The following is a 57,671-nucleotide window of genomic DNA, read 5'->3' as shown; positions in this document are numbered from 1 at the left end:
TGCGCATATAGGACGCCCTGTAGTAGGAAACATAAAATGAGAAGGGGTGTTTTCATCAGGAATGGTAATCGTTGCATAATAGAAATAAAAAAGTGCTATATAAACAATATAGCACTTTTCTTACAATTTATGATAGCTAAAGTAAAATTATTGAGCTGTAATAGTATAAGTTAATTGTGTAGTGTAAGTAGTTGGCTTTTGACCAGCAATATATTTGTCCACATAAGTATCACCACCTGCTGCTTCATAGGTTATATTAACATTTTTATTAACCGCGCCCTTTGTAGTTGATAAGATACTTTGATCTGAATCAGTTAAAGAAACAGTAGCCTTGTTGTCAACATCAGCAATAGGAGCTGATCCATTGGTAGCAGTAATTTTTATATCGCTCGCAGCAATGTCACCATTGATTTGGGAAGCATTTGTTAATTCAGTACCTGCGGCCTTCACATATACTTGGAACCCACCTGTACTATATACTGATAAATGATCCGCTTGCGCAAGGGTTACACCAGTTGCATAGTCTGTTGTGGTTTTATAGTCTAAATCCACAGTTTTTTGTGAAGCATTAACCGTTATTGATTGTATAGCGTGTAGATTTACATTTAAAGTAACATTGTCTGAAGCTGTTTCTGTTTCTGTTTGCGCAGTAACTGCAAATCCGATAAGTAGTGCTACAATTGCTAAAATGGGGGTTTTTTTATTCATAATTAATAATTTTTAATTGATTAGGTTTTTAATATAAATTCAATAGCTGTGTGCTTTTTATTACAGCTTATGATTTAAACGAAACGGTAATTTGTGGGGTTTATTATACTTATTTATGTTGTGATTTTATTATTTCTATTGTTAATTATAGTACAAACGTGAAAATAACATTAGCTGTTTTGCAGGTTAAAATTAACATGAAAATTGTTCATTTAGGTAATTTTATATTAAACTTTACCGTTCGTCGATATAACCCTGTATTTAAACGGTCTAATCCATTTTTAAGAACAGCCAGAACAGCTAAAAAAAACGAATATTTTGTAGGTAGACACAAAGGAAAGTTTGCCTGTACTTTATAATCGTAGCAGAAATATCATTCCGTGTGTATGGAAACCTTTAAGGAGAAGGTTTGTTTTTGTAGATGTGAAGTTGATGCTACCTCAATTCTTAAAAGTGAGCTATAAACAATGGCACATTTTCATAGTAAGTATGTTAGCTATATTTTAATTATTGAGCTGTCACTGTATACATTACTTGTGTCTCGAAAGTAGTTTCGGTTTCTCTTCCTGCATATTTTTCTATAAAAGCATTGCTGTCATCTTCTTTATATGTTGCCATGCTCTTGGAAATATTTTCTTTTGTAGGATTAGTGATAATAATCGACTTTTCCGTAGCGTCATTGAAAGTGTTTTTTGTACCGGCAGCATTGGTGCCATCTGGTCTACCGCCGGCATTGTTATCCACCAAGGTTTCAGTAACTGAATTTACGGATACTACGGAGCCACCTGTGCTGAAAACTGTTAAATGGTCTGTTTGCATTAGATCTACACCATTTTCATAATGGGCCGCTGGATTTACCTTCAATATTTGAATCGGATGTAATATTACCCTCAAAGTAACGTTCGTGCTTGTTTGTCCTTGAGCTTTAACTGTGAATCCAATAAGCAGTACTACAATAGCTAAAATGGTGTTTTTCATATTCTAGATACTAAAGGCCGGGTAAACATTTTACCGTTCATCGGTTAAATTAAGCATTTAGACGTGGCTACATGTTAATATTGGGTTATTTTAGATGAAGTGCACACTAATAGCTTTTAGAAAAATGCAGATAGGCTAAAAACAGTAGGCCAAAGGGGGAGTGGGGAAATAAAAACTTGTAAGTGCTTTAAATATGGTATGGCAGGATTAAGTATACTGTTGAAATCCTAATGAAGATATAAGAGTGGGACAGTCCTAATATCAAAATTATCAATGAACATTTTACGGGCTTTAATAAAACGACTTCCATTTTATTAGTATTCCTATTGTTTTTTGTTTTTCATAATCGCTTCCACAGCTTTTGTAATGGGCAGTGCTCCCAATACATCCTTTAGGAAGTTCCCGAACGCTTTCAAGCGCCTCATTGGCAGCTGTGTGAGGTAGACCACCAGAACCAGGGACCAGATCAATACATATAAAAGATTATTTTCCATAATTGATATATTATAGGTCCGCCCTAATTAAGCGTTAAAATTTTTTGATCGAGCGGGTTTAAGTTATTTTTTTCTTCCAGTTTAAAAAGACAGCTTGGCCAATTATCCCCTACGGAAGGTGCCGTGCAAGATAGCTGCCTCACCCTTTTGAAAATAGGACAGTAAAAAAGACCTTTTTGTTGCAAGTAAATAAATAGCTTCCAGATCAGGTGTTACATGAACATTTTTGAGATGTAGTTTAGGTCTTTTAATCAAAACTATATATTAAAATCTATTAGTGTAGGTATCCATTGGTATCCAAGCTATTTTCTCAAAGTGCGGTCGTATGGTTCTTTTTCGGAAAGCTATATTCAGACTTTGTAAAATAGTTTTTACAGCCATTTCCTAAATGGCACAACCCTCTCTGCTCATAGTATTAGTTTTGATTAAAATTGTGCAGATGGAAGTTAGGCTTGATCGTCGGATTTGGTGAAATATTCCTAAAAAATGGTAATTTTTCGTGAAGGCAACCTTTTAAAAAAAATTGGCAAGAGTGGGCAACGGTGCGTAGACTTTTCCATATTATAATAATAGGCAAGCTGGATCATGTCCATTAGGACATATCGATATGTTCTACTCCTTACGGGGTTAAAAGATGGTATTCAAATGGCTGAAGAACGAAAATCCATAACGGATATGTTCCAACGAGTGGTTATTCATCCTTTATAAAAAATGATTATTATGTTTCCTAAATCGTTTAATAAAACTATTTCAAGAGTATGAAAAACAGTGGAGTAATATATTATATATACTGTATATTAAACTCATATAATCTGTTGTGTTGGAACCCTGTTCTTGGCACAAATCGCACCGAACCATCGGCCAACAACTTTTTGGCTTTTTGACCTTTTTCAGGTGGATTTAGAGGGAAGTTTTTTTTATGAGTGTGGTTTTAGAAGGCGGTATCCCTTTAGCCACTAAAGGATTTTTTTATAGAAGGAAACCGGATTAGCCAACTTTATATTCATCTCTATTCTATCTAGGAGCCGAATACTGTAAGTTTGTTATTTATTAAATCCAATTAGATGATCCCCTTCGACCATGCCACAAGTCCTGGTTAATTCGATAACAAATAGACGTTTATAGAACTCGCCTTGGTTGTTATATATTTTCTTAATCAGTTTAGTGGCAATAAGTGATAAATTCGATTCCACCATTTTATCAAATATTTCGATCTCTTTCATAAAATCTAAGTTTTCGAGCTCATTTTGATTTCTTAGAAGAGAAAATACAAGGCTATCTGATTTTAGCACGGATAGTTCCTCTACATCGAAAAAGTGTTTAAAATCAACTTTTTCTGTTTTTACACTAGTAGCGTGTGCCACTATTTTATTTCTGAACGCTAGAATTTTAGATTCCGATAATTGTTTTGATAATTTTGTCTTGTTTGCCACTTTATGGATCGTAAGCAAATTATCAATTGCTAATTTTTGTTGGGATACGGCATTTAAAAGACCATAAAGTCTTAAGTTTCTTTCTGCAAAATCAAGAGTTCTAGATGGTTTTTGGCGTTCCAATTGTTTAAAATATGATTTTGCCAGTTCGGAGTCCTCAATAACCCGGAAACTGTTGCGCAAAATATTCCAGTCATAATCTTTTTTGAAACCATAAAGATTCTTTATTGCATTGTGGAATGTAGACTCGTTCTTTTTTTCATGCCATTTTTCATGCCATTTTTGGGCGAATTCGCTCCATAGGTCTTTTTGTAGGGCATTGAACCGTTGAATGTTATTTTCGTCTCTCATAAAGAAGCATAACGTTATGGACAATTATTTCGTATAATATAAGACTTCCGGAGCGTAGCACATTGGCCTGATCCAGCGCTAAAACTCCGATGGAACGTGGGCAGCAACATAGTTATGGAAGCGACCTAAAGTCATCAATTTAGGAAAAATAATTTTTGTAAGAAAATTTATCAGATTATATATGAGCGGAAAAGTCAAAAAACACCGGAGGAAAACGGAAATAACTATTTTTGATTGAGCAGATATTCTGGAGCATACGGACCCCTTGGGTTAAGAGGGGCCGCCAAATTTCTAAATTATTCCAGAGCAAACCGACCCCTTTATCGCTCGACTGTACATTGTTTATGCTAATGTAATTAGTTGATATATAAGGTAGTAATGCATGTTATATATTGATGATGTTTAATATATATATAATATATTTCTTTGGGACCGCTGTGCCCGGGAGAAATCGAACCGAATTATCGATCAACAACTTTTTGCTTTTTTGACCATTTTCAACCCGGTTTTTTTAGGGAAGTTTTCTTCTGAAAGAGAGTAGTGGTAGCCCTCTTTAGTTCCTTCCTTTAACAAACTTTTCAGCCCTGGCCCATCGGCGGGCCGAATTAGTTATTATGCTGCGTTTTATTACAAATCTTTCTTTAATTTTTTAAGATCTTGACGGGTATCGAATATGGTAAGAATGTGAATTTCATTATCATTAAACTCGTAATAAAGAGTACTGTGTTTAGTAATTACACATTTTCTTAATCCATTTTGTTTATCAGATTCCGGAAAACTTTCTGGCTGACATTTAATAAACTCAATGTTCTTATCGAGCTTTTTAATAAAATCAGATTTCACTTTGTAGGACCATTCTTCAAGTAGATATGAAAAAAGAAATTCTAATCTTTTCTCAGCTATTTGAGAAATTATAATTTTTCTACTCATTATCTATGTTTGCTCATAAATGAATCGTAGTCGGAAGTTTTACCTTCCTTTATTTGTTTTTTTGCTGTTTTAATTTCATTTTTTTGGTCAGAAGAGAGTTCGTCCCAGAAATCAGCAGTTTTTTCTTTCTTGAAAATCTGCTTTATAGATTGAATAATCTTAGGATTGTTAGTGTTTAATAACAATTTAGCCAATTCTATTTTTTCAGCTTGAATATTCATCTTTAAATCATTTGTAACAAAAATAAGAATTATTGATTTAATAAAGCTCTTACTTCGAGGATTTTCAATGGTTGTCTAACGTCTCGGTTTGTATGATTGATTGTTGATTTAAAGATGGCACTTTAGGTAAATGTATAGTACTAAGTATAGCACGGGAACATTTAAGTGATAACTTTTCGCTATGCAATTAGCAAAATTTTATTGTTTTTAGGTTCCGTGTGTGCCTGGATATTCTGGAGCATATTGACCCCTTTATCGACTGTATATTGCTTGTCTTTATTACAATTAGTTGAAATATAAGGAAGTAATATATGTTATATATTGTTGATGTTTAATATATATAATATATTTCTTTGGGACTGCTGTGGCCGGGAGAAATCGAACCGAGTTATCGATCAACAACTTTTTGCTTTTTTGACCTTTTTCAACCCGCTTTTTTTTAGGAAGTTTTTTCTGAAAGTGGGTAAGAGGTAGTTGAAAAATCAGGTTGAATTCCCTTGTGTTCTTGCTCTACCTTAGCGATACGGATTTTGAGAAGGCAATATATTGTTTTTGTGATAATTTTAATTAATTTAATAACCAATGTCTATTGGGGTTTAAGGCTTAACAATATGTTGAAAAGTCATGATTATTTATGTTTACGGATCTTAATTTTACAATTCTACAGTAATTGTGGTTTTTTTAAAATATTATATTTACATATTCGAATACAATAATTTAAGCTGAAAGGGTTGATGTTGATAAAGAATAAAAACGGTTAATATCCAAAGTCGTTTTTCTTTAATAAATTTATCATGAGGAGGAAAGTAGTAATAATAGAAAATGACAAGGTAATTTGCTTTTTGCATACCAAAATTTGCAAAAAATTAGGATATGAGGAGCCTGTTGTTTTTTATGATGGTTATGATGCGCTGCAGTACCTTAGAGAACAGCCTGAAAAATCTATAGATTTTTTGATTTTATTAAATATCCATATGCCCTTGATGAATGCTTGGGAATTTTTAGAAAACTTGCCTGTAAAGTACAATAAGTACAATACCTTTATAGCCATAATTTCATCATCGCTTTCTAATGATGACAGGATCAAGGCGAAACAGTATGAATTGGTACAAAAGTACTTTGTGAAGCCGTTCACTATTGCTCAAGCAAGTCAGTTAACAAATGAAATTGCTTTAAGAGAATTGTAAGAGACGTAGAGTTTTTTTTTATACATTTCAGGTAAAAATAAATTATCTCCACTATTTCTTTCCATCTTTAGTTTGTGTTTTAGGATTTGAACAGCTCTATCTATGTCTAAAATTTTAAAAATAACATAATATGAATCTTAAGATCTTAAATTTTAACAGCTTAAAAAAAGATCATGGATTCTGTGCATTTTGTCGGAAATAAGACAAGCTTCCTATCAGGGCTTTGTAATTCTTTTCTATTCTGTATCAGTTGTTTATATGTAGGATTGGAGGATGTTTTTTGTCTTTAAAACGAAGTGAAGAAGATAAAAAAGCAAGCAGTAATCACGCAGGGCGTGATTGTGTTTTTATAATCTACTGATAATCAGATGATTATAAAATAAAGTTAGTAATTTAATTACTACTTTTTTAGTAAAAAAAACTTTTTATCTTCTGTAAGACCTTGTAATATAGGGAATTAATCATTGTAAGTCAATTAGTAAGAATCAAAAAGATTGTTATAATTTGTAGGACAATTCAGTTTTACAAAAAGGCAAGCTCCCATGAACAGAACCATGAAAATTGAAGAGGAAGTGGCCGTTAGACTGGCCCTTTTGAAGAAGAAATTCAAAAAGGGGAGCTATTCAGATCTGTTGGAAGTCTTTTGCGATTTTTTTGAAGTGACACGAATGGGCCCCGGGGACCTGGATTCCTCCAGAAAGCCCGCCGGTGCCGTTATCACCGAACGCAGCAACCGAATAATAGCCTTTATAAAAAAAAGCGAGGACACCTATTTGAAGGAGATCCTCCACCTAGTCGAAAAAATATACGTTACCACTAATAACAATACAAGTATTCCTCCTACCCCCCGTACGGAAGCAAATGCTATGACAGTCCAGGAAGCACCTTCATTTCCCACAAAGGAAATAGAGGCCATGGTCGAAGAAAGGACCCAAAAGCTGCACTTGGAAAATAGCCGGTTAAGGCAAGAGGCCACCGATGCGAAGTATCGTCTGGAGCACCAGCGGAAGTTTATAAGGGAGTTTTTGGGGATGATGAAAAAACAAAGCCTCGGGAACAATTGGACCGTTACTAACGAACAATACCACTACTACAAAGAGGAATTGGAGAGACCATGATCGTCAAGGTACACCGGCAGAGAAATACTCCCGCAGCCAATAACAAAGGCAGTGCCTCCAACCTTGTGTCCTATCTAGAAAAGGAAAACAATAGCCTTGAGAACCAAGGTTTTTTTTTCGGCCGTAGTGCCGACCGGGACACGTTCCAGGAAAATATTACCCGTACCCAGGCCGTGATGGCCATCGACCACAATGTAAAGGGACTTCGAAAGAGCGACACCAAGTTCTTTATGCTCACCATCAACCTTTCCGCCAGGGAACAGGCCCATATAGCGGGAAAGATCGCCGGAAAAAAGGTGGATCATATTTCCGAGCTCTCCGTTCGCCAAAGGGAGTTGTTCGAAAAAAAATTGCGGGACTTTACCCGTGGGGTGATGGGGGAGTACGCCAAGAACTTCAAAAGGGGCCTAGAGGAAAAGGACCTGGTATACGTCGCAAAGATAGAGCACCAACGCCGTTATAAGGGCTACGAGGAAGCCGTAAAATCGGGAGAGAAAAAATCGGGCGCCCTCAAGGAGGGGTTCCAGAGCCATGTACATATCGTGGTCTCGCGAAAGGACAGGACCCAACGGATCTCCCTTAGCCCCAATGCCAAGGAGCGCATCGCCAGGGGCGGGCACTGTCTCAACGGGAAAGAGGTCGTCAAGGGCTTTAACCATGAGACCTTCAAGCTTAAAACCGAAAAGCTGTTCGACCAACAGTTTGCCTATAACCGCAAATACCAGGAAAGTTACGCCTCCAAATCCAATAGCGAGGCCCTCCAAAGCATTACCCGGGCCTATAAGGAGGCCCTTACCCCCAAGGAATTCAAGGAAATGAGCGCCCTATCGGACGCCAACCTGATAATGATCTATAAGTACTTTACCAAACCCAGTAAGGCACTGTTGTTTAAGATAAGTTCCCAGATAAAGGGACAATTGGACCTCAAGGCCAAGGTGGCCCAACAAACGATACACACCCTATGAAGCTGGATTTTTTGGATATCGGACTTTTATTGCTGTTCCTCTTTTATTCCTATGCCGTGCTGGAATTTATAGAGCGGCGGGAGAAATACAGCATCCTATTGTTCGGGAATTTTATTTTGGCCTTTTCGGTCTATACGCTCCTTAAAATCGCCTTTTTAAAAAGTATCGGCCTTTCTTTTTCGGGACTGACCGCCAGTATTTTTCTATATGTGGTACTGAACGTCGGCAGCGATAAAAAGGAGAACACCTCGAACAAAAAGTACAAGAGCCCGCCCTTGGTCCTTGGGACCAAGGATAAAAAGAGCCTTCGGTATTACGAGCCCTTGGAGAATTTTTTGGTCTATGGCGGTGCCAATGCCGGAAAAACGGCCTCTTTGGGAAAGCCCCTGTTGCTCGAATACCTGAAACAGGGCTATAGCGCCTTTGTGTACGACGCCAAGGAGTTCGATTACGCCAAGACCATTTTCAGTTATTACCGCACCCATAACCCGCCTTCCAAGCTCTACTATGCCAATTTCAACGATGCCAATAAAAGCCACCGTTTTAACCCTATCAAGCCCCAGCTTTTTGCCAATAGTTCCCAGTTCGAGGAGATCAACGAACATTTCCTAAAAAGCCTCCGGGGCAGTCAAGGGGAGGGGGGCACCTGGTTCGATGCCGCCCTTGGTTTGTACAAGGGCATCAGTTGGGTCTTCTTTAAGCACTATCCCCAGTGGTGCACCATTCCCCATATCACCAATTTTTTCCTGCACCGTAGTACCGAGGACCTGTTGCTGTTTTTGCAAAAGGACGCCAAGGCCATGGGCTATGCCTCTTCTGTTTTTAAGGGGGCCAAAAGCGAGAACACCATAGGCTCGGTACTGTTCAGTTTGGCGAACTACCTGAGCAAGGTCGCCAACAACGAAACGGTCTGCTATATTCTATCGGGGGACGATTTCGACTATAATTTTGTGGATCCCGAGCGTCCCATCAGCTTCTGCCTTTGCAATTCCCATCAGATTTCCGATACCCTTTCCCCCATCATGGGGGCCCTGGTGAACATATCCGCAAAACAGTACACCTTGGACAACAAGAACCCTGTGGTATACTGCCTGGACGAGGCCACCACCTTCCACATCCCCAATTTCGAGAATTTGCCCTCCCTTTTGCGGGAGTTCAAGGTAGCTTTTTTGATGCTGACCCAAAGCGCTTCGAAGGTCGAAAAGCTCTATGGGAAACTGGACCTGAACAGCATCCATTCCAATTTCACCAATAAGTTCTTTGGAAAGACCGGGGATGTCAATGCCGTAAAAATGTACCAACAGCTCTTTGAGATGGTGATGCACGAGTACAAGAGCGAGTCCAAGAATTTCGGGGACCGCTATTCCGAGAGCGAGACCACCTCCAAGCGCAAGGAGCACAAGTACGAGGCCAGTTTTTTTAGCCATTTGAAGCCCGGGGAATTCGTGGGCCTCTGCGGGCAATCCAACTATGTGGACTTCCACAAGGAATTCGTCCCCTATGACCGAACACAGGATATGGAACCCAGGATGATCAGTACCGCCTACCTCTCCAATTCCGACCTGGAGGCGTATCACCAAAGCATTGTAGAAGAAGTAAAATCATTAACCGTTTAAAGCAAGAAGTATTATGAAAAAGCATTTCAAAAAAACAGTATCGACCGCCCTGGGGCTATTGTTGCCCTCGCTGATATTCGCCCAGAGCTCCAAGGGGTTCATGGGGGCCGTCAAGGAGATCATGAACGACTATATGCTCCCCATCCTGTTGGTGGGCATGGTCGTTGCGGCAGGGGCCGGTTTTCTCTTCAACCTGGACGATTTTGTGGATAAAAAAGGGGAGGGCACCCGGTCCAAGGCCCTGGTCAATATCGGGTGGATCGTCGGGATATCCTTTGTCTCCGTACTGGCCCTTATTGCCATTATCAATTACATCGCCTCCAACCAGGTAAAGATCTAAAGCTTATGATGGAGTACAAGGTGCTAAAGGGAACAAAAAGAACACTTTACCTCAAAGGGCTGAAGTCGCATTACTTCTATGTTTTTTGCTTTACCGCGGGCATAGGGGCCATGCTGATAGCCTTTACGGGGCTGAACAACGGGATCGTGCTGCACCTCTGTTATGCAGGGGGCTATATTGTGGTTCTCTACCTTGTTTTTTTCTACTTGAGCCTTGAAAAGCCCTATGAGGGGGTCAAGAAGACCTATTCGGTCATACAGAACATAGACCTTTTAAAAATCCTTAAAAAATGATCGTCAACGCCCAACAAGCCTATTCCATCGACACCATTGTCGGGAACACCCTTATTTCCACCGATGGGAACATTTCCAAGGTATACGTGATGGAGATGCCGGAGAAGTACAGTCTTTCCGAGACGGATTTCGACCGTCAGCACGACAGGCTTTTTAAGGCCCTGCGTTCCATGCCGGTGGATTGTTGGGTACACAAACAGGACATAGGGCTGGTCAAGTATTACGACGCTACCTATATGCCCGAGAACAACCTGTTGCAAAGGGCCTATAAAGAACATATCCACCGCCGCAAATACCTGCAGCACCAGGTGCTGCTGATATTCACTCTTTCGGGACTGAAAATGCTGCGCCCCGGGGCGGTCAAAAATCCCCTTGGCTATAGGGAATCCTACCAGGAGACCGACCGTCATAAAATACAGGCCTTTGAGGAAAGCATCCGTTCCTGTACCAATATCATCGGGCAGTCCCGCATCGGGATCGTTCCCATCGACGAGGGGGAGCTAAAGCTGTACGTCAAGGAGTACTGCAACGGGTTTACCCAAGAGAATACCGATATCGATTTTGGTCCCTCCGAAGGAAATATGGATATCTTGGGCAACCGATATGAAATCCTGACCGTCCCCCGACAGGAGTACCTGCCGGAGCGGATCACCAATATCATCGAGGATTTTTCCGATCAGGAATATGTGTTCTTCAAAGGGTTCCTGGACGATCTCGGGGAAACCTTTTGTTACAACCACATCTACAACCAGATCCTTTTCTTCAAGGGGCACAACCTGATAAAAGGGGATATAGAGGCCTCTTATCTTACCCATGCCCAGAACAAGGGCTGGAGCCCCACCATAGAAGAGGAGGCCGGGGATATCGCGGCCAGTCTAAAAAGCATCAGCGGCCAAAGCGCCAATGTACTGGTACAGGCGAATTTTAACCTGATCCTATGGTCCGACAGGGAACACGAGCTCGAGGCGGCCCTGGAACGTGCCAAGACCATATTCCAGACCAATGGGATGGAATATTACCGGGCTTCCAAAATAACCATCCAGAACCTTTTCCTTTCCTCCATCGTGGGGCGCAATACGTTGATCAATCCCAAATTCCTTTTTGACCAGCCCCTAAAACAGGCCCTTTGCCTATTTACCAATACCTCCAACTACAGCTCCGACGATACCGGGATCCTCTATAACGACCGCTTGTACGGGGTCCCCGTAAAAAGGGACCTTTGGGACCTGGACAAAAAACGTATCAAGGCCCGTAATTCTATAAAGATAGCCCCAACGGGGGCGGGGAAGAGCTTTTCCATGCTCTGGGAAATTTTTCAGGAACTGATGGCCGGCATCGTGGTATGTCTGATAGAAATTGGCAGTTCCGCGGATGTCTTTGCCAAGCTTTTCAAGGATATATCGGTACAGATAAAATTTGATTTTGGCCGTCCCCTGGGCGTCAATCCCTTTAAAATGGAGGCAGGGGAGGAGATCGACAACCATAAGATCATGTTGCTCTCCGCCCTTTGTTTTAAGTTTTGGCAACAGCAGGCCTATAAGGAAGATACGGATACCGACAAGGCCATGAAAAAACTGCTCCGCCATTACTATCGCTGTGTGGTGCGGGAGCATAGCTTTCCCTCCTTTTACAATTTTGTAAAATCCCGCCAGGAAAGCATCCTGATGGATTTGGAGATCGAGGCCAGGTTTTTTGACCTGGGCAGTTTTTTGCATATCTGCGATGATTTTCTTCCCGGGGGAATGTACGAGAACGTCTGCGCGGAGACCGATAGCCCTTTGGAGGAAAAGATCGCGAACAAACAGTTCATACACTTTGAATTGAGCAAGATCAAGACCGACCCTTTTCTGGTCTCCATCATGATCCACTTGATCAATTATGTCATCGATAACCGGATCCTAAAGGACAGGAGCAAGCGGGCCAAGATCAAATACGACGAGTTTGCCGAGACCCAAGAGCTGAGGACGGCCCTTTCCGACGATCACGTGCTGGCCTCGGTCGCTTTTTTGTACCAAAAGATCCGAAAGGAAAACGGAGGCGTGGATATCGTTATCCAGTCCCCCAGTCAATTGCCCGACAACGAATACACCAAAAATATTATCGCCAACCATCAGATCCTGCACGTGCTGGAGGGCAGCAACCTGGTGTACCGTGAAACCAAAAAATTGCTGCAGCTGGGGGACCACGACGAGTACCTGATGAAGTCCATAGAAAACAATTTCAAGGGGGACCTGCCATATTCCGAAGAATACCTCCGGATTGGCAACAAGTACAGGAACATAATGCGGCTGCAGGTACCCAGAGAGGTGTACTACGCCTTTCAGACCGAAGGGGCGGATTGGGACTGGATGCAAAAGGACTATTTGCAGACCGGAGACATGGAACAAACGATTATGAACATAATAGCTAGAAAACATGAAAAAGTTACTACTACTTAAACTGTTGAGCCTTTCCGCGCTCGGGCTTGCCCAGATCCCTGTGACGGATGCCGTGGCCAATGCCAACCTGATCGAGCTGAACGCCCAGATGGCCCTGGGCAATACGACCCTGGGGGAGATCCTGGCGATACAGACCACCGCCAAGGCAGAGGCCGTGGAAACCACGGGCAATACCTATAACACCCTAAGGGAGGCCGAGAAAATGCGGGAAATGCTTGAAAAAGTAAGTTCCGCCGTCAGCAATGCCAAGCTTGTCGATGAGATCTGGAACACCTCCAAAAGCCTGATTGAATTGACCTTTAACATCCAAAGGACCGTGGACCGTTCCAGTTTAAAACCTGAAACAAAAAGAAGCTTTATTAATTCTGCAACCGATATGCTTAATAAGGCGGAACCTTTGTTAGAACTGACCAATAAAATTTTAACCCCCGGGATACTCAAGGCCAATGATTTAGAAAGACTATCCTTTTTAATGAAGATTAAACAAGATTTGGATCAACAACTGGAAGATATGCAGGTATATAGTTATCATACAATTACAATTAATGGGCTTTCCCTAAAGGAAATCAGTGATCGGTAATGGAAATAGAATCGATCTGGAACATATTGGAAGGGTTCACTCCCGAGGATGTCTATCAAGGATACGTCATCACCTCCGACCGTTTCAAGGTGGTGGGGATAGGCACTTCTTTGGGGATTATCGTCAGCCTTTTTTTGTTGTTCAAGCGTTCCGGGGAGATCATATTGTCGGCCCTTGGCTTTGAAAGCGGGCAATTCAGTTCCAGGCCCAACTATAAAAAGATATTGGAGATTTTTAGGCCTACCTTCTATATCCTTTTTGTGATCGTGGCCTATCCTTTGGTCTTGGAGCAGATCGAGGCCTTGCTGGCCAATTTGCAGACCGCTTTGGGCGGGGAGCTTAGTCCGGAAAGCAATTTGAAAAACTTATGGCGTGCAGAAGCGGAAGATTATCAGGAAAAGATGAAAACGACGTTTGCATGGGAAATTGGAAAGAAAGCGGTTATCGTAGTAAATTACTTTTTGATCATGCTCATCAAACCGTTTTTCATCCTATTGGAGCAGGACACTTTTTCCCTTTTTATGATGCTTCGCTACCTGTACCTAATAATTTTAGAGCTCTTCGGAGGTGTGGCCCTGGCACTGTACCTGGACAAGGAGACCCGTAGCCACACCTTTACCTGGTTCAAGCATATGCTCTTCAATTATTCCATGGTAGGGGTGTTCGGGATCGCCAATTTCTTTTCCGATACCACCATAGATATTTTCGTGGGCAACAATTCCGTTTACGCCTATAACCTCGTGGTAATGACCTTTGGACTGGTGGTCAAGCTCTTTCTTTTCAAGCAATCCTTTAACCTGTTGAAATCAAATATCTTCTAAGATGAAATCAGAAAGCGAAATACTGTACAATCAATTCTCTAGAGCCAAGCAGCAGCAGAAATACATCTGGATATCTTCCATGGTATTTGTGATGGGGGCCTTTATCGCCGTCTTGGTCTTTTTGTTTTTCTGGTCGAAAAACGTGGTGGTCATCAAGGAAAACGGACAGGTCGTTTCTGCCGTGGTACAGTCCCGTGAAGCTACTTTCAGCGCCATGGCCAAGCATCACCTGGACCAGGCCTTTCATTTTGCGAATTCCTTTGACCGTTTCACCTATAAAAAAAACCAGGCCAAGACTTTGTTCTTAATGGACTCCAAAAGTGCCAATAGGCTGTGGAGCGTTTATGAAAGGGAGGGAGTATTTGCCGATGTGCTGAGCAAGGGGACCCTCTATGAAGCAAGGATATTGCCCGAAAGCATACAGGTCGTTGGGGATCAGGAGCCTTATAGGGTCCAATTTCAAGGAATCATTAAGGTCGATGACGGAGGTTTTATCACCACCTACCTGGCCATGGGCAAGGGAAAGCTTATTTATTACACCCCGAGCTACCCTGAAAATAGCACGGGTTTTTTTGTTACGGACTACGTCCAAAAAGTAAAGCTGTATGACAAAGAACAAGATTAAAATCATTCTATTGGCGGGTATAGGGACCATTGCCGTGGTCTTCTTGCTGCTATCCAGGGAAAGGGAGGTCCCAAAAGGGGATTTTATAAGCGAACCCCCCATTTCATTGAAAGAGGAGGACTTTTCTTTTGATGAAGTCACCAATGCCTATGAAAAAGCGAAGGAGCACGGGCAATTGCCCTCCGATACGGAAAGCAGCGTGTACAGCGAGGAGGACGATCCCAAGATAAAGGAGCTACAGCGCCAGATAGAACTGTTGGAGCAACAGCGGGAGCAGCTAAGAACGCAAAACAACCCTCAAAGCGCACCCGTGACAGCAACGGCTGCCCCCGTACAGACCGAAATGGAGCAAAAGATGGCCTATAGGAGGCAGTTGTTAAAGGCCCGTGAGGAGCGCTTGGCCAGGAGCCAGGACTATTCCGCCCCACAGGAGGATCCCCCTTCCGACCGGACCAAGGAAAGGGAGGTACTGGTCTTTAGGGCGGCGGTCTACAAGGACCAGTTCATATTGCCCGGGGACCGGGTAAACCTTATCCTTACCCAGCCCTTGGTGTACAAGGGAAATTTGTTCGAAAAAAACACCTTTCTCTATGCCACGGCCAATTTACAGGGCTCCCGTATACTGCTGCACATCAGCAACATCAATCAGGTACCGGTCAATTTGATCGCCAAGGACCTTCAAGACGGGGAAATCGGGCTCTATAGCAAACGGGCGGGAGAGCTGTGGCGGGAATATACGGCCACGGCCCAGAGCGGTGCCGTACGGGAAGGGGGCGACGAACTTTCCAAAGAATTCGATATTCCCTTGGCGGGCGCCGCCATCCGCGCCTTTGGGACATTTTTTCAAAAACAGAAATATCGCGCACAGGACAAAATACTATTGATCAACGACCATGAACTTATTCTGGTAAATACCCGACCATAAATATGAAACAGCTAGGACACCTTTTTATCATGTTATTAGGAAGCGTATTTGGTATGGCCCAAAACGATACCATAGAGGTTTCCAAACGCTTTAAGGCCATATTGGTCTTTCCCGACAAGGTTGCGGAAAGCATTGTGGGGAACGACCTGAACTTCAATATGGTCCTTCCCGATTCCGAGGGCAGCCAGTATAGGGGACGCATCCTAAAGCTCTATTACAACGAGATGGCCAAGGAGACCAATGACATTACCAATTATACCGTGATAACTGACGATGGGCTTTCCTATGATTTCGTTTTAAAGCTGGTCCCGCTACCAAGCCGGCATACCTGGTATATCGACCGGAACATGGCCGATCATAATATCAAGCCCCGCCAGCCCATCGCCGAGCCACTGGACTACATGCCATCGGGGGACAGCCTAAAACTCGTAGCGGCCCCTTCCCATTATTACAGTACTGGAACGACCACGGCCGGACCTTCCGAAAAAACAGGGGACAGTACGGCAACAGTGGCCAATTCGGAACTATATGCCAGGGACCGGGAGGAATATTACCGTCTAAAATGTCTTTACAGCCAGTTCAACAGATCCGTCATCCCCAGGTATTTCGCCCGTCATGACGGGCTTATCCTCTGGCTAAAGGGCGTCTATTACAATGAAAACGAGATCTATCTGCAGCTGAAGATCGAAAACAGGGAAAACGTGGACCTGGATATAAACTTCATCAAATACGGTATTGGCACCACCTTTAAAAAAAGCAGCAGCAACCAATTGACGGCCTATAGGCCCCTGTACACCTTTAAGCAGCCCAAGAGGGTCGAAGGCAAGGAAGAAAACCATTTTGTAGTCGTTTTTAACAAATTCTATCTGGACGAAAATAAAGCCCTCGTGGTAGAGCTGGACGAGGAGCTTGGCAACCGGAACATCAGCCTGTACATCGATCACCATATCATCAATAACCCAATACGATTCTAAGCTATGAGAACCTTGATACTATGCACCATGGTCTGGATACTGACAACGACCGCCTGCCAGGCCCAGGGATATGGCAACTACGCCTCCTCCATAGGGCTCAGTACCGGTTATGCCGAAGACGGCATCGGTATAATGGCCAATTACAATTACCACCTGAACAGGTACAGTTACGCACAGCTCGGAGTTTTTGGCGCCATTGCCGAGGACAAGGGAACTTACGATATCCCCTATACCATATTTACCGTCCAGCCCGGGTATTTCAGAAAAATATGGGAAGAGCGGAACTTTAAAAGATACAGCCTCCATTTGGGAGGGGGCGGGCTCCTCGGGTACGAGGTCATCAACAACGGCAACAACGATCTGGAGAACGGTGCCCTGATCAATGGGAAGAGCCAATTTATCTACGGACTTTTTTTGGGCCTTGAAGCGGAGATCCGTCTGGGAAGCAGTTTTTCATTGCTGCTCAAGGGCAATGAATTTTATCATTTCAACAGTGATGTGGGGAATTTTTACCCCTATATAGGGCTCGGTCTCCGGTATTTTTTATTCTAGGGCCGCCCATCAACAGTAATGCAACAATGCTTAATAATGCACTATTATGGAAAAACGAAACGACCACAGCATTTTTGTTCCCCTACTTTTATTTTTGGCCCTTTGGGGCTGCAGCAAGGATTTTGACCCTATAGTCCAAGATGCCTTTGATTTTCAGTTTATAGAGGACCATCAAGAAAACATCTATGTATTCGAGGCCTCCCCAACAGGCTTTGCCCTGGATCCGGAAAAACGGATCGCGGGCGTGGAGTATTTCTTCCAGTACGATATCCTAGAAGGAAGCGGGTATTTCCGGGATCAAAAAGGGGATACCGTACCCGAGGGAAAGCCGCTAAAGCTCCAGGACCTGCAGTGGGATTTTGCCTATATGGCCACCCAAGTGGGTAGCCACAGGGTACAGGCAAGGGGATGGGATTCCAACGATCGGGAAAAGGCCTTGGAACTCAATTATAAGGCCGTACATACCCCTTTTGCCTTTTTATTGGCCAAGGGCTCCAATGATTTTATCATCAATGCACGAAACGGAATCAATGCCACCCTATTACGCGATAAGGGGGCTACCGTTTCCGAGATCCCTCAGGACTTTCAGCTGAAATATCAGGTGGCCAACGGATCCGGCACCCTCTATCTGGGGGACGAGGCCTTTGGCCCTGGAGAGTCTTTTATCCTGGGGGCAGGGGTATCGGCACTCACCTATATGCCCACCACCCTGGGGGAGCATAAAATCACCATAACGGCTAAGGCCGGGGACGGGGCAGAAATTGAGCAGGAACTTTTGGTCCGGGTGCAGCACCTGAACTTTACGGTGGATGTAACCGCCGAGGGCACCGTGGTAAAACGCCAGACCCTGCTGCCGATCAATATCAACCTCCATAGCCAGGATCCGAACTCGGAAGTGCGTTATGAAATGACCCATTCCTATGGCAGTGAAAGCCAGGGAAGCGGTACCATGTTGGACCATTTGGGCAATATAATCGCTGCAGGGGAATATATTTCCATGGTACCGGGTACCTATAAGTACCAATTTGAAAGTGGGGAAGTAGGGAGCAAAAAAATATATTTTGATACCAGGGACAGCAACGGGCAGGCCCAAAGGGATTCGGTGATCGTCAATATAGAGAACAATGATTTCACTTTGGCCAGTATAGCCTCTCGGCCCACCGAGTTTGTCAATACCCCTGTGGGGCTGGTCCTGAATCTGGAAGAGCTCCCCGAAGGAGCGGGGGACAGCTATGAGGCCTTTTATTCCTCCAACAAGAACAGCAATATAACCATTGGCGGTATAGCCTATGGCCCCGGGGAAAAATTCATGCTAGTTCCCGGTACCAACGCCCTTAGTTATCTGGGGATGGAGCCCGGCAACCACCAGATGGTCTTCAGCGTTTCCTCCAGTTCGAAAATTACCCATACCAGTGAGGCATCCATCACCTTCAACCAGGTCGATTTTACCTTTACCGGGGGAAGTGGAAAAACCGATATTTCGGTAGGGGAGAACAGCACTTTGAACTTCAATATTTCCGAAAGCACGGGGAATTCCGATTATACCATGCGCTATAGCATCAATGGCAATGCGGCTATCAGCGACCATAACGGGAACCGGGTAAGCGCCGGGACCCTATACGATATACCCAAGGGCAATTTTTCATGGGATTTTTTAGGAACGGACCAGGGCAATGTGAGCATGACCTTTTATGTAAAAAACGGGACGGAGCTGGAAAAGCAGTACAGCCTATCCATCAACGTAGCCCCCAAAAACTACACCTTTACGGTAGCGGCGGAAAAAAGCCAAGCCTATACCGGGGAGTCCGTCGCCGTATATTTCAATATTTCCGAAATAGGCCTTGGCGGGGATACCTATACCCTTTATTATTCCTCAGGAAACCAAAACGGATCCTTTGAGTACGGGGGCAGCGATTATCCCCCTGGGCAGGGTTTTTCCGTACCGGTCGGGGCTTTCGTCGGGCAGTATACGGGCCATAGCGAGGGAGGGCACAACATCATCTTTACGGCCAAGTCCTCTTCGGGAGTCGAGAAAACCGCCATGGTATCCATCGATTATGAAAAATACGAGGAGTATTTCGACCTGACCGTCAGCCAGTCGGCAGAGGACAAATACAAGGACGAGTCCTTTTCCCTTTCTTTGGTCACCAATGCCGTCAACGGCGCCCATGACCCTTCGGTAGGCTATACGGCCCGTTTTAATTTTTCAGGAGTCAATGCGGGACATATCGTGTATCAGGGCACCATCTATCAAGAAGGGGAAGTGATCCCCTTGGATTACGGCTTTGCGTCCATGCAGTTCTACCCTTCCATCGAAGAAGATTTTACCATAGACTTTCAGGTAGAAAATTCAACGGGAATTTCCCAAATGGAAACCGAGGCCGTCACCATGTTCAGAAAACCGATAGTCTTTGTCAAGGGAGAAAAGCACAATATTAACTGTGGAGGCCTCAATGGCTGCGATTATGAAATAAGGATCTACACCTGTTATACCGGAGCCTGTTCTGAAGCTTTTAACGGAGCTAGTCTAAGCCAGGTCGAGATAAGGATCTACAACAGAAAGACCAGTATGTGGGAGACCAAGATATTTAACTATAGCGAGGCCAAAGGGGAAGGGGTAGACCTATATTTTGCATTGGAAAAAGAAGGCAAGGAAAGGGACTTGAAATATCAGGATCAAAACTTTGAGGTACGGGTCAAGGATACCAATGGACAATGGAGTGCAAAAAAAACAGGAAGAGTCATAAGGGTATAGGGCTGATCTTGCCCTAGCTCCTTTTATAGGTGGTGGTAACGGTCACAAGTTCGTCGTTGATGGTTTCCTGTATTTCAGTGACCAAATTACTTTTGTCAAGGGACATTATTTTTTGGTCTTTGCCATTTTGAAAACGGATGATAGTGTTGTTCTCTTCTAAGGAATAAATATCGTCCAAGACATTTATATAGGGATCATTATCATCGCAGGCCAGCCCGTTCTCATTGATGGAGAACATGCCCCCTTCGGTAAAAAAGGTCAGGTTGTCCTTTAGGCATTGGCGCATTTCCTGGGTATTGTAAAGATCGACACTATAATTCCCGTCCCCGTTCATATCGACGGCGCGGTCCGTGGTAACACTTTCATATTCCCATTGGCCCATAATGGCCGAGGCGCGATCCTCGGTTTTAATGGAGGAATCCTTATTGCAGGAGTAAAACAGGGCAATCGTCAGAAGCAGGTAGAAAGAGTGTAATTTCATGATATTAAGTGTTTTAGTGTACTAAATATACATAAAATTCTTATTAAATATACTATATAAGTTATATATATTGAATATATATTATAAGTTCAATATTGATGAACATCAAAGGATGCTTGAAATAAGGAACCGGTTAAGTTAAATATAGAATATTATGAAGGGGATATTGGTGGTGTTTTTTTTACTAGTGTTTGGGGTTTCCCATGGCCAGAACAGCTCAGAAAAGGAGCTCAAAAATATGGTCCATATTTTTTTGCACAAGGCCCAATCTTCCAAGGATGTGGAAACTTTGGTGGCACTGTTGGGGAAAAATTTCAACAACTTTACCAGGGAATTCAGTTATATCCCCACTATAAACCCTTTAAACCCGCAGCGTTTAAAGGGTTTTTCAAGTCGGTTCGGAAGAAGGTTCCATCCATTGGACGGCAAGACAAAGCCCCACATAGGGATCGATATATCGGCCAGGGCCGGCACTCCCGTTCATGCAGCCGCTTCCGGCACCATAGAGCGCACGGACACCTCCGATAAAGGCTATGGCAACCAGGTAGTAATAACCCATGATTTCGGGTTCAGGACCCGCTATGCCCATATGTTCCTTTTTATCGTCAAGCAAGGGCAGACTGTCAAGAAGGGGGAGATCATAGGCTTTGTGGGGAGTAGTGGTAAGAGCACCGGAAACCACATCCATTATGAGCTGTGGAAGAACGGGCAGCGCATCGACCCTTATCCCTTTTGTCTACTGGATTTAAAAACAAACTGAAAGAATTTTTCAGAAGTATAGCTTGGATATCCATGTTCTTGCGGAAGGTTTGCTATGCAGTACTTCGTACGGCTTCGCTCACCACCCTCAGAACCGCCCACAAGAGCAAAACGTTCCTCCATTTCCTGCTATGGGATAGTTTCCCAGATAAGGACCAGTAAGGGGGAAGGGGATGTATCCAAGCGTTCCGGAAGTTATGCCCTTGTCTTTCCCTAACTCGCTTTTTAAAGATGTTTCTATCAGGACTAGCAAAATTATGGAGGGGCATTTTAAAAATAGAAAGGAAGGAACCCTTTTATTTAAAGGAGCAAAAAAATAATCATCGGTATTCGCTCCACGCATCTATCAAACAACTTGTTTTCCGAAGTTAGGCCCGTAAAATATTCCCATCAAAATAGTATTTCTAAAATCGGGACCCCCTAAAGGTTTCCCCCAATTTTAAAAATCTCCAATTTGAGCTGAAATTTTAGCTAGCACCGGTGTTTTGAAAAACAATTGTTTAATTTAAAATACTGTTATTATGGAACATCAAGATCAATTCAACGTTCAAAAATTTTCAAAAATGAAAACTTTAAAGGACGGCAGGGAATGGCCAGTATGGTTTTATCAGGATATCGAAAATTCTCCTGAATGTCAATATCCATCAATCGAGGATTATTTATAAGGGGTAACGCCCCCTTTTTTTTGTGGAAGTTTTGTATCATGGTTTTTGAGAAGTTTCAAAAACACACGCCACAACCCTAGCTAGGCCTAAAGAATGATGAAGGAGCGAAAACAATAACGAATGGGGCTATAATTGTTTTTGTTTTTCTGACCTTTCTCACAAGGGCTAAGGGACTAGTTTAGACTTTGAGGTCGGCCTGTAATTTGCCTTTGGTAATTTATGATAGGCGTAGGGATAGTGTCTTATTTACCATGACAGTGTTTATATTTTTTACTACTACCACAAGGACATTTTTCATTTCTTCCAATCTTTTTGTTTTTAGGTAGTGGTGATGGCTTGTTTCCCACAATTAACTCTGATCCACCAAGCCATATGTCGACTTTCGCAGTCTGCTTTTTCTCATAATCAATTAGAAGAGTTTTTAGAACTTCGTGGCCAATTTGCCGAATTGCGGCTTTTTCTGGATTTGGTATTGGACTGGAGGTTTCTCCATCAAATATACTAGTTTCGAGAGAGTTATTTTTTGATAAGTCGTAATAAATTTCATCAAGTGCTTCATCAACATGGGCACCACCATCTTGATTTGTTGAAGTTTTAATTAGAGAACTACGCGATATCTCATTTCCAAATTTATCTCGGAAGACTATCTCTTCCCACCAATTTTTAAATGGGAGCCAATTGACACTAAAAGCCACCATCTCGTCTAATTTAGGATAATATATAGTGTCCTTACCTTTCATTCCAATCATTGTTAATCCAGAGTAGGTACTCAATGATTCACTGGCTAACGGAAGGTTTGTACTATAAAATGAGTCGGATTTTCGGCCCAATTGTCCCAATAAAGATTTAGAGTGTCTGGTGTCATGGAATAATACTCTGATGATTGTTGCTATTCGTTTGGCTTCTGCAAACTTGCCATCATCAAATAAATCACAAGAAGTATTGAGGAATTCTATTTGTTCCTTAAGATGATCTTCTAGATCTTCATACTTCAATTCTACTTTACTCATATTTGAGTTTTTTTAATTCTGGCTAAGGCTTAATTTTAGTATAATTTTCTTACGTAAAATTTAACTCGTTAGCTTAAGAAATTAATAGAGTTTTTTTTATGTGGGGAATTAAGCACAACGTCTCGGCAAGTAGGGTGGTAAGGAAACATTTTCGTTTTCGTCTGGTCTGCGAGTCAAAGTTTTTTGTTTTGTAATTATTTTTTCTTTTTTAATTGACAAATCCAAAAGATTTGGCGACTTGGCGAACACGCCCAATCCATTAATTATAGTACTTTATGCCCTATTTTCTATAGGTATTGTACGTAGTTTTTTAATCTTGATGTTCGTAGCCAAGTTCTTCGTTTTTATCCCAAAAAGCCATAAATAAATCGGAAGCAGAACCTTTTTTGGATATCCAATCTGCAACAATCTGGATTGCAAATTCTAAATCTTCGATGTAAGCCATTCTTCCATCACTTCCCCTAATACCTTTTTCGTCTTTTTTGGCGCCTCTATTAATTAATATGTTTTTTTCATCATATACTATTCTTCTTACTTGCTCGTTTTCTTTACCTTTTGGTAAATTGTCCTTAAGAAGTTTTGTCAATCCGTGATAGTAAAGCTGAAATTTCTCAACTGGGTCATCAATAGTTTTCCCGAGTAATTTTAAAGCTTCATTTTCTACTGTTAATTCTGAATCTATATTAATTGAAAGCTGTTCGCCTTTCACTTCTTCCGATTTTTGAATGATTTCTAATCTTTCAATATCAGCTTTCGATAGTTCTCTTTTTTTCTTTTCTATATTTTTGTTGTCTTCTTTCATATTATACTGTTAAAAGTTCTCTTATATTTTCTGCTGCAATTCTCAAAGATTCAGCATCCCAATTTGAAACATGTAGATTTTTAGTAGCCAAATTGATGTCTGGAAAATGTTCTTTAAAATAGCCCCAATAGTTGTTTCCTAATTCTGATTGCCTCCATTGATACTGAGAATAAATAATACAAGGATGTATTTGACATTCTTTTGCAAATCGTTTTACAATTAAAGGATTGTCAATCAATTTCTCGATATATCTCATTTTTTCAGAGGATAATAGATACTCTGATGCAAATTCATTCGCTTTGTCCTCTTGTAATAGAAATAAATCGGGTTCTCCAGATAAATGGAATTTTGTGTTTTCAATAGTTTCTAAATCGAATAGAACGTGATTTAATTCATGAATAAGAGCGAACCAAATAGTAGCATAATTTTTATTGAAATCTGTAATTACAATACAAGGCTTATTATTGATAAAAAAAGTTGCACCTCGGATTTGTGTTTTAGGTAAAGAAGGTTGAAACACAACTGTAATTCCTATATTAAATAAAGCTTGAAAAACTGTCAATAATCCTTTTTCGACATTTTGAGTGTAAGGTTTTATTTTTGGAATTATATCGATTAAATCTTTTCTTGAATATTCATTTGGATTATCAATCAACTCAAAGTACTTGTATGAAGATTTAATCCAAAAGTCTTTCATTTTATCACTATATGACCTTTTTGTTCTACTGTATAAAGCATCATTCAAATCCTTTTCGTAGTCATATATTGAATCGAGTTCGAAAAAATTACATATACGTGTAGACAATTCTTCTACAGAATCATCAATATTAATAAAGCCTAGACTTGCTAATGTTTTTAAATCAAAATTCTTGTTAATATAGGTTATGTCCATTGAGTTTTGTAAATCTCTTATTTCTTCACTTGGTCTATCTTTGAAATGAAGAACTATTAAATCTTCTAGACTCAATTCTAAAAACTCTCCAAGTTTCAAAAGGTTTAATATATCGGTTTGCTTTGATGATTTTTTTAATATACCATCTAGACTTTTTCTTTGAATTCCTGAAAGTCTTTCAAAATGAGTTTTACTTAAACCTGTTGATTTAAGTTTATCCTTGAGAAGTTTCTCAAAGTCTTTATTAGTTTTAAAACTTCTATCTAATAAATTACTAATCATGCTTTAGAGGTAAATTTACCTCAAATATAATAAAAATTACGGTATATAATATTTAATAAAGGTAAATTTACCTCGATTTATGTTTTTTGTATTACGTGCAACGATTATGTGTATGATTTGGCAAGGTTTGACCAGTTTTGTGCCCTTGGCGTGCTTACAATGGGATGATGCGTGGGGTAAGCACTCTTGGCGGCCAGCAAAACTGGTTTGCTCGATTAGCCTCAGGCTTCCTTGACCATTAATTCCAGTAATATTTTTCTTTTTACTAGGTAGCCTTGCTTAATTATACACGCTGTTGGCTGTAGTTATTTTTTTAAATAAGAATCTCTAAATTTTTCATCTTTTGGATTTTCATCTTTTGTTAATTCAATGAAGTATTTTTCTAAAACTGTATTTTCTTTCAATGTTTCATTCAGAGATATAGTACTTTTCATAATTATCAATAAATTAAAAAATCGAATAAAAGATTTAACCAATAAAACATCTTCCTCTGGATTAAGGTCATCAAGAGATATTTTTTCGTTAATATTTAAATTAGGATAATATTTTATTAATTCTCTTTTTGGGAAAAATCGATTGTGCTTTATTGAATTAGAAATTAAGCGTAGTCTATCTCTATCCTCAAATAATTTCTTCTTGTTTTTTGTATCAATACCAATTTTATAAAGTTCTTTAATATTAGTCTTATTTATTCTGTTATAATGTTCTAATATTTCAGTTTCGTAATTTTCAATTTTATGATAAAGCCCAACATAGAACAATAAAGTTATTTCATCGGGTAACTGGTGTTTCGGGTTTTTAAATTTTTTTATTAATTTTTTTTCATTCTCGCTATAATCCTCATTTAATTTTGATTTGTAGAAGTTTATAGTTGAAGGAAAAATTTGGTCCATATATAGTTCTTTATATAAGTCTAATTCTGAAATTATTAATTTCGTTCTAACCTTAAACAGTAGTATATTTGTAAATGATTTAAATACTGATTCCCCATTTTCTTTCCCAAGTTTTTCAATTAACTTTTTCTCAATATTTATATAATCAGAAAAAAAATCTACTAGCATATATTTTATTTAGATTCAATTTTATCGGTCAGTTTTAATTACAGCCAACTCATTATACCCGTGTAACATACACTGTTTATCGGCTTATTACTTTGGATAACAGCAATAATAAGGTACGGTTATCTATTTATAAACGGCAGTACCAATATTATAATTTAGGTAGGGGAATAACAAATAAAACATTAAGAAAATACAACAAATATGTTGTGCTTAAGGAGGAAGCCCCACACTCTTCATATTCTTGCTGGAGGTTCGCTCCCAGCACTTCGTACGGCTTCGCTCACCACCCTCAGAACCGCGCACAAGAGCAGAACTTTCCTTCATATCCTGCTATGGGGTAGTTATCCTGGGTAAGGAGCAGTAACGGGGGAGTAGGCTATATCCCAGTGTTCCGGAAGTTATGCACTTGTCTTGCCAAGAGCAAAACCTAACCCTTACAAATTCAATAGAAGTGTAGTTTAATAACTTTTTGCTTTTTTGACCTTTCTCACCGAACCATGCTAGGCACACAGCCCCTTCTTCCAAGAAGGCGATTCTCACATAAAAAGCAGGACAAACAACAAAAAAAACCTATTTTAGGAGGTTAAAAAACACAGGGGCAACGGCCCTCAATCCCTAAAAACGACCACCAGTGGCCAAGAACAAACACCAACATATCCGCTACAACACCCTGGACAAGTGCTTTTCCAATTCCTATATCGCCTATTCCTTCGACGACCTGCTCCATGAGGTCAACAATGCCATCGCCGAGTTCGACCCCACCTCCGGGGGCATCAACCAACGGCAATTGCGCAAGGACATCGCTTGGTTTAAGCACCCCGACGGCTACAATGCCCCGTTAAAGGCCCATAGGGGCCCCAAAGGATACTACTACCGTTATAAAGATAAGGCCTTTTCCATAGACAAAAGCCCGTTGAGCGAAACCGAAATGGCACAGCTCAACAACGCCCTATCCATCTTAAAACGGTTTGAGGGCAGCCCGGAATTTGATTGGATCAACGAAACCACCACCATTCTGAACGATAAACTGGGACTTCGCGATCCCGACCAAAAAGTAGTAGTCCTGGAGGCCAATGTAGATTATACCGGATATGAGCATATGGCGCCCATTTTCAATGCCATCATCCACAAAAAAGTACTGCGGATAAGCTACGGCCCCTTTGGGGGGGACAAGCCCATCAACACCTTCAATTTCCACCCCTACCTCCTAAAACAGTACAATAACCGTTGGTTTGCCTTTGGGAGGAACGAAGCCGCCGACCACATGCAGTGGAACGTCCCCTTGGACCGTATAACCGCCCTGGAGACCCTAAAAGAAGTGGCCTATGCCAAGGACACCACCGATTGGAACGCCTTTTTCAAGGATTTTGTAGGGGTCACCAAGGAAGAAGGACCCGTAGAAAAGATAAAGCTTCGCTTTAAGGAGCACCGCCTACAGTACTTCACTACCAAGCCCATACACACCGAATGGGACGAGGTAGAAGAAGATGGCACTACCTATATCACCTTGGACGTGCTCATCAATAAAGAACTCATCCAGCAGCTGCTTTCCTATGGGCGGGACGTGGCCGTTATAGAGCCCGAATCCTTAAAAAAACAAATGAAAATACACGCCGATGCGATGGCCGACTACTACAAAAAATAGGAGTGCACCTAGAGTGCACTCCTCGCTTTTACTTTTATCCCGTAATTATAAAACGGATAAAAAAATGCAACTAACGCCCATTGCGGACCAGGTGGATTTTACCCCTGGGGAAGTACTTGAATTTTTAGAAGATGCCATCCCTCTGCCGATGGACAAAAACGATACCCTGGCCCTAATAAAGATCAGCGGCCTTAGTTTTTTTGATCTGTATAGGCTAGCTTTGGCGGTGAATGAACAGCTGTCCTTTTTAAAGGCCAATATCCCCAAGGACACCCTCACCATAGACGTTGCCCTGATTTTTATGGGGACCGTATTAATGCTGGACGAGGCAGCCTGGGAATTCAATGAAAACGATCGGGCCATCGCCAAAGCACTAAAGACAAAATTGGGCATGGCAGAAGCCATAGACATACACAACAACGATTTAGAAAAAGAATAATTTATATGATCACCGGAGAATTAAAATCGCAAATAGACCAGATCTGGAACACCTTTTGGACAGGCGGTATCAGCAATACCATTACCATTGTAGAACAGCTCACCTACCTTATCTTCATCAAGGATCTGGACGAGACCGAGACCCGCAACGAGCGCAAGGCCCAACGCGGTTTTGTCCACACCCCCATTTTTGGGGACGACCAGCAGGATTTTAGGTGGAAAAACCTAAAGGAAATGGACGTCAATGCCCGCCACAATATTTTTAGCAATACCGTAGACGGTATTTTCCCGTTCATACGCTCCCTGGGGAGCGAAAAAAGCTTGTTCAGCACCTATATGAAAGGGGCCACCTTTGGGATTTCCAAACCGGCGGTATTGGACCAGGTGATGGAAAAACTGGAGCGCATCGACATGAGCAACCAGGATACCAAGGGAGATATCTACGAGTATTTGCTTTCCAAACTGGAAGGCGGGGGCACCGCGGGACAGTTCAGGACCCCTCGCCATATCATCAAGTTGATGGTAGAGCTGATGAAGCCCGGCCTGGAAGATACCATCTGCGACCCTTCTGTGGGGACGGCCGGTTTTTTGGTCGCCGCCAAGGAATATATCGACAAACACAATGGGGTGACCGAGCTGGACAGGCACAGCGCCCATATTAATAAGACCATGTTCAACGGGACCGAGTTCGATGCTACTATGCTGCGCATCGCCTCTATGAACCTGTACCTGCACGGGGTAGAAGAACCCAATATCATGGATGTAGATGCCGTGAGCAAGGACAATACCGTTTCGGATGCTTATTCCTTGGTACTGGCCAATCCCCCCTTTAAGGGCACTATTGACAAGGATAGTATTGCCCCCGGACTAAAGAACGTCACCGATACCTCCAAAACCGAGCTGTTGTTTTTGGCCCTGATGCTGCGCCAGCTAAAGACCGGCGGCCGTGCCGCCGTCATTGTTCCCGACGGGGTGTTGTTCGGAAGCGGCAAGGCCCATAAGAGCATCCGCCAGGAGATCGTGGCCAATAATAAACTGGAAGCGGTGATCTCTATGCCCTCGGGGGTGTTCAAGCCCTATGCCGGGGTGAGCACCGCTATTATCATTTTTACCAAAACCGGTTCTGGAGGTACGGACAAGGTGTGGTTCTACGATATGCTGGCCGATGGAAAGAGTTTGGATGACAAGCGTAACCTCTTGGTGGACCAAGAACTCTTTGATGCCTTTAGTTTTGGCGATGGCGCCGAGGCCCTTTCCGAAGCGGAGCAGAAAGCGCTGCACGATAATTTTAATTTACCCGATATTATAAAACGCTACCCTAACCGTGCCCAGGACCAACGTGCCCGTACCGAACAGAGCTTTTTGGTGCCCTTTCAGGAGATCCAAGAGAACGACTGGGATTTATCGATCAACCGTTATAAGGAAATCGTATACGAGGAAGTGGAATACGATGCGCCAGGGGTGATTTTGGAAAGGATTAAGAAATTGGATGAGGAGAGAAATTTATTAATGTTAAATATTTTAGATTAATGATTACGAAACAATTATCTGAAATATTAAAAGGGAATTTGTTCACTGATGGAGATTGGATAGAGTCTAAGGATCAAGACCCTAAAGGGGAAATAAGATTAATTCAACTTGCTGATATTGGTGATGGATATTTTATTGATAAATCCTCACGATTCATTAATCGGGAAACTGCTAAAAAATTGAAATGCACATTCATCAATAAAGGTGATATTCTTGTAGCTAGGATGCCTGACCCCTTAGGTCGTTGTTGCATATTTCCATTTGAAGGCGATGAAAAGTTTGTAACCGCGGTTGATGTTTGTATTCTAAGGCCATCAGAAGAAAAAAATGCCACTTATTTGGCTTACATGATTAATAGTCCCTTCAATAGAAGTGAAATAGAAAGGCAGAGTACAGGTACGACACGAAAAAGAATAACACGAAAAAGATTAGGGAATCTTAATATCCCCCTCCCTCCCCTTGCCATCCAACAAAGGATAGCGGGGATCTTGGATGCTGCTGCGGCCCTGCGCGATAAAACCGCCCAACTCCTGACCGAATACGACGTCCTGGCACAGTCCATCTTCTTGGAGATGTTTGGGGATCCGGTGACCAATCCGAAAGGGTGGAGCGTGTTTAAATTAAAAAATGTCACATCGAAAATTGGCAGCGGCGCCACTCCTAGAGGGGGTAAGGAAGCTTATAAAGAAGAGGGCATCTCATTAATTAGAAGTTTAAATATTCATGACAATTTCTTCAAGATGAAAAATTTAGCTTTCATTGATGATAAACAGGCAGATAAATTAAAGAATGTTACCATTGATGAAAATGATGTTTTAATAAATATTACTGGTGCATCAGTAGCCAGATGTGCTATTGTTCCGGCAGAGATTTTACCAGCCAGAGTCAATCAGCATGTTTCAATTTTAAGAACTAAGAGAGAAAAATTAAATCCAATATTCCTTACTCATTTACTAATATCTCCCAATTGTAAAGTTAAATTATTGGGTGTAGGCACTAGCAACGGGGCAACAAGAGAAGCTATAACCAAAGAGCAATTGGAAAATTTTGAAATACCAGCACCACCCATAAATCTCCAAAACCAATTCGCTGAAAAGATAGCCTTGATAGAGCAGCAAAAGGCACTGGCCAAACAGGAGTTGAAAGAAAGCGAGGATTTGTTTAATTGTTTGTTGCAAAAGGCCTTTAAGGGGGAGTTACAATAAACAATTCACAATAACCAATTAACAATGTTACACGTCCCTGATGTGCGTTGACAGGTTTTAGAAATTCAGTTCATTCAGTGGCGCCCTTCTTCCTCCTTTTACCAAGGACAAGAAGGGCGTTTGTATACGCCATGGGGCAGCTACCTTCTCCTACTACCTAGGAAGGTTCTTGGGCCGCTTTTCCTATCGGGAAGGGCGCAGGACTACAGTATACGGCCTTAATAGTAGGAAATAATCTACTTGAACGTTTAAAATTACTGTATATTTAACCATTCATTTAACCTTCTAGTATGAGTACTAACTTTCAGTTTTTAAAGGCGGAGTGGCCTATCTTTTTTGATAGGGCCCAAAAAGCGGAACAATTGGTTATTACCGATCCAAGGGCCTCTCTTTTTTATGCCCGTATGGCCCTGGAAGTGGCCGTGAACTGGATGTATACCAATGATGCAGAATTAGAATTGCCCTACGATAAAAGCTTGCACAATCTTTTGTTACAGCAGGAGTTCAAGCAGCAGTTTAAGAACGCTGCCCTGTATGATGACTTGCACCTCATTAAAAAAAGAGGAAATTTAGCGGCCCATAACAGAGCGGTAACCGATGTAGATGCCCATATTACCATTGAACAGCTCTATTATTTTGCCAAATGGTTTGGAAGAAGCTATTCTCAAGAAGCCCTAACAATCCCTGGGGTCTTTGATTTTGAAGTAATTCCCAAAAAAGGGGACAATGCCCTTTCGAAAAAGAAAATACAAGATTTAGAAAATAAACTGAATACGGACTTGTCCAAATTTCAGGAGGAACTACAAAGGAAAGAGAAAGAAAGGTTGGCCTTGGCGGCCGAAAACGAGCTGCAGAAAAAACAGCTGGAAATCCAGCAGGCACAAATTGAGGCCAATAAGATCGTCGCCAATACCCAGGAACAGGTACAGCACCCCAGGAATGAGGCGGAGACCCGAAAACAGTTTATAGATCTGGCATTGCGCGAGGCCGGATGGGAGCTGGAAGGGGTAAACGATAGGGAATTTAAGGTAGGCCATATGCCAGTGTCTACCAATCCCTCGGGCACCGGCTATGTAGATTATGTCCTTTGGGACGATGACGGACGGCCCTTGGCTTTGGTAGAAGCCAAAAAATCCCTGGAAAGCGCTACCAAAGGGGAGAACCAGGCGCAGCTATATGCCGATTGCTTGGAGAAAATGTACGGCCGCCGTCCGGTGATGTACTACACCAATGGCTTTGAGACCTTCCTTTGGGACGATCGCTTCTATAAGCAGGCAAGAACGGTACACGGCTTTTATACCAAGGCCGAGCTACAGACCGTGATGTTCCGACGAGAGCACAGAAAGGATATCCGTACCGCCCCCATCGATACCGATATTGCGGGACGTACCTACCAGATGCGGGCCATTAAAAGTATTGCCGAACATTTTGCGGGCACCAATAAACATACCGGCAACCTTATAGGTACCCATAGGGGCGCCTTATTGGTATTGGCCACGGGGACCGGAAAGACCAGGACCAGTATTGCCCTGGCAAAAATGATGCTGGAATGCAATTGGGTAAAAAGGGTACTTTTTCTGGCCGACCGCAAAAGTTTAGTGAGCCAGGCGAAATCTAATTTCGTGAAGTTCCTGCCGGAGCACTCCAGTGTAAACCTCATTAAGGAAAAGGACAATCCCGATGCCCGTTTTGCCTTTTCCACCTATCAGACCATGATGGGCCTTATCGATAATTCCAGGGAGGAGGAACACCGCTTTTACGGGGTAGGCCATTTTGACCTGATTATCATAGACGAGGCCCACCGTTCCATCTATAAAAAATATCAGGCCATTTTCGATTATTTCGATGCCCTTTACCTGGGGCTAACGGCCACCCCAAAACATAGTATCGATAAAAATACCTATGCCATTTTCGGCCTTGCCGATAAATCGCCCACGGATGCCTATACCTTTGAGGAAGCCGTTGCCAACGGCCATTTGTCGCCCTACCGCTCTTTGGAGGTGCCTACCAAGTTCATGAGGGACGGGATCCGGTACGAGGACCTGAGCGAGGAGGAAAAAGAAGCCTTTGAGGAGGAGATCCTGGACGGGGAGGAAGCCACTGGGAACGAATGGATAGAATCCTCCGAACTCAACCAATGGTTGTTCAATAGGGATACCGCCATCAAGACCCTTCGCTTCGTCCTGGAGCACGGCATTAAAAAACGCGGCGGGGACGAATTGGGGAAAACCATCGTTTTTGCCCGCAATAAAAAACACGCCCAGTTCCTAAAGGATATGTTCTTGGAACTGGACAAGGAACAGTTTAGCAACGATTACGTAAAGGTAATTACCCACGGGGAACCAAAGGCCGAGGAAATGATCAACAGGTTCTGCGACGAGGAAAAAGACCGCCTGCCGCAGATAGCCATTTCGGTCGATATGATGGATACCGGTATCGATGCCCCTAGTTGCGTGAACCTGGTATTCTACAAGCCCGTAAAGTCCTATGCCAAATTCTGGCAGATGATAGGACGTGGCTCCCGTTTGCGCCCCAATTTATTTGGGGAAGGAAAGAACAAGGAACGTTTTTTGATCTTTGATCTCTGTCAGAATTTCGAATTCTTTAAGGAGAATCCGGAAGGGATGGAAACCAGTGCCCAAAAGGGGCTCACAGAACTTGTTTTTGGACTAAAATTACAGCTGGCAGAATACCTGAAATCCGAGCAGTTCAAGGACGATACCGATTTACAGGACTACCGCACCGCTTTGTTGAACGATTTGCACAAAACGATTGCAACGATGGATACCGATCGATTTGACGTAAAAATGCAGCTGAAAACGGTATTGGACTATGGCAATGAGAACAGGGAACTATGGGACCATCTTACCAAAAAGGACGTCAAGACCATTACCGAGGTATTGGCCCCCTTGGTAAAACCGCCAAAGGGCGATAACGATCTGGCACGCTTCTACGACAAGCTGTTGTATGCCCTAATGGTCAAAAGGCTGGAAACCCCCGACACCCCCGAATTCCTTTCCAAACTGAATGTCCCGATTACTAAGGTAGCGACCACCTCCCATAAGCTGTTGAAAAAAACCACTGTTCCCGAGGTAAAAACGCAGGAAGCCCTGATAAAACAGCCATTGGAAGAGAAATTCTGGGAGAAGGACGGGATCCGCCATTTGGAGAAAATAAGGGCCGGCATCCGGGAACTGGTAAAATATATAGACCCCGTAGACCAGAAATATGTGACCACGGACTATATAGACCACTTGCGCGAAGACCAGGTAGTAGTAAACGACTTTGCTGCGGAAGCCCCGGAAAGCTATCGGACCCCATTTACATCCACCCTCCATCGATTGGAGAAGCTCATCCGGGAAAATAGCAACAACCTGACCATAGCAAGGATCCACAAGGGCGAAACCATCACCGAAGAGGAACTAAAGCTCTTGGAAGGTATCCTCTTTTCCGACGGGATCCAAAAAGAACAGGTAGAAAAAGAACTGGGCGCACGTTTGAATTTGGTACAGTTTATCGTCTCCCTCATAGGGGTATCCGCCGAAACGGTCGATAGGGCATTTGCCGATTTTATCAACCAGCACCGGTTGAGCGCGGTACAGATCCAGTTTTTGGATACCATAAAGTTGTTTTTGACCAAGAACGGAAGAATAGACCCTACCAAACTATACGATTCCCCCTTTAAAAACTACCATACCATGGGCATAGACGGCGTATTCAACCCCGAACAGGCCGATACCATCTTTAGTATCATCCAAGACTTCAACAAAACCGAAGTAGGCGCCTAGGCGCTCACTTTTATTGGAACAATAGTAAAAAACCCCGCTGTGCATCTAAACTGCACAGTGGGGTTTCATATTTGCAGTGTTCACCAAAAAACACTGTAGCTATGATTACAATTTTAAACCCTTGGTCTTTCCATCGTGGAGACATACCAAAAACCATCAGGGGCTTCCCTCAAGCCTATTTAATATTAATTCCTATCCCTTAGAAGAAAGGAATATCGATACCATTCCTGCCCTTTCTAGGGAACCCAATTATTAAAAAACATTATTAACACAATCAGAATCAGTCACCAAATGAAAAAACTATTGCTAGCCATTTTTTCTGTAGCAGCGACCACTGCTACCGCCCAAAAACAACTCGATGAACTAAGCTTCGAGCAGAGCCAGGATGCAGCAGTATTCCAGCAGATAAAAAACAACACCAAGATCCTGAAATACACCGCCGCGGACGGCTCCGTGCTGGCCGTGGGCGATACTCTGGTAATAGGCTATCCATCGGGAAACATAACGTCCACCACTGCCGTAGGCGGCGGGTATAGGGTCGGTGCCGCCAAGGCCCGGTCCAAGACCAAGAGCAATTTCCAGACCATCATCATGGGAAAGCCGGCAGGATTCGGCAATGTTATGGCCGCTATGGGCGGAGAAGAACCCAGCACTGCGGGGGCCGAAATGCAGGGAGAAATAGTGGTGATCTCCGAAATGTCCGTATTTCATAAGGGCAGCAGGAAGAAGCCCTTAAGACTCACCGTCCTATTGGGAGAACCCAATGGTAGGGCCTTTGGGATCAACAAATACATGTCCGTAACGGACTATGAAAAGTCCGTCCTAGGCGGCGAAATAAAGAGCATCAATGCTCCTATGACCCGGGAAGAGGCCATCGCAAAACTAAAAGAATCCAAGGATTTGTTGGACCTGGGCATCATGGCAGAGGACGAATACCAGGCCCTTAAAGAAGAGCTCACCCCTATCATTGTATCACAATAAACGCTATAAAAAAACAGAAAAATGAAAAGAATATTGGTATTGATGGTATTGGCCCTGGTAAGCACAACAGCTATGGCCCAGCAGCACTATCGGGACATAGTGTACTTAAAAAACGGCAGTGTGGTCCGTGGGATCATAACCGAGCAGTATCCGAACGTTTCCATAAAAATAGAAACGGCGGACCAGAGCATCTTTGTATTCCGCATGGAAGAGATCGAAAAGCTCGGCAAGGAATTACACCGTCAAAAAGACGGGCGTATAGACCTGGCCACGGAGCAGGCATCCAGGCATATCAGAACGGTGGACATAGGCTATCAGAAAGGAATATGGGATTATGGTATGGACCGTTGGAAATTGAATATCGTGAACAGCTATGCCTTTAGCCCTATTGTATCCTTAGGGATAGGAACAGGACTACGGTATTATAAAGAGTCGGAGGCCGCCCTGATCCCTCTTTTTGCCAACGCCAGAATAAACTTTTTGGACGCTACACACACACCTTTTATCGCCTTTGATATCGGCTACAGTTTTGACGCCACCTATAGGCTAGAAGGCGTGGGAATGCTACTGAGTCCCACAATAGGGGCCCGTTTTGGCACCTCGGAGGGAACCACTTTCACTATAGGGGTGGGGTATGAGATGCAGAAAATGGACTTTTTCTACATCTATGATAATGGGGGGTACTACGATGTAGGGACCACCTCCGAAAATTCAGGCGCCGTAAGCATCAGTGTAGGGATAATGTTCTAAATCCAGCGGTTCCTATCTTTTTTAGAACGAATAAAAATAAAACAACCGGATAAAAATTTTAAAAAATGAATAATAGAAAGAGAAAAACCACAGGGATATTGACCAAGCGAGTGGTGGTATTATTTTTAGGTGTTGCCATTACAACAATAGGCCTAACATCTTGTGAATCCCATAAAGCCCCTACTCAGCATGAGATTGTAAGGAGCAATATCGAGGAACATATAAAACCAAAAATGAATGATCCTGAAAGCTATGAATTTGCCGAGCTCATATTGGCAGATTCGGTACTCTACAAGGACAATATAGAGTATCGCAAGGAATATTTTGAAAGGAATCTGGGGTACGACCAGGAAAATCTAGAACGGCAAGAAAAGTATAAAAAGGAGATCCCTAGTATATTTAATCCCGAAGAAGTCGAAGAGCTCAATTCCAAAATAGAAACAAACAAGAAAATACTATCAGAAATAGACAGGCTAGAAACAGAACTGGGAGAAACGGTCCATGAAGTTGCATCCTACACCTACATTTTTAGGTTCCGGGCAGTAAATGGATTAGGGGCCAAGATGTTAAATGAATACTTGGTACAAACCAATCCCGCACCGGATCTGGGAATCATAAATATTGCCGATGATAGAGATGAACTACTACTAAACCCAAATGATTTTCCCGGGTATAAAGCGATGCTCCAAGCGACCGATAAATAATGGTTAAAGGCATTCCAATTGGAATGGAACAGTAGTAATAGGCCCTAGCATGGGAATTAATAGGATACATGCTGGGCAATACCAAGACCTAGGAAATAGTATTGATTAAGAATAAGCTTGATTTAGCAAGTGCTAAAAAAACATAACAACTTAAACCATTTAAAATGAAAAAATATGTAATTCTACTAAGCATTTTACTTTCTTCTTGTTACACCTATGAGAGAATTCCTATAACGATGGAACCTATTGATAGGACGATTATGGTTGACGGAACAAAAAACGATTTATTTGTAAAGGCTAATAACTGGATGGTTGAAATTTTCACTAGCCCAAAATCAGTGATTCAATTTTCGGACAAAGAAGCAGGCGTAGTTACAGGTCGTTATCTTTTTAAGGATTTTGGATCCACGGTAGTAATGGGGGAAGTGGTCGATTTCGGACAGATTTATGCTATCATCAAATTAAATGTCAAAGATGGGGCCACGAAAATAACGATAGATGCAGAAAATTTCACAGAAGTACATAGCAAAACAAATGAGAGCTACCGATATACCAAAGAAAAGGCAGTTCAGGAGATACATGTTCTAATGGACAACTACGAACAATATTTAAAAACAACTGATATTTCTTTTTAAAAAGAAATTATAAAAATGGAGAGCTATATCAAAGGTCAGAATGGAGGATTACTATCAAAAATATTATAAATAGTAGTAAAACAGTGTAGTAATATATTATATGTATGGATCATATTTAATACATATAAGATGTTATATATATCTATTATTGGCACAAATCGAACCGAGATAAGGAGGAACAAGTATTTGCTTTTTTTGACCTTTATTGATATTCTTTTTTCAGCCTCCTAGTTAAACGAAATGTTTTTAGGACAGTTCAATTCCCGCGGCAAAGAACTTGAATTTATCAAGAATAAGCTTGCTTCAGTAAGAGATAAATAAGGAGTATAAACTTCTATGTACCTATGTTACCAGTAACCTTAAAAAAAACACGACTAAATGAATATTAAACATAACGAAATTGAAATTGAACAGGAAAATCCTTTTGCTAATTGTAAATTGAATAGGCAAAAATATTCTGGCGTTTTAACCAATATAATCAAATCATATCCTTACGGATTTGTACTCGGCCTAAATAATAAATGGGGCACAGGAAAAACAACATTTGTAAAAATGTGGGAGCAAGATTTGAAAAATAGTGGGTTTCAAACTTTATACTTCAACGCTTGGGAAAATGATTTTGAAAATAATCCTCTCATAGCTTTAATGGGCGAATTAAAAACCCTTACAACAGAAGATACTGAACCAGAATTCAAAAACACATTAAAGAAGGCATCGACTTTAACGAAGCACATTGTACCAATATTAATAAAAGCAATAGCTGATAGATATATTGAAACCGAAGGAATTAAAGAGGCTATCGTTGGAGTAACTAAAGGATTATCAGAGACTTTTGAGAATGAAGTGCACGAATATGATAAAAAGAAAAAAAGCATTTCAGATTTTCGTCACGGCTTATCCAAATTCATCACAAATACGAACGAAGGAAAACCTTTAATCTTTATTATTGATGAATTAGACAGATGCCGACCAAATTATGCTGTTTCTTTATTGGAACAAATTAAACATTTCTTTTCTGTTCCAAACATTGTTTTCATTTTATCTATTGATAAAGAACAACTTGGAAATGCAATTAAAGGAGTATATGGAAGTGATGACTTAGATGCTGAAGAGTATTTAAGAAAATTTATTGATTTAGAGTATTCCATTCCAGAGCCAGGAGCAGATATATTTTACAAATATTTATATGATTATTTTCAATTCGATGAATTTTTACAGTCACCAGAAAGACTAAATAGTTATGAACTAACATCAGACAAATCAATTTTTCTTGAAACTTGTAAATTACTATTCACAAATGCCCAAGTTCCTTTAAGACAACAAGAAAAAATATTTGCTCATTCGAGATTAGCATTAAGGAGTTTTACATCAAATATGTATGTTACCCCAAATATTTTTCTTTTACTTACATTCGTTAAAATCAGAAATAATGATTTTTATGAACAAATGAAAAGTAAAAATTTAAGTATTTCAGAAGTTCAAGAAAGCTTTTTAGCCCTAATCAAAATTAATATCAATGATGATACTGAAAGACAATTAATGTGGTTAGAATTATCCCTAGTTAATGCGTATAATAATTATATTCAAGACGGGTATAATCGAAAGCCTTTATATGAAAGAGATGGGGAAACTGGAAAAAACAAACCACTAATAAGCTCAATCATCAATAAAGAAGCGGATAATGAGACTATGAACATCATTGAAGGTATAAAACATAGTCGTAGAGAAGGAGATTTAGATTTATCTCATTTCACCAACAAAATAGATTTATTAGAAGATTTAAAAACTTAAAATCGGTAAAAATGGTTTAGGGGGGCTCCAAACGAGCCCCTAAACCATAGATGGCGGAGCCATCCCCTCGATTGTACACAGGTGTTTATTTAATTTTAAAATATGGTTTTAAGTAAGAATTCAACTTTCTTTTATAACTATCGATGCTTTCGTGAATGACAGTGTAATATTCCTCATAATTTAATTGATTATGATTTCCATTGTTATTGAATAAATCCCATCGTTTATATTCGATGTCGGTCATTATAAATGTTTTTAAAGCTTTAATTTTTCTATTGAAATTTCCATTTTCGTATTTAAAAATATAACAAGCTCTATTTTCATTTATATTTTCCCATATTACAAAATTATATACTTTATGCTTTAAGATAATTATTAGTGCTTCTTCCGAAGTTGAATTATTATTTTCCCAGAGAGCAACAGCCTTATTGTCATTTTTTATTAGTTTTGATGCTTGTTGTATGAATTTATTGCTTTGAAATATTGTGGCAATATCTTTTATATTAATTTCTTTATCTTGATTCAAATTAACTCTTGAATTATTTCTGGGTTTTTCTAGAGTTATAGTGCTTATTTTTTTCTCTTTCTTTGAGTTATTTATATGTTCCGAAACAATATTTTTAATTTTTTGAATATCATCTGAAAGTGTAAATTCTACTTTTTCATTAAATTTATTAAGGTAGACTTTGTATAATTCTTTCGAGAATTTTTTTTGAAAATAAGAGTTGCTAATTTCATTCAAAATTTTTGTTGGTCCATCAATGTTAATTGAAAGATATAATATATTTGGATTTATTTTTACTCCTTTTTCCGTGAAAATTATGTCTTTCCAAGTGAAGTATTTTTTTTCACAGTTTTCTAAAATGTATTCTTTTTTGTTAGGTAGTGAATTATAAATAGAGTCAATGGTCTGTATAATACGTTCATCGTTAACTTTTTGTTTTAAATCAGTTACAAAGTCCAGTATTTTCTCCTTGTAACTAGCTTCCTTAATTTGTTTTAATTCAGTTAAGTATTCGTTTCTTTTAGATGAAGAATTTTTTCTTTTCTTTTTTGATTTTAGACTTAATGGCTGAACTCCTAAAAAGGTTGCTATTTCATTATTTACAGATGGTGGTAATTCTGTGAGTGATTTATCATTAAATTTTTCAGCTGTCCAAATTTTTAAATTTTCAACATCTGTATTATATACTTTTGATATATGTTCAAGAGAATATAGTTTTTTACTCATAGTTTTTTCACACTTGTGTACAACGGTCTGGCTATGAACAGTACGGGAGCAAACTGGCGTTTGCTTTCCGCCATGCACGTAGCGAAATCTTTTTGTTTTGTTTTTTCTTTCCCTTGTTTAAAGCAAAATCCTAAAGATTTTGCGGACTTCATAAAAATACGTAAACCTTTCGTTTAAGCCCGAAGCCCGTATTGTTTATAGGTTTTGTTAGCCACTGGCTTTTATTTATTCATAATTTTTCCTATAAAATCATTCGGCATTGTTGGTCCTGAATCATCTTTTAACAAACCTGTTTCTGCTCTACTAAATAATGATTGTAAAATCAATTTTCTATCTTCATCATTAATTGAGGAATCTTTCTCGGAAAGCAAAGACAAATAGAAAAAAGTTAGAGTATGTCTCTCTTCAGCGTCTCTAGCCAAGTGAAATGAGCTAAACATAACTTTTGTAATTGCTCTAACAGTAAATGCTATAAGAGATATAAGTGTTATAAAAACAAGTGACCATCTAATAATTGCCGCTCTATTTTCCGAAAATACTGTTTCGAAAATCCATTTCGGGGAAATTATTAAAATCAAGGCAAGGAAAAGAGATGAAAGTCCGACTACCCACAACAAAATCTTTTTCATTTTATTAGCATCTGTATAGTATTTCGTTGATTTTTGTTGCCAATATCTTGCTGGTTTGGAAAGTTGTAGTTTTCTAAAATATGTTTCTTCTAAATTTGATATTTTTTCTTTTGAATCAGTGTCAAAAGTATTGAAGTCGGTTTGTGTTTTACCATACCATTCATCAAAAAGTTCTTCTTTTTCTTTTTTATAATCATCTATCTGTTTAACATAATTTGCATAATCTTTATTTGCAGTTGTTAAATGGTCAGTTAATTGTTTTTCAGATTCTGAAAGTTGGTTTCTAAAATCATTTCTTATTCTACTGATAGATGATTTTTCTTTATTTCTTCTATTAATTATTTCAGTGTGGTCTTTCAACTGAAATTCGTATGCAAGTAATCCGCCCGTAAAATTATCTTTCGTATTAAAGTTGTACTGACCTATTATATAATGGTAAGCTCCTGCAAAATAGTTTGGAAATTTTCCTTGAAGTTCAACAAGAAAGTCAGTTGCAGGTGAATCGTAAGTAAAAAAATTGCTATTACTCTGTAATTGTCCAATTTCGTTACGCCAATTACTGTTTAAAGTGCCTTCTGGCTGTTGATGATTACTATTTATAAAGTTATCTAATCGGTTTCTTAAATTCGTAAAATGTTGTTTGGATGTGTTGAATTCGGTTGGTATAGTTCCTAGTTTTTCCCAACCTTCTATTTGTTGATTAAGAAATTTGTGAATAGAACTAAATCCCTCAAATTTCTGTAAAAAATTGATGTGAGGATATTGAATCGTAATTTCAACCGAATTAAACCAATTCGGTTCTTTCGAATCTGCAATTTTATTCCTAACTTCAATTGTTGTCATATGTTCAGTTTTTCAGCTTGTGGCTAACTAGCTTATATCAGTTTATTATATACTGTTTATAGGTTTATTGCTGTGCATAACAGCAATAATAAGCTACTGTTATCCATTTATAAAATGCAGTACCAATATTATGATTTAGGTAGGTGAATAGCAAATTAATTAGAAGGAAAATACAACAATTTACTTATGTATTGCGTGTGGTGTAGTGTGACTCCAACCAGTGGCATAAATCGAACCGATATTTTTCTTTCCCCCAATAAAACCAACTTTTTTGCTTATTTGACCTTTCTCAGGCGGTCTTAGATCCTATTTTTTATAAAAGGGTTTAAGTCAGTTTCCCTTACTCATTTATTGTCCCCTAAAACGTCCGTTTTACGGGATAATGCCCCAAGGGATAAAATATGCCTGATAACTGTCCTTTTTACCGTCTTTTTTAGTAGTTTCGTAAAATAACGTTTTACGGGACTATTATGATTGTTGGATATGCCAGGGTTTCTACCAGGGACCAGAAATTAAAAGTACAGATCGATTTATTAAAAGAAGCGGGTTGTGAAAGTATTTACTCCGATGTTGCGAGTGGGGTGAGACAGGACCGGTCTGGACTGAACGAAATGATCGGACAGCTTCGGAAAGGCGATACCGTGATTACCTATAAGAACGACCGTATATTCAGGTCTTTAAAGAACATGATCGATTTGATAGACCTGTTCAATGAAAAGGGGGTACATTTTAAAAGCCTTAGCGAACCGGAATTCGATACCACATCAGCCAACGGCAAGTTCTTGTTGCAGATATTTGCGGCCGTAGCCGAATTTGAACGGAACCTTATTCGGGAAAGGACCAAGACCGGGCTGGATAGTGCCAGAAAGCGAGGCAAATTATTGGGAAGGCCCCAGGGGGCATCTGAAAAGACCCGGGAGAAATACCAATATGCCAAACACTTGTACGACAATAAGGACATCCCAATATTGGAAGCCTGTAAAAAAGCAGGGATTAGCAAAAGCACTTTTTATAGGGTTGAAAATGAAATCCTCAAAAAAGACTTATAAAATAGAATGGATGAATATATCCCTAAAGGCCGAATCCAAAAGATCCTTATAGATGGAAAACTTCCATGTTCTTGCGGAAGGTTGGCCCCATAACCCTTTCGCCGCTACTAGAACCCCTGATATAGATCAAGACCTTTTTAAAGAAGCTTTGTTTCCTTGGGGCCACCACCTTCAGAACCGCGCCACAAGACCTTCATTGTTTCCGCCAGCTTCAACAACAAAGCCCTTGTCCTTGTTCTTTTTTAGGAACCTTATATAAGTGGTATGATCGCTTAATTATAGTTTTGCGAATCATGTAATACTTTTTTTGCCTATTCTACAATTTTTATTGCAATAATAATTATACTTGTTAATTATGTAAGAATTTTAACTAATATTTAGGTGCTTTGGAAGGTTAAATTGTTTCTTTTGTAGAATATGAACTTACTTAAGCAGTACTAAAATCATTCAACTATGAAACTAAATTATTCCATATTGGAATTTCTTTACAGAAACCGAAAAAGGGGATTTTCTAGGATAACGCATATTTGTTTAGATCCCAATAGAGCCACGCAAATAGCAAGAAAAATGAAGGAGGAGGGACTGATAGATTTTAAACAGCGTAGGTTTATGGGAAGCAACGGAGAACTTTCTTTCATTGCACCACCGGCATTGATGATCACACCATTGGGAATAGAGATGATCGAGTCCCAGGATATGGAGTAAAATCACTCCGTAGGAAGCTCGATCGGTAAGTTTACAAAACATGTTATTTTAAACTTACACAGTTAACAGGATAGTGTCGTTGTATGTGAATCCCAACTCTTGGTACAAAACCAACCGAAGGATGAATCAACATCTTCATGCTTTTTTGCCCCTTTTTTATTTTATAACTATAACATATAGAGTATATGGCCTCTGGTGGCTGCTACACTTCCACTGGTGGGCCTATTTCAAATTCTTACTTAATTTGTACTTGAGTTCTTAGCGTACGTTTTCGCGCCGATGGGCTTCATACCCCTTTTTCTTTCTAATGATTTTTACAATTCGGTTAATTATAATTTCCGATAAATTCCATTCATAACCTTCAAAATCTGTTGTATTAATAAATTGAACGACTACTGCATCAATATCTTTATGGTATTCCGCAAGGCTTTGATAACCAACTACCAAACCTCCATGATTATATTCATAAGGATAGATTTCTTGTTCTTCTTCATCAAATACCGAACCATCGTTCAGTGCTCGAAGGAATATACCCACATCTTCTGCTGTGGTCAACATTCCGTATTCACGATCTTTAAAATCTTCCTCATAACCCACATAATATCCACTCATAACATCATCTAAATTGACTTCGGTAATCGAAAAAAAGGTGTTTTTCAGCTCTAAGGGAATCAATATTTTCTCTTTGATATACTTATTGTGGCTATACCCTAAGACATCATCCATAATCCTACGCAGCAGTAAATAATTTGTGTTTGAATATTCATATCCTTTATCAGGTTTAAAACTGGCTGGTAGGTCGAGGGCAAAATCTAAGGCATTTTTGCCATTTTGCTGTTCATTTTCCCAATAAGATGGATTATCAGTGAAATTTGGAATACCAGAACGGTGTTGAATCATCATCTTCAATGTGATTTTTTCAGCATTTTCAATTCTACCTTTGAGCTCTGGGAGGTAGTCAGTGAGCGTTTTATCAAAAGACAAACGCTTTTCCTTTACCAATTTAGTAGCTACTACTGCCGTATAAAGTTTGCTAATGCTGGCAATCTTGAAGAGAGATTTTGGGTCGGCTGGTATTTTTTTTTCTCTGTCTTTCCAACCGCCTGTATAATATGCTGGTGGTTTCCCTGCTTGGTCTACGTAAACAATCATTCCATCAAATCCATATCCGATGGCTTCATCTACTTGTTCTTGAATAGTATCAGGAAGAGGTAAAATCCAAGCTTTTACCAAAATCCACGGAACGAAGTATAATGATATTGCTGTTCCAATAAACAATAAAATGCGTACAATCCACTTTGCTTTTTTATTTTTTATCATATTATTTAGTCTGCGGTTGTCCGATCTATTTCTTCAATTATAAGATGCCCTAGTTCTGTTAATTCTTGATATTGTTCAATCATAGTATCGAATTGCCACGCTGCCAAACTAATAACATTTCGGTAGGCTGGTTTTGCGGTGTACTCAATGAATGCTTGATCATATTCGGACTGGGGTGTAGCTTTGTTTGCTAATGAATCTAATGGCATAAATGCAGAAGCTAAAATAACTGACCTGTCGAATTGAGTATCGAGGTAATTTTCTTGATGAACGGTATACTGATTATAACTCTTTTCGTTTTCTGCAATAATGTCCACTAATCCGTGGTATTTAGCTAAAAGCGAATCGAGTTTTGTATTGTTTATTTTACCATAATAGGCAGAGTTTTTCAATGATTCATAACCACCTGAATTGGGTTTGAAATAGAAATCGGCAAAGGCAGTACCAGCTATCATGAATAAAAAAAGATTTTCATTTTCAGTCTTTTGCAAAATGCTATTTCGCGCTTTTTTACAGAGGTCTGCAATCTGTTTTCTTCCTTTTGATAGTTGTTCTAATTGTTCTATATCTTCCGCTGTATGTGTTTTAATTTTAGTTAAATATTCATTTAACGAATCATTATCCTTAATCGACTGGTTCCAATTATTTATCTGTATCGCAATCAAAATTCCAATGACAACCAGAACGATTTCTCCTAAAGCATACTTCAGGTACTGAGTTTTTTTATTGTCTATAATCAACTTATTTCGAATTTTTCTAAATAATTTCATGGTTGATTCAAATTAGCCACAACGTTCTTGTGTATGATTTCGGTCTGGGAAATCCTTAAGGATTTTTCGGGAAAGGAATCGTTCCGGATTAAAAGTAATGAATTTTCTCTTTTGCAGGAAGTAAGACTGAATTATAGCCACTATTGTAAGCAGTTTATTCTAAGAGCTATTGAATAGGCACGGATTTATATATGCGGATTTAAATGTCTCTTGGCAATAAGAATTCGCTTTTCAAGAGTCTAAAAAACAGAATGGAATTGGCTTTTTTTCTTGTATAATCAACCATTTATGGAACTTAGAATTAATCAAGTTCATGAGTGGTTATATGACGTTAAATTTTAGGTTTTCATCTCATGTTTTCAATAATTAACGGTAAAGCAAAAGCCAGTCGTATGGGAATCTAGACCGTAATGATTTGAATCATTCCATAAACCTTATTAACCTTGATAATCCCTATCTACATAACATTTAAAGCCATTTTCACAACGTATAATGGGATGAAACATGTTATTTACCTACTTTGTTGATGATATAAACTGCAAATCATCCCTTATGAAATTAAGAAGTGTAATTGTGGACGATTCATCTTTACAGCGGATTGCCGTGGCAAAGTTAATAAACGATCATCCAAACTTATTACTGGTAGCGGAGTACAGCAATGCTCTTGAAGCAAGGAAAGGCATCGAAAACAATGAGATAGAGCTTATTTTTCTGGATATCGAAATGCCGATCATTAATGGTTTCGATCTTTTGGAGTCTATGAGCAGCCGTCCACAGGTAATCTTGATAACCGGTAAGGCCGATTATGCCCTTAAGGCATTTGATTACGATGTAACGGATTATCTTCAGAAACCCCTCTCTTCAGCTCGTTTTAATATCTCGGTTAAGAGAGCAGTAGACAAATATGAACAGGTAAATAAAGAGAACGAAAATGAGGAGCATATCGTTGTGAAAAGCAACCTGAAAAATCGAAAAGTTTTTCTTGACGACATAAAATGGATCGAAGCTCTTGGCGACTATATTAAATTGGTAACGGATGATGCCAATATCGTTATACTATCTACCATGAAATCCTTTAAACAAAAGTTGCCGGAGGATAAATTCCTTAGGATACATAAATCTTATATCATAAACCTGGATAAGATCGAAAAGTATACTAGTAAGAATGTTGAAGTTTCCGGAAAACAAATACCGTTAAGCCGAAATAAAAAAACAGAATTGATGGAAGCGCTGAATACACCCTCTTAGAAATTAATGAGCAATGCTTCTATTTCTTCAATTCCATATGTAAAATTGGATAAGGTTTTCCAGAAGAATCCAATTCAGAGCGACTTGTTATTTCAAATCCACAATGTTTGTAAAAGCCAACCGCTTGTTCATTCTGTTCATTTACGTCAACTTTAGTAACATTTAGATTGTCAATGGAATAATCGAATAATGATTTACCTATTCTTTTCCCTCTGTAATCAGGGTGAATGAATAACATTTCCAAGTTCTGTTCAGCGACACCTACAAAACCGACTATATGGTTCTTGTTGTTCCTTATACACCGCAATTCAACTGCATCCAAATATGTGTTTAAGATTAGAGGTTTAAAATATTCAATATCTTCTTCACTTATAAAATGATGTGTTGCTCTTACCGAAGATTCCCATAGATTTACTACTTCTTGGTATTCAGTTTTATTTATTGTATCTATTTTTTGCTCCATTCCCTTTATTACTGCTAACTCCTAACATCAGTTTAATACATACTGTTTACCGGTGTTTTGGATAACCAATATTATTACAATTATAGGGAAAAAAATACGACTTTAAGAAAACAGAACAATCGATAATTGCTTTAAAAATAACCTTCTATTACTTATAGATATTTCCGTAGGTCCTAGCTGGCTACCGCTTCCTTGGCCTTTTCGGCAAACTTATCTTAATACAATGCCGCTATATTTTATGAATAGAATTGATTATAAAATATTAAAGAAGAGTGTCATAGTATATTATATATGTTCGGTATATAGTATACATGAAATATATAAAGTATGAAATCGGGTGTCCCCTATGTTGTGCCTATTTTGGCGGCATTCATTTTAAAAGGGTATCGAACCCTTTTGAAATGATCAGGGAGTTGTTGGTCTATTAAGGTCCGCGCTGGCCCAAAGATTTATTTTTCATAGGAATGCTGCAAGTTAATCAAGCCGCCTTTGCCCTGTCAATGTAGTATTTTAAAAAATGGGGTATCCCTCCTTTCGGGGGAACCCACCGCAATTTTTTAAAATCTCCACATGGACTTGTCCCCACCGCTGCGCTGCTGTTGATTGTTTTCGCCGCATAACCTTAAAAATATACTATCATGGAAGACATTCGAATCGCAACCTTCAAAGATTTCGTCGGTGAGTTAACCGCCATTTACCGAAGAACAGAACTGCCCACTATTAAAATAGATACTTCCCGTTCGGTGAGGGAGTTCATTTACCCCTTCTTTGAGCAGATTATGGACGATCACGAGCAAGTGAAGGTCATACACCTGAACCGCAAAAATCAGGTCGTGAACGTACACCATCTATCCTCCGGAACCGATAACGGGAGCCTGATCTCGACAAAGGACGTACTTAGACAAGCGGTCTTGATCAAAACGAGCAGCATAATTCTGGTACACAATCATCCCTCCGGGAATCTCGTCCCCTCGGAAGCCGATAAACATATTTCGAACAAGTTGAGCGAAGCCTCCAAATTATTGGACATAGCCACCCTTGACAGCATCATAATCACCAGGGAGGGATATTATTCCTTCGCGGACCAAGGGCTTTTATAGCCCTTTTTTTTGCTCGATTATTTTTTAAATGTACGCTTTAGCGTACATTTGTAATAGCTCTAAGAATCTATGATATTATGGATTACAAATATATACCACTACGGAATTGGCTTTTGGAAAGAGATGCCCTTTCCATCAGAAAGTTGGAGGTCAACTGTGGGATTCCTAAGGATACCCTACGCCACTTTCTCAGCGAGCGCAGGGACTTTCCAGAAAAACATTACCGATCCTTGTTAAAAGAGTTGGTAAAGTATGGCTTCGATCAGGAATAAACGCTTTATTTTAGAATTTTAAAAACTCAACTATGAGTAAAGATTTCACATTACCGGAATTTCTTTTCGGAGAATTCCCGATCAAGGACGACAGCTTTAACGACCAGCGCCAATTTATTGTCCATAGGGGAATATCCCTTATCGAGGTGATAGCGCACGATGAATTTGAAGATATCGTCTTTGATGGTAAGACGAGCAAGAAATATTCTTATTTTGGGGAGGATTTTACCCTTGCCTACCACACCAACAATACCGAAGATTCAAGCCATGGTGAACTGGAGGTTCTGGACCGTGCCTGGGAGTGGTACCGGGAATATTTAATATGGGAAGATACCCAAGAATAACAATTAAACAAACTAAAAATTATGGACAAGGTGTATACGGTAGAATTGGAAACGGAACAAATGGACATTGAATCATTTTGGATGTACCAGGGTTTTGGAAATGATCTGGCCGAAGCGGAAAAATGCGCTGAAATGTTGAGCAGGTTTTTTCCTTATGATGAATATCCTACCAGGGTTTTTCTATATGTGGAAGATGAAATGGAAGATGGCCGTCTTATCAATAAACGAGTTCTAAAGGAATATGAACTAAAAAATGAAGATGGTGCCATTGTAAGGGCTAAATAGGCCGTTAAAGGGGAGAGTGAAATTTAAGGAGGTATCAAAACTCCGGGGACTTCAAAGTAAAAGAAAAAACCTCCGTATCGGTACCTTTTAAAAGGTATCCATTATATCTGATCCCTATAGCGGCTTGCCCAAGAAAAATGAAAACAATAGATCATAAAAACACCCATAGCATATGGCTCATATCCGTTATAGAGCAATCATTAAAGTCCTTTGTGGAGAATGCCAGACAAAGGTCAACGAGAAAAAAAGAATCGATGTCAAATGCCCTAACTGCTCTTTCAAAAAATATCAGAACGTCAACAACCTTTTGAGCTTTACCAGTTTTATCACCAAGGCATTTCCCAACTGGATATGGTTCAACATTTATGAGTACAAAAAAGGGGATTTAGGCGCGCTTTTGAAAAGTTACCAGAGGGGAAAGAACGAACCTACGGCAAAGACCCTATAAAAATAAAAAAAACGGAACCACCATTAAGGTAATTCCGCTTTTCGATTCAAACTTGCGTTTGCTTCTTTCGAAGGTAAAAATACGATTTTTTTCCTTTTATATTGTTTTCAAGCAACCCGTTTTCTCAGGGAAGTTCTTTTTTAGTGAAGTGCTTAGGCCTTATAAGGATAAATGGGACGAAATTACCGTTAACAGGTAATTTCTTTAGAATCCAGCTTTAAAGCTATTATTTTCTCGCCCTGGCCTGTCGGCGGGTTGAACTTAGTGATTGGCGTTTCTTTTTTATTCCTTGGTGTATTCAAATATATATTCTCCATTTTTCAAAATCAAACTATCTTTAGTCAATCGATCAATAATGTAGGTTTCATCATCCATAAAGGATGTGCCATTTCCAATACTTTCAACTGTGAAGGTAATTTGGTTTCCTTGTACTTCCCAGTTTCTGTAAAGTAAAGTTTTCATATTATCGGAACTAGCGGAACCATCTTTAAAAAGAGTGAAATGTAATGCAAATTCAGATTGGTCTTTCCAGGACCCGACAAGAAGTTCTTTATCTACTGTTGCACCATGCTTTTCCTCATTTTGTATTTCAGATGTGTTTTTTTTTGGGTTTTTACAAGAACCCATTACAAGCATTCCAATTAGAAATAGGATTTGAATTGTCTTTATTTTGACCATGTAACTGTTTTTTTAACTGCTCATTGATTTTAAATCCACGATGGTTAGTTATACCCAAATAACATACACTGCATTTCGGGCAATTGTCTTGGATAACGCTATTAATGGCGAATGGTTTATCCGTATAATAAATATTGGACCCAATATTATTACAATTGTAGTCTAATAAAAAATAAAAACTTAGGAAAAAACAATAGATCAAAGCTTATAGGTGAAGTTCCATCACGGATATATTCTAGCGTCAGCTTCATTATACATTATATATATGCATGATATATAACATATATAATTTATGAAGTCCATTCCTTTTCATGGCACAAATCTAACTGAGTTATCGAAGAACAACTTTTTTGCTTTTTTGACCTTTCATCATTTTATTACTATAGCATATTCAGTACATGTTCCCTGTTGAAAGCTACCCTTCCATTGGGCCTATTTCAAATTCTTATTTAACTTGTACTTGAGTTCTTAGCGTACATTCTCGCCCCGATGGGCTTCATACCTCTAGTTTCGCCTTTATTTTCGTCTGCAAATCGCTTGATTAAATATTCATAAGCATCTCCTAAAACATCAAAAGAAGCATTTTTGTTGCTTAAATCCACAGCATCCAAATAACTAACTAAAGAAGTTAAAACCTGTGGACTTATCTTTTTACTTCCTGAACCATCAGGTGCTTGTTCGTTCCAATGAACTGTGTTAATTACACCTTTTAAAACTGCTTTTCCTTGTCGGTCAACGTTTGCGTCTGCAATTTCATTTACCGCTTTGTTCAGCTTTTCATTTTTCTTGTCAGGTGAAGCATCACGTACATCTTTCCAGAAACAGCCTTCTGGAATTTTAAAATCGTGTTTTTGAGCTACGATTATTCTTCTTTCCGCTTCGGTTGGTTGTCTTCCTTCTCGTTTTACAAATTCCTTGATTTCGTTTTCCGTTTCCCATTCGTAATTGTCTGAAAGACGTTTGAAAAAGAGTAGAGAAAGTATGTAGGCTTTATAATCTTCTACTTTGTCACGTAGAATATCAGCCATTCCAAAAAGTGTGCTTCCTAATGCTTGTTTTGTAATCATTTATTTAGCTCTGTTCTTTCAATTAATAATTCTTTGACTTCTACATTTAAGATTTCCGCAATCTTGTATAAGTCTTCTAAACTCGGTTGTCTTTTGTTTTGAGCGTAAGAGTGTACCATATTGTAACTCTTTCCAAGCTGTTCAGCCAACCAGATCTGTTTTATTCCTTTCTGTTCTAAAACCTCTTTTATTCGATTATTTTTCTTTTTTATCAAATTTCGATTTCAGTTTAGTTTCTGTTTTGTAAATACTGAAAAATGCCCATAATAGAGTACTTATCATTACTATTCCAAAACTCAAAACGATGTTCTGTATATCGATTAAAAATCCAAGTATTGTTGTCAAAAACGGAATTGATGAATACTTCATCATATTTTCAGCACCTATTTTTTGTGCATAATCCCATTTTTCTTGGTTTTCCATTGAGCGTTTTGTCCGATATCCGTACCACCAATTAATTTTTTTTGGAGGGTTCTTTTTAAAAATCATTCCACCAATTAATCCAATTGATCCAGTTACGATACTTGAAAATACAATGAAAAAATTGAAAGTCATAATCGGCAATGAGTATTTCAGTTTGTTTATCAATATGTTGCACAACTAGTTATATCAGTTTAATATACACTATTTATCGGCTAATTACTTATGGATAATAGCAATAATACCGTATAGATATCTATTTATAAATGGCAGTATCAACATTATAATATTGGTAGGTGAATGCCAAATTATTTAGAAAGAAAATACAACAGTTTAATGATGCTTGAGGTGAGGTATAGAGAATATGCTCTTGAGTGTTTTTTGAATCCTTGCTCTTAGCACAAATCGAACCGCTATCTTTCTTCCTCTCTAGATATACTTCTTGCTTTTTTGACCTTCTTCATTTTATAACTATATCATATTTAGTACATGTCCTCTGTTGATAGTTATCAATCCACTGGGCCTATTTCAAATTTTTTACTTAATTTGAACTTGAGTTCTTAGCGTACGTTTTCGCACCGATGGGCTTCATACCCCGTATTCAAGATATTCAATCCTGGCCTATCGGCGGGCGGAATTCTTAGTTGTTGTACACAGTTTTTGTCCATCTAGTTATTTAAAGACCGATTTAATCTCTCCAACAAATCGCTTAATTCTTCAGTGAAATTCCGAACATTTTCGAACCCCTCGGAGTAAATTGTCCTTCCCATTGTGGACATTTCTTTCGGATAAATTTTGTCAAAAAGAGATGGGTTATTTTCGATTTTTCTTTCAAAAAGGTACATTTTTGACCGTAAGTCCTCCTCTGCGGATTTTCTTACTTTCTTATTTGTTCCATTTTTAAATTTTCTTTCTAGAGGTACCACTTCTTTGTGCAACTCTGTTAACCAATCTATTTCTTTTTTGAGTTCTGATTTGTCCATTACTTGCCTTTTTTCTTAAAAATATAAAATATTGGAACAATAAAAATTCCTAGCCCCCAGACAAGTATTTTAAAAAAATCCCTAAGTCCAATAATATCTTTGGTCATGCTACTAGAATTAGCTACAAATACAGGACTATCATATCTCAAATTGTATTGTTCGGTAAGCCAATAATCAAAAAAGTTTTCATAAATATAGACAAAACTTTAGATTGAGGATCAGAGCCCGCATTACTTCATAGGTTTTGTTGGCAACTGGCTTTTATTAGTCGTAAATTCTAATTATTTCGCCATTTCCTTTTCCGTTTACACTTCTCACATATCCGTTAATTACTTTTTTCATTGGTATCGGATTGTGTCCTGGGAAATAATCTTTGTATTTTTCATATGCATCTTCCACCATTCCAGAAGAAACCACATTTACTCTAATTCCGTTTTCAATTTCAAGTGTAACAGCTTTTACAAAACTATGTATTCCACCATTTACCATAGATGCACTTGTTGTTTTTACAACTGGGTCGTCTGCCAAAATTCCTGTTGACAAAGTAATCGAACCATTTGGATTTAAATAATTTTGTCCGATTCGTACAAGGTTTACTTGTCCCATTAATTTACTTTTTAATCCAATGTAGTAGTCGTCTTCAGTAAGTTCATTAAAATCTGCCCATTTGGCTTCTCCAGCAATACAAATTATAGCATCCACTATACCAACCTTCTCAAACATAGACTTTATTGAATTACTATTAGCAATATCTACAGTCACGTCTCCGTTAGTCCGCCCAGCTATTAGGACTTCGTTCTTTTCTTTAAAGTGTGAAACAACAGTTTTCCCAATTGTTCCGTTACCTCCAATAATTAAAAATTTCATTGTGTTTATTTTTTAAGTTAAACATTGAGTTTTGTTGCATTTCTCTTTTGTACTTATATATCGTTAAAGTTGCAATGACACTCCAAAGAAAATTGGTGACAAATGGTGGGATTGCATTATAATAATAACAGTTTATAGCTATTAAAAGTCCTCCAAACAAGTTTAAATACTTACAATAATCTAAATACTTTTTATTTGAAATAAGTGTTAGGGAATAGGCAAGAATTATGAAGCCTGAACCTGACCAACCAAGAATGTCAATTATAGTTTTCATAGTTTGTTATATTGCTATATGTAGATATGTTTGGTCAAATTTTTTTAGCTTATAAAATTGATATATTCCTTAATTGTCTTTTCATTTCTCTTTAGATAAGACCATTTTCCGTGCCTTGTTGAAATTAAAAGCCCACATCTTTCCATATTGGTTAAATATGTTGAAATTGTGGATTGAGAAAGCCCTGCTTTTTCGTGAATATAGGTTACGCAAACTCCATCTTCAAAGTGCTTCAATGTTTCGTGTGGTGGAAAGTTTTTTTCTGGTTCTTTTAGCCATTCCAATATTTGCACTCTGGTTTCGTTAGATAAACATTTTCCTATTTCTGTTGCTATTTTTATATCCATAAAGCAAACATATCTACAAATCTCGATATATAAAAGTGAATTCTTGTTTTTTTGAAGTTATTGGTTTTTTCAGCTTATTGATTAGTTTTATTTTTTCTTGTTCCAAAGCTAAATCCATAAGATTTAGCGACTTTATAAATATACACAGACCTTTCGGTTTTGCCCTAAAGTCCGCATTACGTTTAGGTTTTGTTAGCTACAGTTATTTTTTAGCATTAGTTATTTATAAATGCATCAGACTTTGGCCTTTTAAAAGGTTCTGACAAAAATCTATTCGCAATACTGTTAAATAAATCTGGATTAGAGGAAGGAGTAAAATGTGTTTCACCTGGCATAATACAAAGTTGTGCCTTTTCGAGATTTTCATATATTTCAATACTATGCTCGCTTTTAATTACATCTTCATCTCCAGCCAAGATTAATACTTTTGCTTTAACTTTGGAAAGATCTGTGATTGGTATATTAGGTTGTTCTCCAACTAATCCTAAAAGTTGTTTTTTCAAATTCCAATTTTGGGTTTTGTCTTTTTCTTTTATTTTTAATTTTACCACGTCAAATTCTTTTTTGATTATATCAACCACGTATGGATGAACTGCTGTTGTATCTGGTCTTAGATTTGCAGCCATAGACACAATTTTTTTAATCTTGACTTTATTGTTAATTCCCATTTTTAGACCAATTATTCCACCGTCACTCCAGCCAATAATATTTAGGGAATCAAGTTTTAAATGATTTACCAATCCTTCCCAATCTTCTGTGATTTGCTTATACGTCAATGAATCAGTTTTTAATTCAGACTTTCCTTGCCCTCGGCTATCCGCAACAATTACTCTGTATTTTTTTTTGAAATAATCTATTTGATTACCCATCCAAATAATACTTCCACCATTTCCATGAATAAGTAAAAGAGGCTCTCCTTCACCATACTCCTCGAAATAAATCCTAGCTCCATTAATTTCAACATATTTCCCAACAGCTTGGTTGTTGCCATATGGTGTATCAAAATCAAAGTTTAATTGAACTTGAGCTGTTGAGATTAAAGAGAATAAACCTGTAAGAAGGAAAATGAATAATTTTGGTATAATTTTCATCTTGTTTTAATTGTAGCTAACGTTCTTGTGTATGATTTGGCAAGGTTTGACCAGTTTTGTGCCCTTGGCGTGCTTACAATGGGGTGATGCATGGGGGTAAGCACTCTTGGCGGCCAGCAAAACTGGTTTGCTCGATTAGTCTCAGCCTTCCTTGATCATTAATCCCAGTAATATTTTTCTTTTTACTAGGTAGCCTTGCTTAATTATACACACTGTTATATTTAGTGGTTTTGGTTAGAATTATTCCTTTTAGAAGAAATATTCATCTTGTTTTTTACTTTTTAAAGTTTGTTTCATTCTCAATTTTTCATTTTATGGAGAAGGTTTCCCAACTACTTCAGTCATTTAATCCATAAATCATTATGGTTCCATAAGATGTTTAAAAAATATCGAGGTTCAGTTTTGAATATAATAAAGGAACTCCCCTAGTCTTTCGCCAGCAAAGTAGATCATTGAGGTGGCAATTATCAATAGAAATATCCTTAAAGACATTCTATATTTTCCCTCACTGAGATGCTCATTAATTACAACTGATAATCCTCTTATTGAATTTATTAAATCATTCATATTAATCCATAATTCCTGCCATTAAATATAACTCGTTATATCAGTTTAATATATACTGATTATCGGCCTATTACTTTGGATAACAGTAATAATACGGTACTGTTATCTATTAGTAAATAGCAGTATCAATATTATACTATTGGTAGGTGAATAACAAATTAAATAGAAAGAAAATACAACAATTTTATGATGCTTGATGGGAGTTATAGAGAATATGCTCTTGTGTTTTTTGAATCCCTGCTCCTGGCACAAAACGAACCGATATCCTTCTTCCTCTCTAAGAATACTTCTTTTGCTTTTTTGACCTTTTTTCATTTTATCAATGCCACTTTCATCCATCCCCAATCGGTTAGAGTAATTCCTTTAAGTTGGGACGTTTAGAAATTATGATTGACCGTCCCCAATCCGTTAGAATAGGTGCAAGTAACTGGTAGTTAAGTATTATTTCCATCCCCAATCGGTTAGAGTATGCCCTTAATTCCTTTAAGTTGGGACGTTTAGAAATTATGATTGGCGGTCCCCAATCCGTTAGAGTTGCTGTAATTCCCTATTTTTCAAGAGTTATTGTTTATCCCCTATCGGTTAGTGTATGTCCCCGATCCCTTTGGGTTGGGGCGTTTAGAAAGAATTGTTGGCCGTCCCCAAACCGTTAGAGTAGCTGTAATTTATTGGTTATCAAAGGTTATTTCCATCCCCAATCGGTTAGAGTATGCCCTTAATTCCTTTAAGTTGGGACGTTTAGAAATTATGATTGGCGGTCCCCAATCCGTTAGAGTAGCTGTAATTCCCTATTTTTCAAGAGTTATTGTTTATCCCCTATCGGTTAGCGTATGTCCCCGGTCCCTTTGGGTTGGGGCGTTTAGAAAGAATTGTTGGCCGTCCCCAAACCGTTAGAGTAGCTGTAATTTATTGGTTATCAAAGGTTATTTCCATCCCCAATCGGTTAG

General features: G+C 39.4%; 57 protein-coding genes (1 of these 57 running past the window's edge). 33 read left to right on the top strand and 24 right to left on the bottom strand.

The window, feature by feature from the left end:
• The 6 genes from HCG49_RS16830 to HCG49_RS16805 form a co-directional block, all read right to left on the bottom strand.
• Nucleotides 1–56 carry the start of a molecular chaperone gene (locus HCG49_RS16830; RefSeq protein ID WP_240938725.1) on the bottom strand. 739 nt of this gene lie to the left of the window's left edge, so the window shows 56 of its 795 coding nt (coding positions 1–56); it begins with the start codon at nucleotides 54–56; its stop codon lies off the left edge, out of view.
• Between the two features lie 91 nt (nucleotides 57–147).
• Nucleotides 148–708 (bottom strand): hypothetical protein, encoded by a 561-nt coding sequence (locus tag HCG49_RS16825; protein ID WP_168470678.1) that lies wholly within the window; start codon nucleotides 706–708, stop codon nucleotides 148–150.
• Between the two features lie 507 nt (nucleotides 709–1,215).
• Nucleotides 1,216–1,602: a hypothetical protein gene (locus HCG49_RS16820; protein WP_168470677.1), complete on the bottom strand. Its 387-nt coding sequence runs from the start codon at nucleotides 1,600–1,602 to the stop codon at nucleotides 1,216–1,218.
• 1,621 nt (nucleotides 1,603–3,223) lie between these two features.
• The gene (locus HCG49_RS16815; RefSeq protein WP_168470676.1) at nucleotides 3,224–3,964 is read right to left on the bottom strand and encodes a hypothetical protein; all 741 of its coding nucleotides are present in this window, start codon (nucleotides 3,962–3,964) and stop codon (nucleotides 3,224–3,226) included.
• Between the two features lie 627 nt (nucleotides 3,965–4,591).
• The gene (locus HCG49_RS16810) at nucleotides 4,592–4,894 is read right to left on the bottom strand and encodes a type II toxin-antitoxin system RelE/ParE family toxin (protein ID WP_168470675.1); all 303 of its coding nucleotides are present in this window, start codon (nucleotides 4,892–4,894) and stop codon (nucleotides 4,592–4,594) included.
• Nucleotides 4,894–5,115, bottom strand: coding sequence for a hypothetical protein (locus HCG49_RS16805; RefSeq protein ID WP_168470674.1), 222 nt, complete (start codon nucleotides 5,113–5,115; stop codon nucleotides 4,894–4,896). Before HCG49_RS16805 ends, HCG49_RS16810 begins: the two co-directional genes overlap by 1 nt.
• A 794-nt stretch (nucleotides 5,116–5,909) precedes the next feature.
• Between HCG49_RS16805 and HCG49_RS16800 the strand changes: the two genes are divergently transcribed.
• The 14 genes from HCG49_RS16800 to HCG49_RS16735 all read left to right on the top strand — a co-directional run bounded on the left by HCG49_RS16800 (nucleotide 5,910) and on the right by HCG49_RS16735 (nucleotide 20,304).
• Entirely contained in the window at nucleotides 5,910–6,302 is a 393-nt protein-coding gene (locus HCG49_RS16800; RefSeq protein WP_168470673.1) for a response regulator, read from the top strand.
• A 542-nt stretch (nucleotides 6,303–6,844) separates the two neighbouring features.
• On the top strand, nucleotides 6,845–7,420 hold the full coding sequence (locus HCG49_RS16795) for a BfmA/BtgA family mobilization protein (RefSeq protein WP_168470672.1): 576 nt from the start codon (nucleotides 6,845–6,847) through the stop codon (nucleotides 7,418–7,420).
• Complete coding sequence (locus HCG49_RS16790; RefSeq protein ID WP_168470671.1) at nucleotides 7,417–8,385, top strand: DUF5712 family protein; 969 nt, start codon at nucleotides 7,417–7,419, stop codon at nucleotides 8,383–8,385. Before HCG49_RS16795 ends, HCG49_RS16790 begins: the two co-directional genes overlap by 4 nt.
• The gene (locus HCG49_RS16785; RefSeq protein ID WP_168470670.1) at nucleotides 8,382–10,001 is read left to right on the top strand and encodes a type IV secretory system conjugative DNA transfer family protein; all 1,620 of its coding nucleotides are present in this window, start codon (nucleotides 8,382–8,384) and stop codon (nucleotides 9,999–10,001) included. Before HCG49_RS16790 ends, HCG49_RS16785 begins: the two co-directional genes overlap by 4 nt.
• Nucleotides 10,002–10,014: 13 nt before the next feature.
• Entirely contained in the window at nucleotides 10,015–10,341 is a 327-nt protein-coding gene (locus HCG49_RS16780; protein ID WP_168470669.1) for a hypothetical protein, read from the top strand.
• Nucleotides 10,342–10,346: 5 nt separating this feature from the next.
• The gene (locus HCG49_RS16775; RefSeq protein WP_168470668.1) at nucleotides 10,347–10,634 is read left to right on the top strand and encodes a hypothetical protein; all 288 of its coding nucleotides are present in this window, start codon (nucleotides 10,347–10,349) and stop codon (nucleotides 10,632–10,634) included.
• Nucleotides 10,631–13,072: a hypothetical protein gene (locus tag HCG49_RS16770; RefSeq protein WP_168470667.1), complete on the top strand. Its 2,442-nt coding sequence runs from the start codon at nucleotides 10,631–10,633 to the stop codon at nucleotides 13,070–13,072. Before HCG49_RS16775 ends, HCG49_RS16770 begins: the two co-directional genes overlap by 4 nt.
• Nucleotides 13,050–13,652: a hypothetical protein gene (locus HCG49_RS16765; protein ID WP_168470666.1), complete on the top strand. Its 603-nt coding sequence runs from the start codon at nucleotides 13,050–13,052 to the stop codon at nucleotides 13,650–13,652. The genes HCG49_RS16770 and HCG49_RS16765 overlap by 23 nt, the downstream gene beginning before the upstream one ends.
• Nucleotides 13,652–14,473, top strand: coding sequence for a hypothetical protein (locus HCG49_RS16760; RefSeq protein WP_168470665.1), 822 nt, complete (start codon nucleotides 13,652–13,654; stop codon nucleotides 14,471–14,473). Before HCG49_RS16765 ends, HCG49_RS16760 begins: the two co-directional genes overlap by 1 nt.
• A gap of 1 nt (nucleotide 14,474) precedes the next feature.
• Nucleotides 14,475–15,098: a hypothetical protein gene (locus HCG49_RS16755; RefSeq protein WP_168470664.1), complete on the top strand. Its 624-nt coding sequence runs from the start codon at nucleotides 14,475–14,477 to the stop codon at nucleotides 15,096–15,098.
• A complete protein-coding gene (gene traM, locus HCG49_RS16750; RefSeq protein WP_168470663.1) occupies nucleotides 15,079–16,023 on the top strand; it encodes a conjugative transposon protein TraM in 945 nt (314 codons plus the stop codon). The genes HCG49_RS16755 and traM overlap by 20 nt, the downstream gene beginning before the upstream one ends.
• A gap of 2 nt (nucleotides 16,024–16,025) precedes the next feature.
• Complete coding sequence (locus HCG49_RS16745; protein WP_168470662.1) at nucleotides 16,026–16,997, top strand: DUF4138 domain-containing protein; 972 nt, start codon at nucleotides 16,026–16,028, stop codon at nucleotides 16,995–16,997.
• Between the two features lie 27 nt (nucleotides 16,998–17,024).
• On the top strand, nucleotides 17,025–17,549 hold the full coding sequence (locus tag HCG49_RS16740; RefSeq protein ID WP_205764430.1) for a conjugal transfer protein TraO: 525 nt from the start codon (nucleotides 17,025–17,027) through the stop codon (nucleotides 17,547–17,549).
• A 46-nt stretch (nucleotides 17,550–17,595) separates the two neighbouring features.
• Nucleotides 17,596–20,304: a hypothetical protein gene (locus HCG49_RS16735; RefSeq protein ID WP_168470660.1), complete on the top strand. Its 2,709-nt coding sequence runs from the start codon at nucleotides 17,596–17,598 to the stop codon at nucleotides 20,302–20,304.
• 13 nt (nucleotides 20,305–20,317) lie between these two features.
• Here HCG49_RS16735 and HCG49_RS16730 read toward each other — a convergent pair whose 3' ends face one another.
• Entirely contained in the window at nucleotides 20,318–20,785 is a 468-nt protein-coding gene (locus HCG49_RS16730) for a hypothetical protein (protein ID WP_168470659.1), read from the bottom strand.
• Nucleotides 20,786–20,939: 154 nt separating this feature from the next.
• On the opposite strand from HCG49_RS16730, the gene HCG49_RS16725 reads away from it, so the two are divergent.
• Together HCG49_RS16725 and HCG49_RS16720 are read left to right on the top strand one after the other, a co-directional pair.
• Nucleotides 20,940–21,545, top strand: a complete 606-nt coding sequence (locus tag HCG49_RS16725; protein ID WP_168470658.1) for a M23 family metallopeptidase — start codon at nucleotides 20,940–20,942, stop codon at nucleotides 21,543–21,545.
• Between the two features lie 520 nt (nucleotides 21,546–22,065).
• Nucleotides 22,066–22,209 carry a hypothetical protein gene (locus HCG49_RS16720; RefSeq protein ID WP_168470657.1) on the top strand — a complete coding sequence of 48 codons (144 nt, stop codon included), beginning with the start codon at nucleotides 22,066–22,068 and terminating at the stop codon, nucleotides 22,207–22,209.
• 242 nt (nucleotides 22,210–22,451) lie between these two features.
• On the opposite strand, the gene HCG49_RS18465 is transcribed toward HCG49_RS16720, so the two are convergent.
• From HCG49_RS18465 to HCG49_RS16700, 4 genes are all read right to left on the bottom strand, one after another.
• A complete protein-coding gene (locus HCG49_RS18465) occupies nucleotides 22,452–23,219 on the bottom strand; it encodes an SEC-C metal-binding domain-containing protein (RefSeq protein WP_205764429.1) in 768 nt (255 codons plus the stop codon).
• A 310-nt stretch (nucleotides 23,220–23,529) separates the two neighbouring features.
• A complete protein-coding gene (locus tag HCG49_RS16710) occupies nucleotides 23,530–24,021 on the bottom strand; it encodes a hypothetical protein (RefSeq protein ID WP_072766063.1) in 492 nt (163 codons plus the stop codon).
• Between the two features lies 1 nt (nucleotide 24,022).
• Entirely contained in the window at nucleotides 24,023–25,195 is a 1,173-nt protein-coding gene (locus HCG49_RS16705; protein ID WP_084668562.1) for an ImmA/IrrE family metallo-endopeptidase, read from the bottom strand.
• A 305-nt stretch (nucleotides 25,196–25,500) separates the two neighbouring features.
• Nucleotides 25,501–26,256 carry a hypothetical protein gene (locus HCG49_RS16700; RefSeq protein ID WP_168470656.1) on the bottom strand — a complete coding sequence of 252 codons (756 nt, stop codon included), beginning with the start codon at nucleotides 26,254–26,256 and terminating at the stop codon, nucleotides 25,501–25,503.
• A gap of 631 nt (nucleotides 26,257–26,887) precedes the next feature.
• Here HCG49_RS16700 and HCG49_RS18775 point away from each other — a divergent pair.
• The 10 genes from HCG49_RS18775 (at nucleotide 26,888) to HCG49_RS16645 (ending at nucleotide 39,723) form a co-directional block, all read left to right on the top strand.
• A complete protein-coding gene (locus HCG49_RS18775) occupies nucleotides 26,888–27,901 on the top strand; it encodes a helix-turn-helix transcriptional regulator (protein ID WP_168470655.1) in 1,014 nt (337 codons plus the stop codon).
• A 64-nt stretch (nucleotides 27,902–27,965) separates the two neighbouring features.
• Nucleotides 27,966–28,340, top strand: coding sequence for a hypothetical protein (locus HCG49_RS16690; RefSeq protein WP_168470654.1), 375 nt, complete (start codon nucleotides 27,966–27,968; stop codon nucleotides 28,338–28,340).
• 5 nt (nucleotides 28,341–28,345) lie between these two features.
• A complete protein-coding gene (locus HCG49_RS16685; RefSeq protein WP_168470653.1) occupies nucleotides 28,346–29,869 on the top strand; it encodes a class I SAM-dependent DNA methyltransferase in 1,524 nt (507 codons plus the stop codon).
• A complete protein-coding gene (locus HCG49_RS18460; protein WP_205764428.1) occupies nucleotides 29,869–31,074 on the top strand; it encodes a restriction endonuclease subunit S in 1,206 nt (401 codons plus the stop codon). Before HCG49_RS16685 ends, HCG49_RS18460 begins: the two co-directional genes overlap by 1 nt.
• 290 nt (nucleotides 31,075–31,364) lie before the next feature.
• Nucleotides 31,365–34,862, top strand: coding sequence for a DEAD/DEAH box helicase family protein (locus tag HCG49_RS16670; RefSeq protein WP_168470652.1), 3,498 nt, complete (start codon nucleotides 31,365–31,367; stop codon nucleotides 34,860–34,862).
• Between the two features lie 462 nt (nucleotides 34,863–35,324).
• Nucleotides 35,325–35,843, top strand: a complete 519-nt coding sequence (locus HCG49_RS16665) for a hypothetical protein (RefSeq protein ID WP_205764427.1) — start codon at nucleotides 35,325–35,327, stop codon at nucleotides 35,841–35,843.
• 21 nt (nucleotides 35,844–35,864) lie between these two features.
• Nucleotides 35,865–36,593, top strand: a complete 729-nt coding sequence (locus tag HCG49_RS16660; RefSeq protein ID WP_168470650.1) for a hypothetical protein — start codon at nucleotides 35,865–35,867, stop codon at nucleotides 36,591–36,593.
• A 65-nt stretch (nucleotides 36,594–36,658) separates the two neighbouring features.
• Complete coding sequence (locus HCG49_RS16655) at nucleotides 36,659–37,297, top strand: hypothetical protein (protein ID WP_168470649.1); 639 nt, start codon at nucleotides 36,659–36,661, stop codon at nucleotides 37,295–37,297.
• A gap of 164 nt (nucleotides 37,298–37,461) precedes the next feature.
• The gene (locus HCG49_RS16650; RefSeq protein ID WP_168470648.1) at nucleotides 37,462–37,932 is read left to right on the top strand and encodes a DUF4468 domain-containing protein; all 471 of its coding nucleotides are present in this window, start codon (nucleotides 37,462–37,464) and stop codon (nucleotides 37,930–37,932) included.
• Between the two features lie 378 nt (nucleotides 37,933–38,310).
• Nucleotides 38,311–39,723 (top strand): P-loop NTPase fold protein, encoded by a 1,413-nt coding sequence (locus tag HCG49_RS16645; protein WP_168470647.1) that lies wholly within the window; start codon nucleotides 38,311–38,313, stop codon nucleotides 39,721–39,723.
• 85 nt (nucleotides 39,724–39,808) lie between these two features.
• On the opposite strand, the gene HCG49_RS16640 is transcribed toward HCG49_RS16645, so the two are convergent.
• Both HCG49_RS16640 and HCG49_RS16635 read right to left on the bottom strand, forming a co-directional pair.
• Nucleotides 39,809–40,954, bottom strand: a complete 1,146-nt coding sequence (locus HCG49_RS16640) for a hypothetical protein (protein WP_168470646.1) — start codon at nucleotides 40,952–40,954, stop codon at nucleotides 39,809–39,811.
• Between the two features lie 221 nt (nucleotides 40,955–41,175).
• Nucleotides 41,176–42,426 (bottom strand): DUF6161 domain-containing protein, encoded by a 1,251-nt coding sequence (locus HCG49_RS16635; protein WP_168470645.1) that lies wholly within the window; start codon nucleotides 42,424–42,426, stop codon nucleotides 41,176–41,178.
• A gap of 470 nt (nucleotides 42,427–42,896) precedes the next feature.
• On the opposite strand from HCG49_RS16635, the gene HCG49_RS16630 reads away from it, so the two are divergent.
• Complete coding sequence (locus HCG49_RS16630) at nucleotides 42,897–43,475, top strand: recombinase family protein (protein ID WP_168470644.1); 579 nt, start codon at nucleotides 42,897–42,899, stop codon at nucleotides 43,473–43,475.
• A gap of 453 nt (nucleotides 43,476–43,928) precedes the next feature.
• Entirely contained in the window at nucleotides 43,929–44,180 is a 252-nt protein-coding gene (locus tag HCG49_RS16620; RefSeq protein WP_072765568.1) for a hypothetical protein, read from the top strand.
• A gap of 258 nt (nucleotides 44,181–44,438) precedes the next feature.
• On the opposite strand, the gene HCG49_RS16615 is transcribed toward HCG49_RS16620, so the two are convergent.
• Together HCG49_RS16615 and HCG49_RS16610 are read right to left on the bottom strand one after the other, a co-directional pair.
• On the bottom strand, nucleotides 44,439–45,500 hold the full coding sequence (locus tag HCG49_RS16615; RefSeq protein WP_168470642.1) for a serine hydrolase domain-containing protein: 1,062 nt from the start codon (nucleotides 45,498–45,500) through the stop codon (nucleotides 44,439–44,441).
• Nucleotides 45,501–45,505: 5 nt separating this feature from the next.
• A complete protein-coding gene (locus tag HCG49_RS16610; protein ID WP_072765570.1) occupies nucleotides 45,506–46,270 on the bottom strand; it encodes a DUF6090 family protein in 765 nt (254 codons plus the stop codon).
• A gap of 552 nt (nucleotides 46,271–46,822) precedes the next feature.
• Here HCG49_RS16610 and HCG49_RS16605 point away from each other — a divergent pair.
• A complete protein-coding gene (locus HCG49_RS16605; protein WP_168470641.1) occupies nucleotides 46,823–47,518 on the top strand; it encodes a LytR/AlgR family response regulator transcription factor in 696 nt (231 codons plus the stop codon).
• 19 nt (nucleotides 47,519–47,537) lie between these two features.
• Here HCG49_RS16605 and HCG49_RS16600 read toward each other — a convergent pair whose 3' ends face one another.
• Nucleotides 47,538–47,981 carry a GNAT family N-acetyltransferase gene (locus HCG49_RS16600; RefSeq protein ID WP_168470640.1) on the bottom strand — a complete coding sequence of 148 codons (444 nt, stop codon included), beginning with the start codon at nucleotides 47,979–47,981 and terminating at the stop codon, nucleotides 47,538–47,540.
• A 638-nt stretch (nucleotides 47,982–48,619) separates the two neighbouring features.
• Here HCG49_RS16600 and HCG49_RS16595 point away from each other — a divergent pair.
• The 4 genes from HCG49_RS16595 to HCG49_RS16580 all read left to right on the top strand — a co-directional run bounded on the left by HCG49_RS16595 (nucleotide 48,620) and on the right by HCG49_RS16580 (nucleotide 49,982).
• Entirely contained in the window at nucleotides 48,620–49,081 is a 462-nt protein-coding gene (locus tag HCG49_RS16595; RefSeq protein WP_168470639.1) for a JAB domain-containing protein, read from the top strand.
• Nucleotides 49,082–49,158: 77 nt separating this feature from the next.
• Nucleotides 49,159–49,353 (top strand): hypothetical protein, encoded by a 195-nt coding sequence (locus HCG49_RS16590; RefSeq protein WP_168470638.1) that lies wholly within the window; start codon nucleotides 49,159–49,161, stop codon nucleotides 49,351–49,353.
• A gap of 32 nt (nucleotides 49,354–49,385) precedes the next feature.
• The gene (locus HCG49_RS16585) at nucleotides 49,386–49,697 is read left to right on the top strand and encodes a hypothetical protein (RefSeq protein WP_168470637.1); all 312 of its coding nucleotides are present in this window, start codon (nucleotides 49,386–49,388) and stop codon (nucleotides 49,695–49,697) included.
• 21 nt (nucleotides 49,698–49,718) lie between these two features.
• Nucleotides 49,719–49,982 carry a hypothetical protein gene (locus HCG49_RS16580; protein WP_168470636.1) on the top strand — a complete coding sequence of 88 codons (264 nt, stop codon included), beginning with the start codon at nucleotides 49,719–49,721 and terminating at the stop codon, nucleotides 49,980–49,982.
• A 730-nt stretch (nucleotides 49,983–50,712) separates the two neighbouring features.
• Here the strand turns inward: HCG49_RS16580 and HCG49_RS16575 are convergent.
• The 8 genes from HCG49_RS16575 to HCG49_RS16540 form a co-directional block, all read right to left on the bottom strand.
• On the bottom strand, nucleotides 50,713–51,108 hold the full coding sequence (locus tag HCG49_RS16575) for a lipocalin family protein (RefSeq protein ID WP_168470635.1): 396 nt from the start codon (nucleotides 51,106–51,108) through the stop codon (nucleotides 50,713–50,715).
• Between the two features lie 449 nt (nucleotides 51,109–51,557).
• Nucleotides 51,558–52,175 carry a type I restriction-modification system subunit M N-terminal domain-containing protein gene (locus HCG49_RS16570; protein ID WP_205764426.1) on the bottom strand — a complete coding sequence of 206 codons (618 nt, stop codon included), beginning with the start codon at nucleotides 52,173–52,175 and terminating at the stop codon, nucleotides 51,558–51,560.
• Nucleotides 52,172–52,390, bottom strand: a complete 219-nt coding sequence (locus HCG49_RS16565; protein ID WP_205764425.1) for a helix-turn-helix transcriptional regulator — start codon at nucleotides 52,388–52,390, stop codon at nucleotides 52,172–52,174. Before HCG49_RS16565 ends, HCG49_RS16570 begins: the two co-directional genes overlap by 4 nt.
• A complete protein-coding gene (locus HCG49_RS16560) occupies nucleotides 52,371–52,730 on the bottom strand; it encodes an SdpI family protein (protein ID WP_168470634.1) in 360 nt (119 codons plus the stop codon). Before HCG49_RS16560 ends, HCG49_RS16565 begins: the two co-directional genes overlap by 20 nt.
• Nucleotides 52,731–53,263: 533 nt before the next feature.
• Nucleotides 53,264–53,578: a hypothetical protein gene (locus HCG49_RS16555; protein WP_168470633.1), complete on the bottom strand. Its 315-nt coding sequence runs from the start codon at nucleotides 53,576–53,578 to the stop codon at nucleotides 53,264–53,266.
• Between the two features lie 264 nt (nucleotides 53,579–53,842).
• Nucleotides 53,843–54,445 carry a short chain dehydrogenase gene (locus tag HCG49_RS16550; RefSeq protein ID WP_168470632.1) on the bottom strand — a complete coding sequence of 201 codons (603 nt, stop codon included), beginning with the start codon at nucleotides 54,443–54,445 and terminating at the stop codon, nucleotides 53,843–53,845.
• A gap of 318 nt (nucleotides 54,446–54,763) precedes the next feature.
• On the bottom strand, nucleotides 54,764–55,066 hold the full coding sequence (locus HCG49_RS16545; protein WP_168470631.1) for an ArsR/SmtB family transcription factor: 303 nt from the start codon (nucleotides 55,064–55,066) through the stop codon (nucleotides 54,764–54,766).
• 215 nt (nucleotides 55,067–55,281) lie between these two features.
• Nucleotides 55,282–56,157 (bottom strand): alpha/beta fold hydrolase, encoded by an 876-nt coding sequence (locus tag HCG49_RS16540; RefSeq protein WP_168470630.1) that lies wholly within the window; start codon nucleotides 56,155–56,157, stop codon nucleotides 55,282–55,284.
• Nucleotides 56,158–57,671 lie beyond the last annotated feature (1,514 nt).

This window comes from Arenibacter sp. 6A1 (assembly GCF_012272855.1).
Classification (GTDB): Bacteria; Bacteroidota; Bacteroidia; order Flavobacteriales; family Flavobacteriaceae; genus Arenibacter.
Note: the sequence above shows the minus strand (reverse complement) of the source record. Positions and strands in the feature narration are given on the sequence as shown.

What these genes read in the sequence shown, in the direction of transcription:
- HCG49_RS16825 (WP_168470678.1), bottom strand. Translation starts at nt 708, where the DNA reads ATGAATAAAAAAACCCCCATTTTAGCAATTGTAGCACTACTTATCGGA.
- HCG49_RS16815 (WP_168470676.1), bottom strand. Translation starts at nt 3,964, where the DNA reads ATGAGAGACGAAAATAACATTCAACGGTTCAATGCCCTACAAAAAGAC.
- HCG49_RS16810 (WP_168470675.1), bottom strand. Translation starts at nt 4,894, where the DNA reads ATGAGTAGAAAAATTATAATTTCTCAAATAGCTGAGAAAAGATTAGAA.
- HCG49_RS16805 (WP_168470674.1), bottom strand. Translation starts at nt 5,115, where the DNA reads ATGAATATTCAAGCTGAAAAAATAGAATTGGCTAAATTGTTATTAAAC.
- HCG49_RS16800 (WP_168470673.1), top strand. Translation starts at nt 5,910, where the DNA reads ATGAGGAGGAAAGTAGTAATAATAGAAAATGACAAGGTAATTTGCTTT.
- HCG49_RS16795 (WP_168470672.1), top strand. Translation starts at nt 6,845, where the DNA reads ATGAACAGAACCATGAAAATTGAAGAGGAAGTGGCCGTTAGACTGGCC.
- HCG49_RS16790 (WP_168470671.1), top strand. Translation starts at nt 7,417, where the DNA reads ATGATCGTCAAGGTACACCGGCAGAGAAATACTCCCGCAGCCAATAAC.
- HCG49_RS16785 (WP_168470670.1), top strand. Translation starts at nt 8,382, where the DNA reads ATGAAGCTGGATTTTTTGGATATCGGACTTTTATTGCTGTTCCTCTTT.
- HCG49_RS16780 (WP_168470669.1), top strand. Translation starts at nt 10,015, where the DNA reads ATGAAAAAGCATTTCAAAAAAACAGTATCGACCGCCCTGGGGCTATTG.
- HCG49_RS16775 (WP_168470668.1), top strand. Translation starts at nt 10,347, where the DNA reads ATGATGGAGTACAAGGTGCTAAAGGGAACAAAAAGAACACTTTACCTC.
- HCG49_RS16770 (WP_168470667.1), top strand. Translation starts at nt 10,631, where the DNA reads ATGATCGTCAACGCCCAACAAGCCTATTCCATCGACACCATTGTCGGG.
- HCG49_RS16765 (WP_168470666.1), top strand. Translation starts at nt 13,050, where the DNA reads ATGAAAAAGTTACTACTACTTAAACTGTTGAGCCTTTCCGCGCTCGGG.
- HCG49_RS16760 (WP_168470665.1), top strand. Translation starts at nt 13,652, where the DNA reads ATGGAAATAGAATCGATCTGGAACATATTGGAAGGGTTCACTCCCGAG.
- HCG49_RS16755 (WP_168470664.1), top strand. Translation starts at nt 14,475, where the DNA reads ATGAAATCAGAAAGCGAAATACTGTACAATCAATTCTCTAGAGCCAAG.
- traM (WP_168470663.1), top strand. Translation starts at nt 15,079, where the DNA reads ATGACAAAGAACAAGATTAAAATCATTCTATTGGCGGGTATAGGGACC.
- HCG49_RS16745 (WP_168470662.1), top strand. Translation starts at nt 16,026, where the DNA reads ATGAAACAGCTAGGACACCTTTTTATCATGTTATTAGGAAGCGTATTT.
- HCG49_RS16740 (WP_205764430.1), top strand. Translation starts at nt 17,025, where the DNA reads ATGGTCTGGATACTGACAACGACCGCCTGCCAGGCCCAGGGATATGGC.
- HCG49_RS16735 (WP_168470660.1), top strand. Translation starts at nt 17,596, where the DNA reads ATGGAAAAACGAAACGACCACAGCATTTTTGTTCCCCTACTTTTATTT.
- HCG49_RS16730 (WP_168470659.1), bottom strand. Translation starts at nt 20,785, where the DNA reads ATGAAATTACACTCTTTCTACCTGCTTCTGACGATTGCCCTGTTTTAC.
- HCG49_RS16725 (WP_168470658.1), top strand. Translation starts at nt 20,940, where the DNA reads ATGAAGGGGATATTGGTGGTGTTTTTTTTACTAGTGTTTGGGGTTTCC.
- HCG49_RS16720 (WP_168470657.1), top strand. Translation starts at nt 22,066, where the DNA reads ATGGAACATCAAGATCAATTCAACGTTCAAAAATTTTCAAAAATGAAA.
- HCG49_RS18465 (WP_205764429.1), bottom strand. Translation starts at nt 23,219, where the DNA reads ATGAGTAAAGTAGAATTGAAGTATGAAGATCTAGAAGATCATCTTAAG.
- HCG49_RS16710 (WP_072766063.1), bottom strand. Translation starts at nt 24,021, where the DNA reads ATGAAAGAAGACAACAAAAATATAGAAAAGAAAAAAAGAGAACTATCG.
- HCG49_RS16705 (WP_084668562.1), bottom strand. Translation starts at nt 25,195, where the DNA reads ATGATTAGTAATTTATTAGATAGAAGTTTTAAAACTAATAAAGACTTT.
- HCG49_RS16700 (WP_168470656.1), bottom strand. Translation starts at nt 26,256, where the DNA reads ATGCTAGTAGATTTTTTTTCTGATTATATAAATATTGAGAAAAAGTTA.
- HCG49_RS16690 (WP_168470654.1), top strand. Translation starts at nt 27,966, where the DNA reads ATGCAACTAACGCCCATTGCGGACCAGGTGGATTTTACCCCTGGGGAA.
- HCG49_RS16685 (WP_168470653.1), top strand. Translation starts at nt 28,346, where the DNA reads ATGATCACCGGAGAATTAAAATCGCAAATAGACCAGATCTGGAACACC.
- HCG49_RS18460 (WP_205764428.1), top strand. Translation starts at nt 29,869, where the DNA reads ATGATTACGAAACAATTATCTGAAATATTAAAAGGGAATTTGTTCACT.
- HCG49_RS16670 (WP_168470652.1), top strand. Translation starts at nt 31,365, where the DNA reads ATGAGTACTAACTTTCAGTTTTTAAAGGCGGAGTGGCCTATCTTTTTT.
- HCG49_RS16660 (WP_168470650.1), top strand. Translation starts at nt 35,865, where the DNA reads ATGAAAAGAATATTGGTATTGATGGTATTGGCCCTGGTAAGCACAACA.
- HCG49_RS16655 (WP_168470649.1), top strand. Translation starts at nt 36,659, where the DNA reads ATGAATAATAGAAAGAGAAAAACCACAGGGATATTGACCAAGCGAGTG.
- HCG49_RS16650 (WP_168470648.1), top strand. Translation starts at nt 37,462, where the DNA reads ATGAAAAAATATGTAATTCTACTAAGCATTTTACTTTCTTCTTGTTAC.
- HCG49_RS16645 (WP_168470647.1), top strand. Translation starts at nt 38,311, where the DNA reads ATGAATATTAAACATAACGAAATTGAAATTGAACAGGAAAATCCTTTT.
- HCG49_RS16640 (WP_168470646.1), bottom strand. Translation starts at nt 40,954, where the DNA reads ATGAGTAAAAAACTATATTCTCTTGAACATATATCAAAAGTATATAAT.
- HCG49_RS16635 (WP_168470645.1), bottom strand. Translation starts at nt 42,426, where the DNA reads ATGACAACAATTGAAGTTAGGAATAAAATTGCAGATTCGAAAGAACCG.
- HCG49_RS16630 (WP_168470644.1), top strand. Translation starts at nt 42,897, where the DNA reads ATGATTGTTGGATATGCCAGGGTTTCTACCAGGGACCAGAAATTAAAA.
- HCG49_RS16620 (WP_072765568.1), top strand. Translation starts at nt 43,929, where the DNA reads ATGAAACTAAATTATTCCATATTGGAATTTCTTTACAGAAACCGAAAA.
- HCG49_RS16615 (WP_168470642.1), bottom strand. Translation starts at nt 45,500, where the DNA reads ATGATAAAAAATAAAAAAGCAAAGTGGATTGTACGCATTTTATTGTTT.
- HCG49_RS16610 (WP_072765570.1), bottom strand. Translation starts at nt 46,270, where the DNA reads ATGAAATTATTTAGAAAAATTCGAAATAAGTTGATTATAGACAATAAA.
- HCG49_RS16605 (WP_168470641.1), top strand. Translation starts at nt 46,823, where the DNA reads ATGAAATTAAGAAGTGTAATTGTGGACGATTCATCTTTACAGCGGATT.
- HCG49_RS16600 (WP_168470640.1), bottom strand. Translation starts at nt 47,981, where the DNA reads ATGGAGCAAAAAATAGATACAATAAATAAAACTGAATACCAAGAAGTA.
- HCG49_RS16595 (WP_168470639.1), top strand. Translation starts at nt 48,620, where the DNA reads ATGGAAGACATTCGAATCGCAACCTTCAAAGATTTCGTCGGTGAGTTA.
- HCG49_RS16590 (WP_168470638.1), top strand. Translation starts at nt 49,159, where the DNA reads ATGGATTACAAATATATACCACTACGGAATTGGCTTTTGGAAAGAGAT.
- HCG49_RS16585 (WP_168470637.1), top strand. Translation starts at nt 49,386, where the DNA reads ATGAGTAAAGATTTCACATTACCGGAATTTCTTTTCGGAGAATTCCCG.
- HCG49_RS16580 (WP_168470636.1), top strand. Translation starts at nt 49,719, where the DNA reads ATGGACAAGGTGTATACGGTAGAATTGGAAACGGAACAAATGGACATT.
- HCG49_RS16575 (WP_168470635.1), bottom strand. Translation starts at nt 51,108, where the DNA reads ATGGTCAAAATAAAGACAATTCAAATCCTATTTCTAATTGGAATGCTT.
- HCG49_RS16570 (WP_205764426.1), bottom strand. Translation starts at nt 52,175, where the DNA reads ATGATTACAAAACAAGCATTAGGAAGCACACTTTTTGGAATGGCTGAT.
- HCG49_RS16560 (WP_168470634.1), bottom strand. Translation starts at nt 52,730, where the DNA reads ATGACTTTCAATTTTTTCATTGTATTTTCAAGTATCGTAACTGGATCA.
- HCG49_RS16555 (WP_168470633.1), bottom strand. Translation starts at nt 53,578, where the DNA reads ATGGACAAATCAGAACTCAAAAAAGAAATAGATTGGTTAACAGAGTTG.
- HCG49_RS16550 (WP_168470632.1), bottom strand. Translation starts at nt 54,445, where the DNA reads ATGAAATTTTTAATTATTGGAGGTAACGGAACAATTGGGAAAACTGTT.
- HCG49_RS16545 (WP_168470631.1), bottom strand. Translation starts at nt 55,066, where the DNA reads ATGGATATAAAAATAGCAACAGAAATAGGAAAATGTTTATCTAACGAA.
- HCG49_RS16540 (WP_168470630.1), bottom strand. Translation starts at nt 56,157, where the DNA reads ATGAAAATTATACCAAAATTATTCATTTTCCTTCTTACAGGTTTATTC.